General features: G+C 63.5%; 53 protein-coding genes (1 of these 53 running past the window's edge). 22 read left to right on the forward strand and 31 right to left on the reverse strand.

Annotated features, from left to right (window positions below; all coding sequences use genetic code 11):
- Positions 1-59 precede the first annotated feature (59 nt).
- The 7 genes from ACX3OZ_RS13670 to ACX3OZ_RS13700 all read right to left on the reverse strand — a co-directional run bounded on the left by ACX3OZ_RS13670 (position 60) and on the right by ACX3OZ_RS13700 (position 4,819).
- A complete protein-coding gene (locus ACX3OZ_RS13670; protein ID WP_459104688.1) occupies positions 60-713 on the reverse strand; it encodes a phage major capsid protein in 654 nt (217 codons plus the stop codon).
- An 11-nt stretch (positions 714-724) separates the two neighbouring features.
- Positions 725-1,198 carry a hypothetical protein gene (locus ACX3OZ_RS13675; RefSeq protein ID WP_459104689.1) on the reverse strand — a complete coding sequence of 158 codons (474 nt, stop codon included), beginning with the start codon at positions 1,196-1,198 and terminating at the stop codon, positions 725-727.
- Positions 1,199-1,412: 214 nt separating this feature from the next.
- On the reverse strand, positions 1,413-2,246 hold the full coding sequence (locus tag ACX3OZ_RS13680; RefSeq protein WP_459104690.1) for a hypothetical protein: 834 nt from the start codon (positions 2,244-2,246) through the stop codon (positions 1,413-1,415).
- 150 nt (positions 2,247-2,396) lie between these two features.
- Positions 2,397-3,533 (reverse strand): AAA family ATPase, encoded by a 1,137-nt coding sequence (locus ACX3OZ_RS13685; protein ID WP_459104691.1) that lies wholly within the window; start codon positions 3,531-3,533, stop codon positions 2,397-2,399.
- Complete coding sequence (locus ACX3OZ_RS13690; RefSeq protein ID WP_459104692.1) at positions 3,533-4,372, reverse strand: DUF7146 domain-containing protein; 840 nt, start codon at positions 4,370-4,372, stop codon at positions 3,533-3,535. Before ACX3OZ_RS13690 ends, ACX3OZ_RS13685 begins: the two co-directional genes overlap by 1 nt.
- Positions 4,356-4,598 carry a hypothetical protein gene (locus tag ACX3OZ_RS13695; RefSeq protein WP_459104693.1) on the reverse strand — a complete coding sequence of 81 codons (243 nt, stop codon included), beginning with the start codon at positions 4,596-4,598 and terminating at the stop codon, positions 4,356-4,358. Before ACX3OZ_RS13695 ends, ACX3OZ_RS13690 begins: the two co-directional genes overlap by 17 nt.
- Positions 4,599-4,612: 14 nt before the next feature.
- Positions 4,613-4,819, reverse strand: a complete 207-nt coding sequence (locus ACX3OZ_RS13700; RefSeq protein WP_459104694.1) for a helix-turn-helix transcriptional regulator — start codon at positions 4,817-4,819, stop codon at positions 4,613-4,615.
- A gap of 116 nt (positions 4,820-4,935) precedes the next feature.
- On the opposite strand from ACX3OZ_RS13700, the gene ACX3OZ_RS13705 reads away from it, so the two are divergent.
- Entirely contained in the window at positions 4,936-5,502 is a 567-nt protein-coding gene (locus ACX3OZ_RS13705; protein ID WP_459104695.1) for a hypothetical protein, read from the forward strand.
- On the opposite strand, the gene ACX3OZ_RS13710 is transcribed toward ACX3OZ_RS13705, so the two are convergent.
- From ACX3OZ_RS13710 to ACX3OZ_RS13735, 6 genes are all read right to left on the reverse strand, one after another.
- Positions 5,448-6,632, reverse strand: coding sequence for a tyrosine-type recombinase/integrase (locus ACX3OZ_RS13710; protein ID WP_459104696.1), 1,185 nt, complete (start codon positions 6,630-6,632; stop codon positions 5,448-5,450). The genes ACX3OZ_RS13705 and ACX3OZ_RS13710 overlap by 55 nt on opposite strands.
- A gap of 220 nt (positions 6,633-6,852) precedes the next feature.
- Positions 6,853-7,599, reverse strand: a complete 747-nt coding sequence (locus ACX3OZ_RS13715; RefSeq protein ID WP_459104697.1) for an ATP-binding cassette domain-containing protein — start codon at positions 7,597-7,599, stop codon at positions 6,853-6,855.
- Positions 7,596-8,396, reverse strand: a complete 801-nt coding sequence (locus tag ACX3OZ_RS13720; RefSeq protein ID WP_459096817.1) for an ATP-binding cassette domain-containing protein — start codon at positions 8,394-8,396, stop codon at positions 7,596-7,598. The genes ACX3OZ_RS13715 and ACX3OZ_RS13720 overlap by 4 nt, the downstream gene beginning before the upstream one ends.
- Positions 8,393-9,250, reverse strand: coding sequence for an ABC transporter permease (locus tag ACX3OZ_RS13725; RefSeq protein WP_459096816.1), 858 nt, complete (start codon positions 9,248-9,250; stop codon positions 8,393-8,395). Before ACX3OZ_RS13725 ends, ACX3OZ_RS13720 begins: the two co-directional genes overlap by 4 nt.
- Positions 9,247-10,191, reverse strand: a complete 945-nt coding sequence (locus ACX3OZ_RS13730) for an ABC transporter permease (RefSeq protein WP_459097022.1) — start codon at positions 10,189-10,191, stop codon at positions 9,247-9,249. The genes ACX3OZ_RS13725 and ACX3OZ_RS13730 overlap by 4 nt, the downstream gene beginning before the upstream one ends.
- Before the next feature lie 46 nt (positions 10,192-10,237).
- On the reverse strand, positions 10,238-11,773 hold the full coding sequence (locus ACX3OZ_RS13735; RefSeq protein WP_459104698.1) for an ABC transporter substrate-binding protein: 1,536 nt from the start codon (positions 11,771-11,773) through the stop codon (positions 10,238-10,240).
- A 292-nt stretch (positions 11,774-12,065) separates the two neighbouring features.
- On the opposite strand from ACX3OZ_RS13735, the gene ACX3OZ_RS13740 reads away from it, so the two are divergent.
- The 6 genes from ACX3OZ_RS13740 (at position 12,066) to ACX3OZ_RS13765 (ending at position 16,403) form a co-directional block, all read left to right on the forward strand.
- Complete coding sequence (locus tag ACX3OZ_RS13740; RefSeq protein WP_459096814.1) at positions 12,066-12,497, forward strand: OsmC family protein; 432 nt, start codon at positions 12,066-12,068, stop codon at positions 12,495-12,497.
- A gap of 1 nt (position 12,498) precedes the next feature.
- Entirely contained in the window at positions 12,499-13,023 is a 525-nt protein-coding gene (locus ACX3OZ_RS13745) for a carboxymuconolactone decarboxylase family protein (protein WP_459104699.1), read from the forward strand.
- A gap of 158 nt (positions 13,024-13,181) precedes the next feature.
- The gene (locus tag ACX3OZ_RS13750) at positions 13,182-14,084 is read left to right on the forward strand and encodes a sulfurtransferase (RefSeq protein ID WP_459096812.1); all 903 of its coding nucleotides are present in this window, start codon (positions 13,182-13,184) and stop codon (positions 14,082-14,084) included.
- A gap of 109 nt (positions 14,085-14,193) precedes the next feature.
- Positions 14,194-15,408 carry a YeeE/YedE family protein gene (locus ACX3OZ_RS13755; protein WP_459104700.1) on the forward strand — a complete coding sequence of 405 codons (1,215 nt, stop codon included), beginning with the start codon at positions 14,194-14,196 and terminating at the stop codon, positions 15,406-15,408.
- Positions 15,405-15,815, forward strand: coding sequence for a hypothetical protein (locus tag ACX3OZ_RS13760; RefSeq protein WP_459096810.1), 411 nt, complete (start codon positions 15,405-15,407; stop codon positions 15,813-15,815). The genes ACX3OZ_RS13755 and ACX3OZ_RS13760 overlap by 4 nt, the downstream gene beginning before the upstream one ends.
- Complete coding sequence (locus ACX3OZ_RS13765) at positions 15,816-16,403, forward strand: DUF6969 family protein (RefSeq protein WP_459096809.1); 588 nt, start codon at positions 15,816-15,818, stop codon at positions 16,401-16,403.
- Between the two features lie 9 nt (positions 16,404-16,412).
- On the opposite strand, the gene mnhG is transcribed toward ACX3OZ_RS13765, so the two are convergent.
- From mnhG to ACX3OZ_RS13805, 8 genes are all read right to left on the reverse strand, one after another.
- Positions 16,413-16,793 (reverse strand): monovalent cation/H(+) antiporter subunit G, encoded by a 381-nt coding sequence (mnhG, locus tag ACX3OZ_RS13770; RefSeq protein WP_459096808.1) that lies wholly within the window; start codon positions 16,791-16,793, stop codon positions 16,413-16,415.
- Complete coding sequence (locus ACX3OZ_RS13775) at positions 16,790-17,071, reverse strand: K+/H+ antiporter subunit F (RefSeq protein ID WP_459096807.1); 282 nt, start codon at positions 17,069-17,071, stop codon at positions 16,790-16,792. Before ACX3OZ_RS13775 ends, mnhG begins: the two co-directional genes overlap by 4 nt.
- Positions 17,068-17,556: a Na+/H+ antiporter subunit E gene (locus ACX3OZ_RS13780; RefSeq protein WP_459096806.1), complete on the reverse strand. Its 489-nt coding sequence runs from the start codon at positions 17,554-17,556 to the stop codon at positions 17,068-17,070. Before ACX3OZ_RS13780 ends, ACX3OZ_RS13775 begins: the two co-directional genes overlap by 4 nt.
- On the reverse strand, positions 17,553-19,157 hold the full coding sequence (locus tag ACX3OZ_RS13785) for a monovalent cation/H+ antiporter subunit D (RefSeq protein WP_459097021.1): 1,605 nt from the start codon (positions 19,155-19,157) through the stop codon (positions 17,553-17,555). The genes ACX3OZ_RS13780 and ACX3OZ_RS13785 overlap by 4 nt, the downstream gene beginning before the upstream one ends.
- A 4-nt stretch (positions 19,158-19,161) precedes the next feature.
- Positions 19,162-19,497 carry a Na+/H+ antiporter subunit C gene (locus ACX3OZ_RS13790; protein ID WP_459096805.1) on the reverse strand — a complete coding sequence of 112 codons (336 nt, stop codon included), beginning with the start codon at positions 19,495-19,497 and terminating at the stop codon, positions 19,162-19,164.
- The gene (locus tag ACX3OZ_RS13795; RefSeq protein ID WP_459096804.1) at positions 19,497-22,448 is read right to left on the reverse strand and encodes a monovalent cation/H+ antiporter subunit A; all 2,952 of its coding nucleotides are present in this window, start codon (positions 22,446-22,448) and stop codon (positions 19,497-19,499) included. Before ACX3OZ_RS13795 ends, ACX3OZ_RS13790 begins: the two co-directional genes overlap by 1 nt.
- A 252-nt stretch (positions 22,449-22,700) precedes the next feature.
- Positions 22,701-23,945, reverse strand: coding sequence for an HAD family hydrolase (locus tag ACX3OZ_RS13800; protein WP_459104701.1), 1,245 nt, complete (start codon positions 23,943-23,945; stop codon positions 22,701-22,703).
- A gap of 245 nt (positions 23,946-24,190) precedes the next feature.
- Complete coding sequence (locus ACX3OZ_RS13805; RefSeq protein ID WP_459104702.1) at positions 24,191-25,219, reverse strand: LacI family DNA-binding transcriptional regulator; 1,029 nt, start codon at positions 25,217-25,219, stop codon at positions 24,191-24,193.
- 320 nt (positions 25,220-25,539) lie between these two features.
- Here ACX3OZ_RS13805 and ACX3OZ_RS13810 point away from each other — a divergent pair, with 320 nt between their 5' ends.
- The 6 genes from ACX3OZ_RS13810 to ACX3OZ_RS13835 all read left to right on the forward strand — a co-directional run bounded on the left by ACX3OZ_RS13810 (position 25,540) and on the right by ACX3OZ_RS13835 (position 34,691).
- The gene (locus ACX3OZ_RS13810; RefSeq protein ID WP_459096801.1) at positions 25,540-27,534 is read left to right on the forward strand and encodes an ABC transporter substrate-binding protein; all 1,995 of its coding nucleotides are present in this window, start codon (positions 25,540-25,542) and stop codon (positions 27,532-27,534) included.
- Between the two features lie 130 nt (positions 27,535-27,664).
- Positions 27,665-28,657, forward strand: coding sequence for an ABC transporter permease (locus ACX3OZ_RS13815; protein ID WP_459096800.1), 993 nt, complete (start codon positions 27,665-27,667; stop codon positions 28,655-28,657).
- A gap of 228 nt (positions 28,658-28,885) precedes the next feature.
- Positions 28,886-30,034 (forward strand): ABC transporter permease, encoded by a 1,149-nt coding sequence (locus ACX3OZ_RS13820; RefSeq protein WP_459104703.1) that lies wholly within the window; start codon positions 28,886-28,888, stop codon positions 30,032-30,034.
- A 7-nt stretch (positions 30,035-30,041) separates the two neighbouring features.
- Positions 30,042-32,123 (forward strand): ABC transporter ATP-binding protein, encoded by a 2,082-nt coding sequence (locus tag ACX3OZ_RS13825; RefSeq protein ID WP_459096798.1) that lies wholly within the window; start codon positions 30,042-30,044, stop codon positions 32,121-32,123.
- 63 nt (positions 32,124-32,186) lie between these two features.
- The gene (locus ACX3OZ_RS13830; RefSeq protein WP_459096797.1) at positions 32,187-33,860 is read left to right on the forward strand and encodes a Na/Pi cotransporter family protein; all 1,674 of its coding nucleotides are present in this window, start codon (positions 32,187-32,189) and stop codon (positions 33,858-33,860) included.
- Positions 33,861-33,875: 15 nt separating this feature from the next.
- Entirely contained in the window at positions 33,876-34,691 is an 816-nt protein-coding gene (locus ACX3OZ_RS13835; protein WP_459096796.1) for an inositol monophosphatase family protein, read from the forward strand.
- Between the two features lie 146 nt (positions 34,692-34,837).
- Here the strand turns inward: ACX3OZ_RS13835 and ACX3OZ_RS13840 are convergent, their stop codons facing one another.
- From ACX3OZ_RS13840 to ACX3OZ_RS13865, 6 genes are all read right to left on the reverse strand, one after another.
- Positions 34,838-35,671 carry a glycerophosphodiester phosphodiesterase gene (locus tag ACX3OZ_RS13840; protein WP_459096795.1) on the reverse strand — a complete coding sequence of 278 codons (834 nt, stop codon included), beginning with the start codon at positions 35,669-35,671 and terminating at the stop codon, positions 34,838-34,840.
- A gap of 5 nt (positions 35,672-35,676) precedes the next feature.
- Positions 35,677-36,714, reverse strand: a complete 1,038-nt coding sequence (locus tag ACX3OZ_RS13845; protein ID WP_459096794.1) for an ABC transporter ATP-binding protein — start codon at positions 36,712-36,714, stop codon at positions 35,677-35,679.
- A 156-nt stretch (positions 36,715-36,870) separates the two neighbouring features.
- On the reverse strand, positions 36,871-37,692 hold the full coding sequence (locus ACX3OZ_RS13850) for an ABC transporter permease (RefSeq protein ID WP_459096793.1): 822 nt from the start codon (positions 37,690-37,692) through the stop codon (positions 36,871-36,873).
- Between the two features lie 3 nt (positions 37,693-37,695).
- Positions 37,696-38,478: an ABC transporter permease gene (locus tag ACX3OZ_RS13855; protein WP_459097020.1), complete on the reverse strand. Its 783-nt coding sequence runs from the start codon at positions 38,476-38,478 to the stop codon at positions 37,696-37,698.
- Between the two features lie 89 nt (positions 38,479-38,567).
- The gene (locus ACX3OZ_RS13860; protein ID WP_459096792.1) at positions 38,568-39,716 is read right to left on the reverse strand and encodes an extracellular solute-binding protein; all 1,149 of its coding nucleotides are present in this window, start codon (positions 39,714-39,716) and stop codon (positions 38,568-38,570) included.
- A 501-nt stretch (positions 39,717-40,217) separates the two neighbouring features.
- Positions 40,218-40,700 carry an SRPBCC family protein gene (locus tag ACX3OZ_RS13865; RefSeq protein WP_459096791.1) on the reverse strand — a complete coding sequence of 161 codons (483 nt, stop codon included), beginning with the start codon at positions 40,698-40,700 and terminating at the stop codon, positions 40,218-40,220.
- A 129-nt stretch (positions 40,701-40,829) separates the two neighbouring features.
- On the opposite strand from ACX3OZ_RS13865, the gene ACX3OZ_RS13870 reads away from it, so the two are divergent.
- Positions 40,830-41,150 carry an XRE family transcriptional regulator gene (locus tag ACX3OZ_RS13870; protein ID WP_459096790.1) on the forward strand — a complete coding sequence of 107 codons (321 nt, stop codon included), beginning with the start codon at positions 40,830-40,832 and terminating at the stop codon, positions 41,148-41,150.
- Positions 41,151-41,156: 6 nt separating this feature from the next.
- Here ACX3OZ_RS13870 and ACX3OZ_RS13875 read toward each other — a convergent pair whose 3' ends face one another.
- Positions 41,157-42,053 (reverse strand): N-acetylmuramic acid 6-phosphate etherase, encoded by an 897-nt coding sequence (locus ACX3OZ_RS13875; protein WP_459096789.1) that lies wholly within the window; start codon positions 42,051-42,053, stop codon positions 41,157-41,159.
- 351 nt (positions 42,054-42,404) lie between these two features.
- On the opposite strand from ACX3OZ_RS13875, the gene ACX3OZ_RS13880 reads away from it, so the two are divergent.
- The 3 genes from ACX3OZ_RS13880 to nagA are packed head-to-tail and all read left to right on the forward strand — an operon-like array spanning position 42,405 to position 45,381.
- Complete coding sequence (locus ACX3OZ_RS13880) at positions 42,405-43,193, forward strand: GntR family transcriptional regulator (RefSeq protein ID WP_459096788.1); 789 nt, start codon at positions 42,405-42,407, stop codon at positions 43,191-43,193.
- 20 nt (positions 43,194-43,213) lie between these two features.
- Positions 43,214-44,224: an SIS domain-containing protein gene (locus ACX3OZ_RS13885; RefSeq protein WP_459097019.1), complete on the forward strand. Its 1,011-nt coding sequence runs from the start codon at positions 43,214-43,216 to the stop codon at positions 44,222-44,224.
- Positions 44,221-45,381: an N-acetylglucosamine-6-phosphate deacetylase gene (nagA, locus tag ACX3OZ_RS13890; protein WP_459104704.1), complete on the forward strand. Its 1,161-nt coding sequence runs from the start codon at positions 44,221-44,223 to the stop codon at positions 45,379-45,381. Before ACX3OZ_RS13885 ends, nagA begins: the two co-directional genes overlap by 4 nt.
- A 13-nt stretch (positions 45,382-45,394) precedes the next feature.
- On the opposite strand, the gene ACX3OZ_RS13895 is transcribed toward nagA, so the two are convergent.
- Entirely contained in the window at positions 45,395-46,132 is a 738-nt protein-coding gene (locus ACX3OZ_RS13895) for an SDR family oxidoreductase (protein ID WP_459104705.1), read from the reverse strand.
- Positions 46,133-46,586: 454 nt separating this feature from the next.
- Here ACX3OZ_RS13895 and ACX3OZ_RS13900 point away from each other — a divergent pair, with 454 nt between their 5' ends.
- From ACX3OZ_RS13900 to ACX3OZ_RS13910, 3 genes are all read left to right on the forward strand, one after another.
- The gene (locus tag ACX3OZ_RS13900; protein ID WP_459104706.1) at positions 46,587-48,020 is read left to right on the forward strand and encodes a hypothetical protein; all 1,434 of its coding nucleotides are present in this window, start codon (positions 46,587-46,589) and stop codon (positions 48,018-48,020) included.
- Between the two features lie 311 nt (positions 48,021-48,331).
- A complete protein-coding gene (locus tag ACX3OZ_RS13905) occupies positions 48,332-50,920 on the forward strand; it encodes an OmpA family protein (protein ID WP_459104707.1) in 2,589 nt (862 codons plus the stop codon).
- Between the two features lie 129 nt (positions 50,921-51,049).
- On the forward strand, positions 51,050-51,208 hold the full coding sequence (locus ACX3OZ_RS13910) for a hypothetical protein (RefSeq protein WP_459104708.1): 159 nt from the start codon (positions 51,050-51,052) through the stop codon (positions 51,206-51,208).
- A 60-nt stretch (positions 51,209-51,268) separates the two neighbouring features.
- On the opposite strand, the gene ACX3OZ_RS13915 is transcribed toward ACX3OZ_RS13910, so the two are convergent.
- On the reverse strand, positions 51,269-52,207 hold the full coding sequence (locus tag ACX3OZ_RS13915; protein WP_459104709.1) for an alpha/beta fold hydrolase: 939 nt from the start codon (positions 52,205-52,207) through the stop codon (positions 51,269-51,271).
- 50 nt (positions 52,208-52,257) lie between these two features.
- The gene (locus tag ACX3OZ_RS13920) at positions 52,258-54,285 is read right to left on the reverse strand and encodes a lytic transglycosylase domain-containing protein (protein ID WP_459096781.1); all 2,028 of its coding nucleotides are present in this window, start codon (positions 54,283-54,285) and stop codon (positions 52,258-52,260) included.
- Between the two features lie 249 nt (positions 54,286-54,534).
- Here ACX3OZ_RS13920 and dapA point away from each other — a divergent pair, with 249 nt between their 5' ends.
- On the forward strand, positions 54,535-55,410 hold the full coding sequence (dapA, locus tag ACX3OZ_RS13925; protein ID WP_459096780.1) for a 4-hydroxy-tetrahydrodipicolinate synthase: 876 nt from the start codon (positions 54,535-54,537) through the stop codon (positions 55,408-55,410).
- A gap of 5 nt (positions 55,411-55,415) precedes the next feature.
- Positions 55,416-55,844: the 5' portion of an SsrA-binding protein SmpB gene (smpB, locus tag ACX3OZ_RS13930; RefSeq protein WP_459096779.1), read on the forward strand. The gene runs 69 nt beyond the window's last position; only the first 429 of its 498 coding nucleotides appear in the window; it begins with the start codon at positions 55,416-55,418; its stop codon lies beyond the right edge, outside the window.

Genomic DNA, 55,844 nt, shown 5'->3' on the forward strand with positions numbered 1-55,844 from the left:
ACGGTATAGATCCCCAACCCTCCTGCAAGCGTCGCAGAAGGAAGATAGGTGGCCGACTTTTACGCCGCCCGAAGCGGGACTATCCCGCCGCTACCGTGGACTAATTTTGCACCGCCGCTCTCAAATTCGACCGCGATCTCGTTGATGACGAAATCGGCAATGTTCACTAGCGAGTCATCGAGGATGCGCTGCGACACCGCCGGGTTGGCGTAGATCTCGCCTGCGGGGAATTCGAGCAGCGTGAGCTTGCTGGTATCGGTCTGAGGCCGCCCGGCAGTCTCGCCAACCCAACCCGACGTCGTGCCGCCCAGATTGAACGGGATCTGATAGGTGTTGGCCCGTGTGATTACGGTTCGCGCCAGGCGTCGGAAGGGCGACAGGTCGCGCTGGGCGTTCAGGATCTGGGCATCGAGCTGAGCCGGCGCCACGAACCCGCCATCCTCATCCACGCCAACCGTCATCGCAGCCTGAGGGCTGAGAGCCTGGAGTTTATCCATCGACCCCGACTTCACAAAGTCGCCGAGGGCGGTTTTGGCCGCAATGCCTGCCGCAGTGGACCCGGTATTATCGTTGGCGATCTGCGCCCCACCGACGAGCACGGCGGCCAGCTTGGTGTTGGTTTCGTCGAGCGCGGCATCGTAACGGGATTTGAAGCCCTCAAATGCGCGCCCCTGGTCTTCAACGGCTGCTGCGATAGTAGCGATATTGGTCATAGGTGGCCCTTTCAGAGCATGGCCGCATCAGTCAGCGGCACGCCAAGGCGGTGCGCGACGTTGCGGTAGATGGAGTTGATGTTGAGAACGAGCACGCTGGCCGAGGTGGCTCGGCGATGCGCGAAGATGTCGGCCAGCTCGGACTGACGGACAATTTGAGCCACTGGGGCGTCGGGGTACGCAACGAGCAAGGTGGCGCTGTCGGTGAATAGCTCGCCGGGCAACCGGCCTTCGTGGCCGATATCCGAGAACGAAAGCGCTAGCCTGCATGCGCGACCGGCAGCGATGCCAAGCCGGGCCAGCTCGGCGGCGATGCCGATCTGCATTGCTGTGTTGAATGAAATCTCGCGGGGGCTGGCTCGCCCGTCAGTGTCGCGATCTTCGGGGCGAACTGGGATAAGGCCGCGGTCAAACCAACTACGGACCAGGGAATCCGATGCGTCAGCCGCCCGCGCCACAGCCGTGAGGCCGAACGTTGGGGTCATTGTATTACTCCGTGCGCGTGGGCGCGCTGTTGTGGGGTTGGGGTAAAAATTCAGCGAGGCCCGCACACCGATTAAGGGCGCGGGCCTCGCGATCGACCGGCAGGGAACTGCCGGGATAACAAAAAGGCCCGCCGCAGGGGCGAGCCTTGATAGTTAGCCGCGTGGCGCTGGTGTGCGCTGCGGCCGGGGCAAGCCCCTCACTAAGTAAAGGTGGTCAGGCCGCTTCTGCGTGGCATCCGTCATAATCGGCGTAAACCTCGATCAGTGCCTCCAGCGCGATGCGCTGCAGTTCCGTGCCGACAGCACTGGCGTAGCGGCCGGAATGCCCGCGCCCCTCGCCAATGGATTCCGACGTCGAACCTGTGGCCGCCATTTCCAGCACAGCCCACAGTCCAGCCGGCAGGCCGCCTTTGATGAAGGCGAGGGTCTTTGCGGCGTAGATCGATTTGACGATGCTCTCTTCCGGCGAATGGAATGTGCGAGGCGCGGCCCTGGTCTTGATCTGGGCACCGTGGAAGACCTGCCGCGCAGATCTCGCTGCCCCGGGCGCCTTAGGCCAGGCGGCCCCATCATATCGCCCGTTCAACTCCGCTTCAACATCTTGGGGGTGCTCGGGCCTGGCTGAACCCTTTTCACCGCGATAGCGATCTTCTAGCTGGTATGCCTTCTCGCCATCCTTTTTGAAGGGGAGCACCTGCCCATCGGGGGCGCGGCGATATTCGAGGTCGCCGGACATATGGAGCGCAACGAGGTGGTCGCCGGTCACCTTCTCAACAATAAGGTCTGCGCCGAACCGGCGCGCCACATCCTCATCCACACCGGCATTGTCGGATCGGAATGTTGATTGCTCGCCTTGGCCTTCCGTCGCGACCAGATTGTGCCGAAGCCGGCACAGGGCCACCATGGCGGTTCGGTTCTGTTCCGGCGTTCGCATAAGTCGCTCGGCCTTGAGCCGGTCATAGGCTGGCCATTCATGCTGGCCAGGGCGGCGGTGGTTATCATTAGCCGGGACCATTGTGGTCATGTCGGCGAGCTTTAGTGACGTCATGAATTTCCCCAGAATGCAGATCAATTGCTATGCCGGACAGGACAGACAGAGCCCTATGTATCCGTCCTGTCCGTCCGGCTTGCTTTCTACCGGACAGACAGACAGTTGTTAGGTAGGGGCTGCTGTCTGTCCGGCTTTCGCTGATTTCGGCTAACTGTCCTTCTTGGCGAGCCAAACGGCGCCCTCCAAACCGAAGTCGCCCTTCACCAGCCACTCATGTCGCAGCCAGTATTCCAGAGCCCTGTTGAATGCCTTGGCCTTAGTGTCGGCCAGACCTGCCTTTCGGGCATAGAAGTCCCTGCGCAGGTCTGAAATGGCTACGGCCTTAACCGTTGGGCCGGTATGGCCAAACGGCGTCAGTGGGGTGCTAGACAGCGTCAGAGCGGTCATCGTCAGCTCTTGAAGCAGCTTGGCATTGTCGGATGGCCCTCGCGCCTTCGGTGCGTCCGAAGTCGGAGTGTCGTCGGCTTCCATCTCGTCGATAATGGCGGCAGTTACGTCACCGATTTCAACACTGGTGTAACGAACCCGCCCAATGTTCCGACGGCCCGGCCCAGATCGGTTCTTGCCGACATAGACCGTGTTCCAGCCGCCATCGCCATCGAGCAGCACAAGCTCAAGGGCGGTAACAGCCTCCAGCGTTTCGCCCTTGGTAGCCTTGTCGTTTTCGCGGTTGGTGTGATTGAGCACAGCAATCACAACGCCAAGCTCCTCGGCCACCTGGCGCAGCGCGTTCAGCGCCGGAGAGGTGAACCGATCATCGAGCACAGACTGCCCACCGAGCGCGGCGCGCAACGTGTCGACCACCACCATGACGTGACGTTCGGGATCTAGTTCCCGTGCCTGCCTCACAACCTCTCGGGTGATGGCAGCGGCTCGGTCTGGTTTGGTTAGCGGGAAGCCGTCAGGGGATTTGACGATCTTGATAGAGGTGTTGCCTATGGCTTCCAGCCGGTTGGCCACGTCGCCGCCGTCTTCTGCCGCAATGTAGGCGATGGTGGTGAGGGCCGTTTCTCTCCCAAGGAATGGCTCCCCCTTGTCCAGCGCGTCGGCTATGGCCACCATAAGGGCAGTCTTGCCAGCACCGGGGCGCCCGCCGATGGCGATCAATGTGCCAGAGCGAACCAGACCTTTGATGATCGCGTCAGCCGTGCCGTGTTCCTGTGCCTTAAACTCCGCATAGGAAAGCAACTGGATTCCGATGTTGTCATTGGCCGGCTTGGGAATTTCGAGCTTCTGAAACGGCTTGCCCGGCTGGCTCGTGACGGCCTTGGTCAAAGGAGCCATTATGCCACCTCTGCCAAATCGGCCATGTCGGCTCCAGGCATTAACGGCATTTCAGCCGTCACTTCCCTTCCAGCCCCATGCCAGCGCAGACCGCAGTCATTAGCGGCCTTGATGCCCGCCGCATCGTGGTCCCCAAAAATGGTCAGTGCGCCAATTCCGTCCAGCACTGGAAAGGCCGCCATGGTCCCTGCTGATAGGCAAGCCCAGATCGGCTGAAACGGGGCCGCCAAGGCGGTTTCAATGCCCTCGGCAATAGCCAATCCACCCGACACATCTTCGTCGGCTGACAGCCGCACCACGGCGTTTTTGGCGATGCCAAGCATTTGCTTGCCTGGCGCCGCTTTGCCGCTGCCATCAGGCAGGAGTGCAGTGCGGTGAACGCCTGTGGGCTCGCCCGTGATGATGTCAGTCATCAGCCCGACCATGGCAGGGTGACGCTCGCGGCCGAATAGACATGAAGGATGAAACCGGAGCGCATTGCCTGAATAGGAGAGGCCGCGGATGGTCAGGTAGGATTCGGCAGGGGTGCCCGATATTGGTGTGGCCGATGCCCAGATGCGCATGGCGCGCTCAATGTTGGTGTGGCTGCTGACCAGCTTGAATGGTTCGACGGGAAGCGGCTGTGGCTCGCGGTCGTCCAGGCCAAGCGTGGCCTTCACGTGGTCACGGCACTCGCGGAAGTCGTCGCCGCAAAATGAGTGGGTAGTGAAGCTGCCGTCTGGATTGAATGTCACCGACAGAGAGCGGTCGGTGCGGCTATGTCCAGGACCGGGACAGAGAATACGGTTGTGGTGAAGGTCGCCAGCGAGGAGCTTGGCGTAGCTATTTAGTGCGGTCATTAAGGCGAACGCCCTCCATTGCGAGGAGAGTAATTTCCTCGATTAGATTCGGTGCGAGAACGGCGGCCGGTGCGCCATGCCGAGGAGATGGCGGGAAAACCCTACCTCGTCCGTCACGTCCGGTTTTCAGTGTCCATTCGAGCAGCTTGATTTCCGGCGTCACTTCGATGTGGAAGCGCGCCAACACGCTGCCCGCGCCCATAGGGCGTAGGTTCAAAATCTGCATGGTGCTCTTTTTGGTTAGGCGGCGCGGGCGGCGATGCGCGCATCAATCCACGCATCCACCTCGGCACGTACGAAAGCGATGCGCCGCTCACCAAGGCGAACAGGCGATGGGAACTGACCTTCAGATGCCATCAGGGTCAGTAGAGGGCGTGACAAGGAAGTGGCGAGCGCTGCCTCTTTCGGCGCCATAAGTCGAGGTGCATTGTCGTTTGCAGCTTGCATGGGTACTCCTCCGCAGAATCGCTTAACACATAATTGCGCATTACACATTATATGTCAATAGGCGTATTGCGCGCATTTATGAACTATGGGATAGAAGGGAACAAAAGAGGTGATGAATGGCGACGCAGAAAGAACTGGTGGCGGTAGTCGCCAAGGAAATGGGCGTGTCCTTGGAAACAGTCATCGTAATTGACCGCCTGCTTGCCGCCGCTGGGCTCAGGACGCGGGCACTGCGAGGGCGGGGCAACACACCCATGACCTACCTAGACGCAGCGAACCTAATCATTGCCACGGCGCTCGACGTCAGCCCGCGGAACGCTGTGGATCTTGTGACGTCCTACGGCGCCCTGCCGGCTACCCGTGTAAAAGAGGACGCACGTATCGCGGACGACGCGCTGGGGGCGACGTTTGGTGAGGCTTTGGCTGCTGTGGTCGAGTCCATTCCGGAGGAGCGCGGGGCGTTCAGCGCCCCTGATGACGCGCCTGGCGCGATGTCGATGACTGTTTTTTTGCATGGCCCGGACCCGCGTGCTGAAATTCTGCTAATCAAATCTGGAATCAGAACCACGTTTCAATACGGGCCTAGTTTCGCCAAGCACGGTGATCTGAAACGCACGGTCCAATTTACTCAAATTACTTTGGGGGTAGTTGGCGAATCCGTCGCTGAAGGTTTCGCTAAATAGTCCGCCCATTCCTGCATTAGCTCCGCACGCTTCGCCAATGCGGTTCCACGGCGATACGCCGCCTCGGCCTTGTCCTTTATCGCGTGGGCAAGTGCGTGCTCGACGATGTCGCGAGCATGGCCTGTTGTGTCGCCAGCCCAATCGCGGAATGAACTGCGCAGACCGTGGAGTGTCGCGTCACCAGCCCCGGCGGCGCGCAACGTTTTCACCATTGCTGTGTCTGATATCGCGGTCCCGACCTTGCCGCCTTCAAACACAAGGTGACTGGTGGCGCGCTGCTTCTGCGCCTCAAGGATGGCTACGGCCCGATCCGACAAAGGCACTTCATGCTCACGGCCTGCCTTCATACGCTCGGCCGGCACGGTCCACAGGCGAGCGGCAAAGTCTATCTCGGACCAGCTCGCCTGGCGGACTTCATTGGACCGGCCAACCGTCAGGGCAGCGAACTCTACGGCCCGCGCAGAAACGGCCACCGACACGCGCAGGCGGGCAATGACGGCTGGCATATCCTTGTACGGCACCGCCGCATGATGGCCACGGGTGAGCTTCTGCCGGGCGGGCAATAGCTCCTTGAGCCCTCCGCGCCAGTCGGCAGGGTTATCGCCGACATAGAGCCCGCGAGCCTTGGCATGATCAATCACACTGGCGATCCGCTGGCGAGTCCGATCGGCAGTTTCGGGGATGGTCGACCAGATGGGCTTCAGCGTCTCAACCACGTCGTCGCGAGTGATGTCTGCCACCGGCTTGTTGTGAAGCGGCTTTGCGTATGTGCGGAGCGTCATGGCCCATTGGTCGCGGTGCTTCTCATTGCGGAAGCTGGCCATCTTCACTGCGAGAACATCATCCATAACATCGGAGAATGTCCTTTTGGAATGCAGCTCGTCGCCGCGCGCAAGGCGCTGCCGGATGGCTTCGGCCTTCTCGCGGGCCAGCGCCAGTGAGACCGGCGCCGTACCCTGGCCATGGCCGCCAAGACCGATTTCCGTTCGCTGCCCATTTCGCTTGTAGATGAATACGAATTGCTTCGACCCACCCGCGCGAATGCGCAGGTATAAGCCGTCGCCGTCGGAAAAGATTCCGGCCTTCTCTAGGGTTCGAATCCGTGTTTCCGACAGCTTGTTGCGCGCCATGTCTGTTCCCGATGCCATAACTTAGGTGTCGAAAATGGGACAAATACGGAAAATAGCAAGGGCAGGGGGTGTTAAATATCAACAGCTTACGCGGACAGGCGGGCATCCTCTCCGCCATTTTCTCCACAAGCCATTGATGCGCCCACAGGCCCGTTCAGCGTCCCGCGCTGGAGCGTTCCGATTCCATTGGCAACACCGCACCAGACGCCCGACAAAAATGTCAGGCGGGCATGCGTGGCGCGCTGGCGATCAGCTTGATGGTATAGGGGTGCTGCGGCGCGGCCAGGATCTGGCTGGTCTTGCCGCTTTCTACGATGCGTCCGCGCTCGAGGATGACGATGTCCTCGCACAGCGACGCCACCACGCCCAGATCATGCGACACGAACACCAGCGTCATCGACTGTTCCAGCGTCTTGAGCAGATCGACAATGCGGACGCGGGTGGAGAGGTCCAAAGCGCTCACCGCTTCGTCGGCCAGCACCAGTTCAGGCCGCGCCACGATGGCCCGGGCGATGGCGATGCGCTGCCGCTGGCCGCCGGAAAATTCGTGCGGATAGCGCGTCATGGCGTCAGGCGACAGGCCAACCGAGACCAGTGCCGCTTCGACCATCTCGGGATGGTTGCCGGGAATGCGCAGCGATTGCAGCGGTTCGGCGATGATGCTGGCGACGGTCTGGCGTGGATCGAGCGAGGAATAGGGGTCCTGAAACACCGCCTGCACCGAGCGGCGATAGCGGCGCATGAAGGCGCCATTACGCGGATCGACCACGTCGTCGCCAAATTTGATGGCGCCGCTGCTGGCACGATTGAGCCCCAGCAACAGGCGCAGCAGCGTCGTCTTGCCCGAGCCCGATTCCCCGACAATGCCCAGATTGCGGCCGCGCGCTACGGTCAGGCTGACCTGGTCCAGCACCTGCCGCTCGCGTGAATAGCCAAAACTGACCTGATCGACCGAAATCAGCGTCATGGTCGCGCCCCCAGGGCTTCATCGAATGCCCGCGCCGCGGCGACCAGCGTTTGCGTATAGGCGTGCTGCGGCGCGCCGAGCACCTCACGCACCGGCCCCTGTTCCACCGCCACGCCCTGGCGCAGCACGGTCAGCCGGTCGACCACCATCGCCACCACCGGCAAATCGTGGCTGATGAACAGCAGCGCCATGTCCAACTCGCGCACCAGGGTGTCGAGCAGCTTGAGAATTTCGATCTGCGTGGTCACGTCGAGCGCCGTGGTCGGCTCGTCGGCGATCAGCAGCTTGGGCCGGCAGGCCAGCGCCATGGCGATGGCGACGCGCTGGCGCTGTCCGCCCGACACTTCATGCGGATAGGCGGCCGCGATCCGCTCCGGCTGGGGCAGGGCGACGCGCTCCATCAGTTCGAGCACTTCGGTTTTGATTTTTGCGGGATCGTGGCCTTCGCGCCGATAGCGCCGGCGCAGTGGCTCCTCGATCTGGCGGCCCAGCCGCATCAGCGGATCGAGCGCCGTCAGCGGTTCCTGGAAAATCACCGCAGCGGCATTGCCGCGCAGCCGGCCCAATTCGGCCTCGGAGGCGCCGATCACTTGCTGCCCGTCGAACAGGATCGAGCCGCTCGGCACGATATTGCCGGGCAACAATCCGGTGATGGCCATCGCCGTCAGCGATTTCCCCGACCCCGATTCCCCGATCAACCCGACGCGCTCGCCGGGGGCGATGCTGAGCGACAGATCGGTCACCAGCGCTTTGTCGCCGGCGCGGATCGACAGGTTTTCGACGGTCAGAAGGCTCATGCTTTGCCTCGCTGCGTCGGGTCGGCAATGTCGCGCAGCCCATCGGCCAACAGGTTGATGCCGATGACCAGCGCCACCAGCGCCAAGCCCGGCACGATGGCGCCGAATGGGGCGGTATAGACCGTGCCCTGCGCTTCCTGCAGCAGTCGGCCCCATGAGGCATTGGGCGGCGGTGCGCCAAGACCGAGATAGGACAGCGAGGCTTCGGCGATCACCGCCAGCCCGAATTGCAGGGCGAAATTGACCAGCAGCGTCGGCCAGATATTGGGCAGCACATGTTTGACCACGATGCGCGGCCATGAGGTGCCCGAGGTGCGGGCGGCGGTGATGTAATCCATCGCCAGCACGCGCTTGGCCAGAATTCGCGCCAGCCGTGCCACGATGGCCGAAATGGCAATGCCCAGCGCCAGGATCGCCGAGCCGAGGCTTGCCGTATCGCTGGCCGCCACCACCAGCATGGCCAGCAGCAGCGTCGGGAAGGCGATCAGGATATCGAAGGCGGCGGCGAAGGCGTCATCGAGCAGGCGGGTGGCAAAGGCCGCCAGAACCCCCAGCGTCACGCCGATCGTGGCGCCGATGGCGATGGCGCCGGCCCCGACGGTGAGCGCGATGCGGGTGCCGATCATGATCTGGGTGAACAGGTCACGCCCGAGCCGGTCGGTGCCGGCCCAATGCAGCAGCGACGGCGCCTCCAGCCGTCCACCGGCGGTGCTGGAGGGATCATAAGGCAGCCAGACCAGCGTCAGCAGCGCCACCGCAACATTGAGCCCGACCAGCACCAGCCCGACGACAAACAGCCAGGAGCGCCGCGAGCGGGGGCGGGGCGCTATCGCCACTGTATCGACCGCACTCAATGTCCGGCTCCCCGGTCACGCAGGCGCGGATCGACCAGCCGCTGGATCAGATCGGCGCTAAAGCCGATCAGCAGCACCAGCAGCGTTGAGACGAACAGCACGCCCTGCACATTGGGATAATCGCGCTGCGAAATGCCCAGCAGCAGCATGGTGCCCAGCCCCGGCAGCGCGAAGACTTTTTCCACCACCACCGCGCCGAGAAAGGTCGAAGCCAGCTCGATCCCCAGAATGGAAATGATCGGCACCACGCCATTGCGCACGCCATGGCGCAGCAAGGCCTCGGTGAAGCCCGAGCCCAGCGCCCGCGCCGTACGCAGATAATCGCTGCCCAGCACGTCCTGCGTGGCGGAACGGACATAGCGCAGCAGCGACGACGACATGACAATAGCGATGGTCAGCACCGGCAGCGCCAGGCTGCGCAGCGCGCCCATCGGATCGGCCCAGCCATGGCGCGGAAACCCTCCCGAGGGGAACAGCCGGAAATTGATGGCAAACACCGCGACCAGCAGAATGCCGACCCAGAACACCGGAATGGCGATGCCCAGTTGCGACACCACCGAAATCGTCGCGCCATACCAGCGCTCGGATTTGACCGCCGCAATGATCCCCAGCGGCACCGCCAAAACGATGGCGAGCAGGAATGACAGCAGCGTCAGCGGCAGCGTCACCGTCAGCCGGGTGAGGATTTCCTGGCCCACCGAGGCCTGGCTGACAAAGGAATTGCCCAGATCGAAGCGGGCCAGATTGCCGATGAAATTGCCGAATTGCTGCCACAGCGGCAGGTCGGAGCCGACCTGGGCCCGCGCCGCAGCGATCTGCTCCGGCGTGGCGCCAACGCCCAATAGGGCATTGGCAGGATCGCCCGGCAGCAGCCGCAGCAGCGCGAACAGCACCACTGAGGCCAGCAGCAGCGAGAGGATCAGAATGACGAGCCGGCGCAGGATATAACTGAGAATATGCAGTCCCTTTCACCGGCTCGTCGCGGTATTAATCCGCGGCTTTTTCGATGTTGTAGGCGAAGAATTGCGAGTTCAGCCCATTGACCGGATAGCCGGTCACTGACGCTGCCGATACCACGATCTGCGGATAAAGATACAGCCAGTCGCTCGCCGCGTCTTCGGCAATCAGCGTGTTGGCTTCAGTCAGTTTGGCGGTCTGTTCGTCCACCGTGGCGCTGGCCTCGGCCTGCTTGATCAGCTCGATCACCGCCGGGTTGTTGTAGCCCCAATAGAAGTCCGGGTTGCCGTAGAACACGATATCGCGATGGTTGACGTGCTCCTGCAGCGTCGCGTCGAAATCATGCGCCTGATACACCTTGGTGTACCATTCATTGGCGGTGATGATGTTGATCTCGACGGTGATCCCCACCTTGGCCAATTCGCTCTTGATGAACTCGGCGACGATCGGATGCGGATCGTAATCGGGCGTGTCGAGCTTGAAGGTGAAGCCATCGGCATAGCCGGCTTCGGCCAGCAGCGCCTTGGCGCTCTCCGGATCATACGGGTCCACCCCGGTCAGATCGACATACCACGGGTCGGTCGGCGGCACGAACGAGCCGATCAGCGTGCCGTAGTCCCCCCAGATTGATTGCAGCAACTTCTGGTTGTCGATGGCCCGCGCCACCGCCTTGCGCACCTTGACGTTGTCGAACGGGGCGACCCGGTCGTTGAACGCCATGATTTCCTTGGTGGTGGACTGCCCGTCGGTGACGGTGAAATCCGGATTGCCGGTGAACTGGGTGAGGGCGTCCGGGCTCTGCACCGAGGTGATGATATCGACGGCCCCGGTCAGCAGCGCATTATTGAGCGCGGTGGCGTCGGTGAAATAGTTGAAGGTGACGCCGGCATTGGTGGGCGCCTCGCCCCAATAGGCGTCATTGCGGTCGAGCGACAGGGTCGAGCCGCGCCGCCAATCGGCCAGCACATAGGGCCCGGTGCCGTCTTCGCTGTCGGTCAGGCTGGTGGCGGTGTCGTTGACGATCCACACATAGCTCAGGTTGTACGGCAGCGAGATCGACTTTTCCGCCAGCGTGATCACCACGGTCTGCTCGTCCGGGGTCTCGATGCTGGCGATGGTCTTGAGGCTGTTCTTGCGCGAGCTTTTCGAGGCTTCGGCGGTCACCCGCTCGATGCTGGCCTTGACGTCGGCGGCGGTCAGTGGATCGCCCGAATGGAAGGTCACGCCCGGCTGCAAGGTGATCGTATAGGTCAGCCCGTCTTCGCTGATGCTGTAGTCGCTGGCCAGCGCGTTTTCGACAGTCCCCGCATCGGTCAGCGCGAACAGCGCCTCATAGACGTTGCCGTTGAAGGCCTCGTTGATGCCCTGGCCGGCGCCGGCGGTGTTGTCGAGGTTTTGCGGTTCATAGAGCGAGCCGATCTCGATGATCGCTTCCGGATCGAAGCTGGCCTGGGCCAGCGCCGCCGGGCTGACCGACAGCAGCGCCGCTGTGGCGAACGTGGCGGCAATGGCACGGGCGCCAAACTGGCGGCGCGAAATGCTGCCGCTGCTATTCGAATTTTTCATCTGCACTGCTCCTGGTCCTCGCCGCTCGAATTGAGCGACACGCGACCGTGGCGGCCGCGCTGTATTGCTGCCCTATCGATACCCCGCCAGCGCCGCGAAACCCATGCTGGCGGCTGGGGCAGGGTTCCATTTTGTCGGTCCGGGGCGGAATCAATCTCCCGATTCCGCGCGAATTTTGATAAAGCCATTCTTATCGCCATTCCTGCGCTGCTTTATCTTGCACGCAGCTGCGGCGGCGACAATCTATAAGCCCGCGCCCCAGACTGCGCGCTGCATTGGAAAGCTCCTCATCATGGTCAATATCGCTACTCGCCCCACCAGTGTCGGCGCCACTCTCGATCATGCCGGGCACGGCTCGGTGCAGGCCAAGTCAGGTGCGGCCGCCAGATTGGCGAACATGGCGTCCGACGAAGGCTTCACCCCACTCGAATTCATGGATGCGGCGCTGGCCGGCTGCCTGGTGCTGAGCCTGCGCATCGCGGCGCGCAAGCTCGGCTGGCTCGACCGGCTGGTCAAAGTCGATGTCGAAGTGACCCATGAAAAAGCCCCCGAAGCGCCGTCGCGGGTGGCGTCCTTCGCTTCGTCCTTTGTGATCGAAGGCGATTTTTCGCCGGCGGAACGCCAGCAATTGATCGAAGACGCGCATGCGCTCTGCACGGTGGGCAATACTTTCGAGCATGGCGCGGTGATCCGTGATGTCGAGCCGGCCGGGACCGCCAGCTGACATGGCCCATATTTCCCAGCTGGCCTATGCCGACGCGACGCCGGAGCAGCAGCAAGCCCATGACGAGGAACTGCGCCTGCGCGGCCGCATGACCAATATGAAGCGCACGCTCTATCACTCGCCGGCGGCGCTGCGCATTTATGGCGAATGGTTCACCCTGCGCGACGAGTTGCTACCGGTGCTGGGTGATCGTCCCATCTGGGTGTTCGCCCACGCCATCTGCGTGGCCTCCGGCAGCGCGGTCGGCACCGGCTTCATGCGCCGGGCCTTGATCCAGGGCGGCGATAATCCCGATTCGCTGGACCTGAGCGAAGCCGAGACCCTGCTGCAGCGTTTTGGCGCCGCCATCGGTGCTGATCCCAAGTCGGTGCCTGACGAGCTCTGGGCCGCGCTGGCTGCGCGCTATTCGGACAAGACCCTGGTCGATCTGGTGGGTTTTGCCGGGCTGATGGTGGCCACCAATCTGTTCACCGACGCCGTCGCCACCGACCTCGATGTGGAGCTGCTGCCGTTCCTCGCCGGCTAGGCGAAACAGCCGGCGCAGCCGTCATCGCAACATATTTCTGACGGCGGCCCGCAAGGGAGCCTGCTTTTTCTCGTTTGCGGCTGCAATTGGTTCGTCCATCGTCGCATCGCCGCGGCGCTATCGGTAACATCTGGGGCAGATCACACCGGAGTATTCGCATGCGTCTCGCATTGCTCGCCGCCGCCGCCCTTGTCGTTGCGGTTCCCGCTTTTGCCCAAGCGGCAGATGTCACCCCATTGGTCACGGCCGAGTGGCTCAAGACGCATGCCGCTGACGAAAACGTCGTGATTCTCGACGTGCGTGACAAGATCGGCGAAACCGATCTGGGCGAGCTGCCCTATATCGCCAATGCCGTGGTCGCGCCCTATGCGTCGGCCGGCTGGCGCACCGAGGTCGATGGCGTGCCGGGCCAGATCCCGCCCGTGGACGAAATCACCGCGCTGATCGGCAGCCTGGGCGTCGATGGCGACGACCATGTGGTCATCGTGCCCTGGGGCACCGATTCCTCCGAATTCGCCGGTGCCACACGCATCTACTGGACCTTCAAATATCTCGGCCATGATGATGTCTCCATCCTCGATGGCGGCTGGCGTCAGTATGACGCCCAGGGCGGCGAACGCGTGGCCGAGCCGGTGACGCCCGTGGCCGTGGAGTTCCCCTTTGAGGTCCGCGAAGAACTGCGCGGCACCACCGAGGACGTGCTGGCGGCGCTGGCCAAGGGCACCAAACTGATCGATGCCCGCCCGCATGACCAGCATATCGGCAATTCCAAGAGCCCGGTCGTGCGTGTCGTCGGCACCATTCCCGGTTCGGTCAATATCGAGCATTCCTCGCTGTTCAGCACCGAATATGCCAGCTTCGCCACCCCCGAAACCATTGCCGCTTTGGCTGAAGGTGTCGGCCTGGCTGCCGGTGAAGACAACATTGTCTTCTGCAATACCGGTCACTGGGCCTCCATCGCCTGGTTCGCTCTGAGCGAAGTTGCCGGCAATAAGGGCACCGCCATGTATGACGGGTCCATGGCCGAATGGGCCGCCGATCCGGCGCGTCCGATCCAGTAAGCTGGTCCAGCGAACTGGCACCGTCGACGATTTTGAACGGGTTCTGGGTGTTGTGCGCGATGGCGGCAGCATCCAGAACGCGTTTTAGCCTTTCATAGATCTGGTATTCATGAGCGACATTTCTATTTCCGCCCCAAAATTCCTGCCACCGGCCATTCCCGACCGGGCGCCACTGTTTGTTGCGGCGGCCGCGCTGGTCGTGGGCTTTCTGCTGATCTCCGGTCTGGTCGATTTTCGCCAGGGCGGCTTGTTCCTGATCGGCGGGGCGCTTGGCGCCACGCTCTATCATGGCTCCTTTGGTTTCACCGGCGGCTGGCGCCGCATGGTGGCCGAAAAGCGCGGCCGGCCGATGCGGGCCCAGATGCTGATGATCGGCGTCGCCGCCCTCGCCATGCTGCCGTTGGTGGCGGCAGGCAATATCGGCGGTCAGTCGATGGTCGGTGCGCTGGCGCCTGTTGGCATCTCCGTGCTGCTCGGCGCAGCCCTGTTCGGGTTGGGCATGCAATTGGGCGGCGGCTGTGGCTCGGGCACATTGTTCACCGTGGGCGGTGGCTCGGCCCGCATGCTGGTGACGCTGGTGTTCTTCATCGTCGGCGCGCTGCTCGGCACCGCGCATCTGCCCTATTGGCTGGAACAGCCCTTGTTGCCCCCGATCAGCCTCGGCGCTGAATTGGGTGTGGCCGGTGCCCTTGCCGTCACCATTGCCGGTCTGGCTCTGGTGGCGCTGATCACGGCAGTCATCGAAAAGCGGGCGCATGGCAATCTCGAAACCGAGCCCGCCCCGGCGCGCCCCGGCTGGAGCTGGATCTTGCGTGGCCCGTGGCCGCTGGTGGGGGCAGGGCTCCTGCTCGCCGTGCTCAATGTCGCCACCCTGCTGCTGGCCGGCCATCCCTGGTCGATCACCTATGGCTTCGGCCTCTGGGGCGCCAAGATTGCTCAGGCGGTCGGCGTTGATGTCGCCAGCTGGGAATTCTGGACCTGGCCGGCTCAGGCTCAGGCGCTCAATTCCAGCGTCCTGGCCGATACCGTGTCGGTGATGGATTTCGGTCTGGTGCTGGGCGCCGCGCTGGCGGCTGCCATTGCCGGCAAATTCGCCCCCAAGGCCAAGCTGCCGCTGGGCTCGCTGATCGCCGCCATCGTTGGTGGCCTGCTGATGGGCTATGGCGCCCGCCTGTCCTTTGGTTGCAATATCGGGGCGCTGTTCTCCGGCATCGCCACGGGCAGCGTTCACGGCTGGCTGTGGTTCGCTGCGGCCTTTGTTGGTTCTTTCGCTGGCGTTTGGTTGCGTCCGATTTTTGGTCTTGATGGGTTTGCCAAGAAATGAGCGCTCGTAACACTCTGCTTTTTGGTGCTGCCCTCGTCGCCAGCACCGCCGCCATCGCCTACGACCATGTAAGCAATCCGGTGCCGCCGCGCCCGGTCTATGGCGGCACCACTGCTGCCGCCGGCGCCTCTCCCTGCGCTGCCGCGCCCTGTGCAGCTGGCGCTGCCATGTCGCCTTGCGCCGCCGGCGCCCCTGCCGCGCAGGGCAAGGCCGCGCCACCGCCGCCGCCAGCCATGGCCCCTTGCGCCGCTGGCGCACCGGCCACCCCCGCCAAGGCTGCCCCGCCGCCACCACCGGCCCAGCCGCCTGTGGCCGAGCCGGCCAAGCAGCTGGCGCCGCCGCCTCCGGCCCCCAAGCCGCTGCCCGCTGGGCAGGAAGCCCCCGATCTTGTGGTCGGAGGCGCCTGAGTGTCCGGTTCGGCGCGCGACAGGGCCCTGGAAGAAATCGCCTTTTGCGAGTCCATTCTCGCCAAGGGCGGTCTCAATGTGTTGAGCGAAACCTTCCAGGGCGTCTCAGCCATCGCCGCTTGGGACCATTATCCCCCCGGCGATGTCTTCGACCCTGCCAGCAATGCGCAGTGGTACTATCACTGCCATCCCGCCGCCGAAGCCGCCGTCGAGCACGGACACTTCCACTGCTTCCTGCGGCCCGAGGGGCCGCAGGGTCCAATCCATCACCTCGCCGCCATTGGTGTCGATGCCGAGGGGCGGCTGTTGCGGCTGTTCACCGTCAATCAATGGGTTGTGGGCGACGACTGGGCCGACGCGGAAGCCACCATTCCGCTGCTGGGCCGCTTCGACATGCAGATGCCGCGGCCGTCCTATCTCGTCAATCGCTGGCTCACCGCCATTTTCGCGGCCTATGAGGCTGAGATCGCCGAGCTTGTCGCTGAACGTGATCGGGTTTTGGCGGCGCATCTCCCGCCCGAGGGCGTGACTTCGCACGAAGATCGGGCGCTCGAAGTCACCTCCGAACACCACATCATCCGCCGCTGAGGCAACTCGTCAGGGCTTGCGGATATCGGGGCTGAGGTCGGTCTGCCCCTCTGGGCCGGTCGACATCGGCACGATGCCGTTCTGCTCGGCCCGGTCGCGATAGAGGGCGGCTCGCGCCAGCAGCATCAGCGTGACTGGCGTGGTCAGCGTCACGAACACGAAGATGATCACTTCATGCACGGCCAGCCGCTGGCCGGACACGGAAAAATACACCATCGAAGCCAGCAGTATCGCGACCGAACCAAAGCTGGTGCCCAGCGTTGGCGCATGCACCCGTTCATAAAACGTCTTGAAGCGCGCCAGACCGATACAGCCCAGCAGCGTCAGGAAAGCGCCGGCAACCGCCAGCAGGCCGACCAGTGCGGCGACCCAGACCGGAAGCTCGCTCATTCGATCACCTCGCCGCGCATCAGGAATTTGGCCAGCGCGACGGTGCTGACAAAGCCCAGCACGCCGATGATCAGCGCCACCTCGAAATACACCGAGGTGCCGACGCGAATGCCGAACACCACCAGCATCAGCATGGCGGCGACGTAAAACGCGTCGAGCGCCAGGATGCGGTCCTGCGCGCGCGGGCCCCGGATCATGCGATAGGTCGCGGCCACCATGCCCAGCCCCAGCAGCACATGCGCCAGCAGCAATGACCAATGCAGAATGTCTGCGCTCATTGGAAAATCTCCAGCAGCAGGCGTTCATAGCGATGCTTGACGATATTGGTCCAGGCCGCTTCATCATAGAGATCCAGCACATGGATCAGCACCACGCCGCTGGTCGGGCTGTATTCCAGCCAGGCGCTGCCCGGCGTGGCGGTAATGATGCAGGCCAGGATGACCAGCCCGGAGCGGTCATGCAGTTCCAGCGGCACAGCCAAAAAACCCGATGTCGACTTGCGCCGGCGCCCCTGCAGGATGATGCCGATCACCGCGACATTGGAATTGAAGATATCGATGATGACCACGCCCAGCAGCCGGAGCATCGCGCCGATCTTGCGCACGCGCGGCTTCTCCGGCTCCAGTGCCGCCAGCGCCCGGCTGGCGAAAATCGCGATGACGCTGCCCAGCAGGATCTGCCCGAGCCCCAGCGATTGCTGCAGCAGCAACCATAGCGCCAGCAGGCCCAGCGTCAGCAGCGGGTAGGGGAGGATCTTTCTCATGGTGCCCCCACCAATGGCGTCGCCAGCACGGCGGCGATGGTGTCAGTCGGCGCATACAGCGCCTCGGCCATCGCCTGCATATAATCCATGGTCGGCCCGGCCATGATGGTCATGGCAATGGTCAGCGTCAGCAGCAGGATCACCGGCGCAATTTCCACCACCCGCACCGGCGCCGGCGTATCCGACATGGTGGCCCAGAAGGTATTGATGCCGGTTCGCATCAGCGACACCAGCGCGGCAAAGCCGGAAAACACCAGCAAGCCGGTCAACCACCACGCCGAAGCCGAAATCGGCGTTTCCATCGTCAGGCCATCAGGATTGAACAGCGCCGAAATCACCGCGAATTTGGCCAGAAATCCAGCCAGCGGCGGAAACCCGGCCAGCAGCAGCACGCAGAGCGCAAAGCTGATACCCAGCACCGCCAGCGCGCCCGGAATCACCAGCCCGACCTCATCGTCCTCGTTTTCTTCCTCGTCGTCGCCATAGGCTTCCATGGTCATGGCCAGCACATGCGCGCCTTCGATCCGCACCCGGTCGAGCAATTCGACCAGCATGAAAAACGCGCTGATCGCCAGCGTCGACACCACCAGATAAAACAGCGCCCCACTGGTCGCCGCCGCATTGCCGGTGCCGATAGTGGCCAGCAGGGTGCCCGACGACACCAGCACGCAATAGCCGGCCAGCCGCCCCGTGCTCTGCGAGGCCAGCACGCCGATAGCGCCAAAGGCGATGGTGGCGAGCCCGCCGACCAGCAACACATTCTGCCCGAACCCCGCCGACGCCCCCGCATCGACGCCAAACGCCAGCGTCGACAGCCGCAGCACGGCATAGAGCCCGACCTTGGTCATGATGGCAAAGATCGCCGCCACCGGCGCACTCGCCGCCGCATAAGAGGTCGGCAACCAGAAGCCGAGCGGCCACATGCCCGCCTTGAGCAGGAAGGCCAGCCCGAGAATCGCTGCGCCGGTTTCCAGCAAGGCGCGGTCGGTCGCGGCCACGCCGGCCACCTTGGACGCCAGATCCGCCATATTGAGCGTGCCGGTGATGCCATAGATCAGCGCCGCGCCGATCAGGAACAGGAAGGATGCCGCCAGATTGACCGCGATATAGTGCAGCGATGCCCTGACCCGCGCCGACCCCAGCCCATGCAGCGCCAGCCCATAGGAGGCGGCGAGCAGCACTTCGAAAAACACGAAGAGGTTGAAGAAGTCGCCGGTGAGAAAGGCGCCGCTCAGCCCCATCAGCAGGAATTGGAACAACCCATGAAAGCTGGGGCCGGCCGCATGCCAGCGGGCCAGCGAATAGATCAGCGCCGAAATGCCCAGCAGGGCGGTCAGCAGCACCATCATCGCCGAGAGCCGGTCGGCCACCAGCACGATGCCATAGGGCACCGGCCAGTCGCCCAGGGCATAGCTGGTGACGGTCGTCTGGTTGTCCGCCTGGATCACCAGCAACACCGCCACCACCACCAGCAGGAGGGTGGAGGTGAGGCTGATAAACGCCTTGATGGCGCGCCGGCGCTCGTCGAACATCAGCAGCAGCGCGCCCGTCGCCATCGGCAACAGGATCGGCAGGATGATGAGGTGGTCGAACAGGCCCATCATCTCAGCGCTCCCGTCCATCGACATGGTCGGTGCCGGTCAAGCCGCGCGCCGCCAGCAACACCACGAGGAACAGCGCCGTCATGGCAAAGCCGATGACGATGGCGGTCAGCACCAGCGCCTGCGGCACCGGATCGACATATTGGCTCGGATCGACAATGCCGCCGCTGATCACCGGCGCCTTGCCCACCGCCAGCCGGCCCATCGCGAAGATGAACAGATTGACCGCATAGGACAGCAGCGACAGCCCGATAATGACCTGGAAGGTCCGCGGCCGCAGCATCAGATAGACGCCGCAACTGCACAAAACGGCGATGCCAATGGCGAGGATGAGTTCCATCAGCGTGTCTCCCCCGTGGTCTGGGGCGGCAATTCCGGTTCCTTGATCGGCGCTGGCGGCGGCGCATGGCGCGCCACCTTGGGCGAACGGATCGATTGGTGCGCCAGCGCGATCAGGATCAGCACGGTCGCGCCGACCACCAGGACGAACACACCCAGGTCGAAAATCAGCGCACTCGCCATCGGCACCCGGCCGATGAAGGGAATTTCGACATATTGGAACGAGGTGGTCATGAAGGGATAGCCGAGCAGCAGCGAGGCCGCACCAACCAGCACCGCCACCAGCAGCCCGGCGCCGATCCAGCGCACCGGCAGGATACGCAGCCGTTCTTCGACCCAGCGGGTGCCGCCCGCCATATATTGCAGGATAAACCCGATCGACATGACGATGCCGGCCGCAAACCCGCCGCCCGGCTGGTCGTGGCCGCGCAGGAACAGATGCAGCGCCAGCACGATGATGACCGGGAACATCCACTGCATGATCACTGACGGAATCAGCAGATATTCGCTGATGGTGTCGCCCTGTTCGCGGTCCGGGGCCTGATCGTCGAAGGCGTTCTGGAACTTCTGCTGTTCCGGCTTGTCGATGGAGTCGGCGGCCGGACGGAACCGGCGCAGCACGGCAAACACCGTCAGCGCCACAATGCCCAGCACGGTGATTTCGCCCAGCGTATCGAAGGCGCGGAAATCCACCAGCATGACGTTGACCACATTGGTGCCGCCGCCAAGGCTATAGGCATTCTTGAGGAAATATTCCGAGATGCCGGACGGAATCTGGCGCGTCATCACCGCATAGGCCACCAGCCCCAGCCCGAGCCCGGCAATGGCTGCCAGTCCCATGTCGCGATAACGGCGGAACTTTGCTTGCTGCAAGGCGGCTTCGTCGGTCAAGTCCTCGACCCGCTTGGGCAGCCAGCGCAGCCCCAGCAGGATCAGCACCGTGGTGACGATCTCGACCAGCAACTGGGTGATGGCGAGGTCCGGCGCCGACAGCCAGACAAAGGTGATGCAGCTGACCAGCCCGGTGCCGCCCAGCAGCACCAGCGAGACCAGCCGGTGGAATTTGGCCTGATGCGCCGCCATGATGGCGCAGACGATGCCCACGGCCCAGAGCAGGGCGAAGGCGGGGTCAAACCCGGCCAGGGAGAATTCGATCGGGCCCAGCCCGCCGATCAGGATGACGGCCGCAGCGGCGGTTGCCGCCGCGAACAGCAGCAGCAATTGCGGCTGCAGGCGACGCGTGCCCAGCACGCTTTCCAGCCGGCGCGCCCATTTGGAGGTGACGGTCAGCATGATGCGCTCGAAGACGCGCTTGCCCTTGAGCTCACGGATCAATGGCGGACCATCGAGGCCCTTGTTCAAATAGCCATACAGCGCCCAATACAGCAGCCCGCCGCCGACCAGCGCCACACCGCTCATGGCGAGGGCCAGGTTGGGACCGTGCCATACCGACAGGCTATAATAGGGTGTATCAGGGCCGGTGACCGAGATCACAGCCGCCGCCAGATAGGGGGCGATGGTAATGCCGGGAATGATCCCGACGATGAGGCACAGCAGCACCAGGATTTCGATCGGCCGGCGCATCAGCCCGGGTGGCTCATGCGGCACCTTGGTCAGCTCGGTCGGGGCCGGGCCGAAGAACACGCCATGCACGAAGCGCAGCGAATAGACCACGGCGAACATGCTGGCGAGCGTCGCGCCGACGGGCAGGGCGATGTTGACGAACGGATTGGCGTCACGCAGCGCCGTTTCGGCGAAGAACATTTCCTTGGACAGGAACCCGTTCAGCAGCGGCACGCCGGCCATTGCCGCGCTCGCCACCATGGCCAGTGTCGCGGTGAAGGGCATGAAGCGGAACAACCCGCTCAGTTTTCGAATATCGCGGGTTCCGGTCTCGTGATCGATGATGCCGGCGGCCATGAACAGCGACGCCTTGAAGGTCGCATGGTTGGCGATATGGAAGATCGCCGCCACCGTCGCCAGCGGGGTCGACATGCCCAGCAGCGTGGTGATCAGTCCGAGATGGCTGATGGTCGAATAGGCCAGCAACCCCTTGAGGTCGGTCTGGAAAATCGCCGAATAGGCGCCAAAGATCAGCGTCGCCATGCCGGCACAGGTGACAATCCAGAACCAGGCATCGGTGCCCGCCAGCACTGGCCAGAAGCGGACCAGCAGGAACACGCCCGCCTTCACCATGGTTGCCGAGTGCAGATAGGCGGAAACCGGGGTCGGCGCCGCCATGGCATGGGGCAGCCAGAAATGGAACGGGAACTGCGCGCTCTTGGTCAGGGCGCCGAGCAATACCAGCAGCAAAGCCGGCAGATACAGCGCGTGCTCGCGGATGAGATCGCCCGAGTTCAGCACCACATCGAGGTCATAGCTGCCCACGATATGGCCGATGATCAGCATGCCGACCAGCAGGCCAAGCCCGCCCAGGCCCGTCACCGTCAGCGCCATACGCGCGCCGTCACGGGCCAGATTGAGGTGGAACCAGTAGCCGATCAGCAGGAAGGAAGTGATCGAGGTCAGCTCCCAGAACACCACCAGCTGGATAATATTGCCGGACAGCACCAGGCCGAGCATCGACCCCATGAAGGCCAGGAAAAACGCGAAGAAGCGCGGCACCGGGTCCTTGGGCGACATGTAATAGCGTGCATACAGCACCACCAGCAGGCCGACACCGGTGATCAGCACGCCGAACAGCCAGGCAAACCCATCCAGCCGCAGGATGATGTTCAAGCCGAGGGAGGGGATCCACTCGATTTCGTGCCGGAGGACCTGGCCATTGGTGATCTGGGGATACAGCCAGACCATGACCGCCAGGCCAAACACCGCGACCGTTCCGGCCAGCCAGGCTTCAGTATTGCGCGCGTTCGAGGGGAGGACCGCCGCCAGCACACTGGCCAGAAACGGTAGAAGCAGGACGGCGGTGAGCAATAGAGCTGGAGTCATTGGCGCGGCGGAAATCTTCCAATGGCTGAAAAGGGTTTGCGCGGTTTGCGAAAGCGAACCGGCATACCCGCTTTTCAACTGAGCGGAAGTTTTACGCAACCCCGAATAAAGTCGTGCGACGCTTCGGCGCGTGAAATTTTTGTAACCAACGGGTCAGGCGGCGGCGCCAGCCACCTTCGATACCTCATTCGTCAGTAAAAACGGCGTCCGACCTGCGGGAAGGTGACGCAACCGATGCTCACCAGATTCGCGTCACGCTGGCGACGGGTTGGCCTTTGCGCGCGCCATCTGCCGTTCGATATCGGCCAATAGCGCCGGCAATTCGCCGGGTGAGCGAATGGTATAACGCGGCACTTCGCCGGCTTCCGCCGGGATGTGGCTGCGCTTCTTGGACCAGCTCTGCCAGATGCTGATAATGCCCAGCCGATTGGCGCCGCCAATGTCGCGCTCCAGATGGTTGCCCACCATGACGATGGATTGGGCGTCGGCGCTGGCCAGCCCCAGCGAGGACATGGCTTTCTCGAACATCCGCTGATCCGGCTTTTCGCAGCCCTCGGCCTCGGAAATCACCTGCGCATGGAAATGCGGGCTGATGCCGTGTCCGCCCAGAATCGTCGCAAAGCTGCGCACCCTGCCATCCGCTACCAGCGCCAGCCGATAGCCATCGTCAGCCAGCGCGCGGACCATTTCCAGCGCGCCGGGGATCAGCCCCGCCTCGATGACATAGCCCTCGGCGTCGAATTTTTCGCTCGCCTCGTTGACCAGCGTATCGCCGCTATCGAGGAACACCGCCTTGAGCAGTGGCTGTTCCTGCCGCACCTGAGCCAGCACACTCTTTACCTGGCCCGGAATCCAGGCCGCCAATGCGGTCCAGTCGCTGAACTGGGCCTCGGCGAGATCGAAGGTCTGGCCGAAATTGAACGTGGGCAGGAAGGCCCGGGCCTGCAGATAGCGTTTGACCGCGCGATGGTCCTCCGGCGTCACCGCAACCAGTGCGTCGCGGAACATGGCGTTGATCAAAATCCCGCCGCGTCCCGCCAGTTCCTGGCAGCTCATCGTGGTGAGGTCCGCACCTAGGCGCTGCGCGTCGACCGTTGCGGTGAAGGCATGTTTGCCCGGCGTCGATACCAGCGTTACCTGGCCGGCTTCGACGGGCAGGGCGCCGTCATTGCCCCGCATGGTGAACTTGCCGCCATGGGCACTGGCTTCCACCGCGATCACCGCGTCATCGGCGTCGAGCTTGAGCCAGATATGCTCCAGCTCATAGAGATGCTGAATATCCCAGTCCCACCAGATCGCATATTCGAGCACCTTGGCCACGCCGGGCTCAAAACTGATGTCGAACAGCGCCGAGGGGGACTGGCCCGCAGCCGTCAACACCGAGACGCCGACCCGCGAGGGAAGGAACGGCTCATTGTCGCAAAACCGGAGGACCGGTGCCAACCGGCGCGCCAGGGCGATGTCGGCGTCAGTGGCGGTGCGGGATGGTGACGACATGGCAGGCTTTCCTCGAACCCAGAAAACGGCAATGCTCTATCTTGTAATCGTTTTCAACATCGCCCCGCAAGCCGGCGCCAAAGGTAAATTTTTGCCATCAGCGCCGTCTTGCTGCCAGTGCTTGTAAATCTGCTTGTAAATCGGCTTGGAAATCGAGGTGGAAATCGAGGTGGAGACCATCAAGAAAACCGCAAGAAAACTGTCAGCATGCTGGCAGCGCGGGCTTGTCGGCGAAATCGGGGTGGTCAGGGCAGGGGGATGGTGGAAGCCCTTTGAATCAAAGTGTTTTCCAGCACCACCTGGCGTGGGGATTTGCTGATGCCGCGCATGTGGTCGATCAGCGTTGTGGCAGCAATCTGGCCCATTTCATGGATCGGCTGGGCGATGGTCGACAGGGTCGGGAAGGTGACCGATGATTCCAGCACGCCGTCATAACCCAGGATCGAGAGGTCGCGGGGCAGGTCGAGATTGAGCGCGTGGGCCGCGTGCATCACCCCGATGGCCAGCATGTCGGTGGTGGCAAAAATCGCCGTCAGTTCCGGATGCCCGGTGATCATTGCCTCGCCGGCCTCCTTGCCGATTTCAAAGCTGGCAATGTCGAAGGGCTGCGAAAAAGTGATCTGCACATCGGTCGCAAGGTCTTCTGCCGCCTGACGAATTCCGCGCACCCGCTCGCTGCCGACATCCGCCGCGCCGCCCTTTTGCGCCACGTTCCCGGCCACGACGCCGATCTTGCGGTGACCCAATTCGATCAGATGCCGCATGCCCTGGTAGCCGCCGGAATAGTTGTCGCAAACCACCGAGCTGACCGCGGCAATCTTGGGTTTCATATCGACAAAGGACACCGCAATGCCCCGGTCACGCAGGGTATTGACCTGCTTGATGGTGCGGGCGTTGGCAGCCGAGGGCCGGATGATGACCCCCTGGGCTCGCATGTCGAGCATGGTCTCGAGATAGGCCTCTTCGCGATCCGCATCGCCATTGGTCGAGCACAGCAGCACGCGATAGCCCTGATCAAACATAGTAGTTTCAATGGCATAGGCCAAAGCACTGCTGAACGGCGTGCGCTGCTGGCGCAGCAAAACGCCGACAATATTGGACTGCTGGGTGCGAAACGAACTCGCCAGCCCGTTAGGCCGATACCCCAGCTCGGCAATCGCCTTGCTAACGGCTTCCCGCACCGCCGGCCGCACATGGGCATAGCCATTGACCACGCGCGACACCGTCGCAATCGAAACATTCGCCAGCCGCGCCACATCCTTGATCGTTACCATTCCGCGGCTCTTTTCTGTGTTTTTCTTTCGCCAGCATGCTTGCAGGTTTTCTGGTGGTTTTCTGCCAGCATGCTGGTGGTTTTCTTGTAGTTTTCTTGCGGTTTTCTGGTGGATCTGCCGGCGGATTTGCTGCCCGCGTTTGGTGGTCGGGATTCATATCTTGTTTTGAAAACGTTTACAAGATATCGTCACTCAATCGACAAGCGTGGGTATTAGTGACGAGGGGCAAAAGCACCCTTGGAAGTGGAGGCTTCCGGCTCAAACCCACCAGCTGGACCTCGGAGGATGCGAAGTTTTCATTTCGTGGGAGGGAAATGCAAATGCAGAAGGATCGTTTCGCGGTGACGCGGCTGCTGGCGGTAACGTCGGTGCTGCTCAGTGCAACGGCTTTGGCTGGTGCCATCGTGGTGCCGGCACAAGCCCAGGACGCCGCCAAGAGCTGCGCCGGCAGCTATGCCGAGGCGCCACAACTCAAGGCCATGGTCGATGCGGGTACGTTGCCCCCGGTGGCCGAGCGCCTGCCGCTCGATCCGCTGGTAATCCAGCCGGCCGAAGAAATCGGCGTTTATGGCGGCCAGTTCATCGATAGCTGGGGTGGCGGCAACATCGCCGATATCCGCCAGTTCGGTTACGAGCCGCTGGTGCGCTGGAGCGTCGATGGTTCCGAGGTGGTGCCTGGCATCGCCAAGAGCTGGGACATCAGCGAGGACGCCAAGACCTACACCTTCCATCTACGCGAAGGCATGAGATGGTCCGATGGCCAGCCCTTCACCGCCGACGACATCCTGTTCTGGTGGGATCGGGTGGAGAACAATATCAAGGTCACCACCGGCGGCCCGCGCGCTGAACTCAAGAATAATGGCGAAAGCCCGATCGTCACCAAGCTGGACGATTATACGGTCAGCTTTGCCTATAGCGAGCCCAACGGGCTGTTCCTGCAGAATATGGCCGGGCCCTATGGCCAGCGCGCCGTGCAGTTTCCCAAGCATTATATGGAGCAGTTCGATATCGACCTGAATCCCGATGGCGTGGCCGAGCTGATGGCCGCCGCCAACGCCACCGACTACGCCGCGTGGTGGAAGGGTAATGTCGGCTCCTATAATGACCCGGCCCAGTTCAACAATCCGGCGCGCCCATCGGTGCATGCCTGGATCGGCACCGACACGCTGCTGGGCAAGGAACGCGTGACCTTTACCCGCAACCCGTATTACTTCGCCGTCGATCCCTCATGCCAGCAGCTGCCCTATATCGATGAGCGCATCTGGAGCGTGGCGGCCGACCCCGAAGTGACGCTGCTGCAGGCCATTCAGGGCCAGATCACCATGTCGCCGCGCAACGTATCGACGCCGCAGAACCGCGCGGTGTTCTTCGACAGCCAGGAAGCAGGTGACTATCACCTCGTGCCGGCCACCAGCTGCGACTACAATACCGCCGTGCTCGGCTTCTCGGTGAACCACCCCGATCCGATCAAGGCGCAGGTGTTCGGCTCCAAGGATTTCCGCGCCGGCGTCTCGCTGGCGATCAACCGCCAGGAAATCATCGACACCATCTATCTGGGGCAGGGCGAGCCCTTCCAGCCGGCGCCGTTGCCGAATTCGCCCTTCTACAATGAGACGCTGGCCAAGGAATTCACCCAGTTCGATCTGGCCGCCGCCGCCGAGCATCTCGACAAGATCATCCCGATGGGCGCCGATGGCGTCCGGGTCGGGCCGGACGGCAAGCCGTTCAAATTCTCCGTGGAAATCAACGCCGACTTCAAGCCGGATACGGTTGACGCCTTCCAGCTTATCGAACGCACCTGGAAACAGGCTGGCCTCGATGTGACGGTCAATTACCACTCCGACGAATTGTTCGGCAACGCCCGCGCCAAGCCGGATTCCGACGCGGCTGTGTGGGTGGGCGAGAATGGTTGCGGACAGTTGCCGCTGCTCAATCTCGGCCGGTTCATGAACGACTATGGCTATTGGTCGCTGGGCAATTGGAGCGGCTGGGCCGCCTGGGACGCGCTGCGCCTCAACCCGGACGCCAAGCTGGCCGAAGGCGTGACCGCCATCGAGCCGCCGGCCAATGTGCAGCGTCTTTATGTGCTGCGCTCGACCATTCCCACCACGGTGGGCGAGGAACAGGCCGCGTTGATGAATGAATTCACCGACCTGCTGGCCGAGGAATTCCTCACCATCGGCATCGCCAATCCGGCGGGCTACTACCGTTCGGTCAAGAACAATCTGCACAACGTGCCGGCCGAGCTGATCGAAGGCTGGCTCTATCCCGGCCCGGGCCCGGCCAACTTCTCGACCTTCTTCTTCAAGGAATAATGTCTCCACGAGCGGGATGGTCCCAGGTGACTGGGGCCATTCACTGGGCCGGCTCTGTTCCAATCGCTTTGGCGGAGCCGGCCATTTTTCCGATGCAGCTGCGTGCCACTGCAGAAAAGGGAGGCCGCCAATGGGGGCATTCATGCTGCGCCGGATCATCTATGTGATCCCCGCGCTGATCGCGGTTTCGCTGATCTCGTTTTTGATCATCGCCATTCCGCCGGGTGACTATGTGACCCGCCTCGCCGAAATTTCCGCCTCCAAGGGCGACGTCATGCCGATGGCCGAGCAGGAGGCGATGCGCCGGGCCTATGGCCTGGATCTGCCGATCATGGTGCAATACTGGAACTGGATCACCGGCGTCGTGCTGCGCGGCGATTTTGGCTATTCCTTCTCGTTCAACCTGCCGGTCAAGGACGTGATCTGGCCGCGCATGGGGCTGACCGTGGTACTGTCGGTCGCCAGCCTGCTATTCATCTGGGTCGTCGCCATCCCCATCGGCATTTTTTCGGCGGTGCGCCGCTATTCGGCCGGCGACTATATCGCCACCTTTATCGGCTTTCTCGGGCTGGCCGTTCCCAGCTTCCTGCTGGCGCTGGCCAGCATGTACGTCGCCTTCGCCTGGTTTGGCATGAATGTCGGCGGGTTGTTTTCGCCGGACTATATCGAGGCGCCCTGGAGCTGGGACCGGGTGCTCGACCTGCTCAACCATTTGTGGCTGCCGATGATGGTGCTGGGCACGGCAGGCACTGCCAGCGTCATCCGCATCATTCGCGCCAATCTGCTGGACGAGTTGCACAAGCCCTATGTCACGGCGGCCCGCGCCAAGGGCAAGGGCGAGTTCGCGCTGTTGATGAAATATCCGGTGCGCCACGCGCTCAACCCGTTCGTTTCGGGGCAGAACGATATTTTCGTCGAGATTGTCTCGGGCGGCACCATCGTCGCCATCGTGATGGGGCTGCAGACCACCGGGCCACTGCTGCTCGATTCCCTGCGCACCCAGGACATGTATATGGCCTCGAGCTTCATTCTGATGCTGAGCGTGCTGGTGGTGATCGGCACGCTGCTGTCGGATTTGCTGCTCGCCTGGCTCGATCCACGCATTCGCTATCAGCAGGGGTAGGGCGATGATGATGAATTTTCACCGTGCCATCGGCTCATCGTCTCCCTCCCCCTTGTGGGGAGGGATCAAGGGTGGGGGTGAGCCACAAGCACCGAGCCTGCGGCACCATACCCCCACCCGGCTCGATCACGGACTTAGCAAGCTAAGTCCTATCTCGCTGTCCCTCCCCACAAGGGGGAGGGAGGCGATAGAGCAGAGACCGCAGCGCCGCACGATGGGGGCTTACCCATGACTACCTTCGACGAAACCACCGGGCTGGTAGCGCCGGTCGCTGCCAGCCAGCAGCGTGGGCGGGGTTATGATGGGCATTGGGCGTTGGTCTGGCAGAAATTCCTGCGCCACCGGCTCGGTGTGGCCGGCGGCATCGTCGTCATCCTCGCCTATGTGGTTGCGCTGATCCCCGAATTTCTCGCGCCGGTGACGCTGGAAGCCTATAATCCGGCCTATAGCTATGCGCCGCCGCAGACGCTGCATTGGGGGCGCGACGATGGCGAGGGCTGGCGCTTTGCCCCCCATGTCAACGCCTACAAATCGGTGATCGACTACAATTCGGGCCGTCGCCTGTTCGAGGAAAATCCCGAGCAACCCATCGATGTCGGCCTGTTCGTGCAGGGCGAATCCTATCGCCTGCTCGGGCTGATCCCGACCGAGCTGCATCTGTTCGGGGCGGTCGAAGCCGGCCAGCCGTTTTTCATCGCCGGCGCCGACCGGCTGGGCCGCGACATTCTCAGCCGCACCATCTATGGCACCCGGATTTCCATGACCATCGGGCTGATCGGGGTGGCGCTGAGTCTGGTATTTGGCATTCTGATGGGCGGCATTTCCGGCCTGTTCGGCGGCGTGGTCGACAATCTCATCCAGCGCTTCATCGAGTTTATTCAGTCGGTGCCGGCGATTCCGCTATGGATCGGGCTGGCCGCCGCCATTCCGGCCTCGGTGCCGCCGCTGCAGGTGTATTTCCTCATCACCATCATCCTGTCGGTGCTGGGCTGGACCAGCCTGGCACGCGTGGTGCGCGGACGGTTCCTCGCCATGCGCAACGAGGACTTCGTCAAGGCGGCGCGGCTGGATGGCTGCGGGCCGGTGCGGATCATTTTCCGCCACATGCTGCCCAGTTTCCTGAGCCACATCATCGCCACCGTCTCGCTGGCTATTCCCAGCATGATCCTGGCCGAAACCGCGCTGAGCTATCTTGGTATCGGGCTGCGCACGCCAATCGTTAGCTGGGGCGTGCTGCTGCAGGAGGCGCAGAATGTGCGCACCATCGCCTCGGCGCCCTGGCTGCTGCTGCCGGGCGGGGCGGTGGTGATTGCGGTGCTGGCGCTCAACTTCCTCGGCGATGGCCTGCGCGACGCCGCCGACCCCTATTCGGACTGAGGACGCTATGGAAAACCTGGTAGAAATCCGCGACCTCAGGATCACTTTCGCCGGTGCGGTGGATGTGGTCACCGGGCTCGATCTCGATATTCCGGCCGGCAAGACGCTGTGCCTGGTCGGCGAGAGCGGCTGCGGCAAGTCGGTGACGGCCAAGGCGATTTTGCAGGTCATCGACCATCCCGGCCGGGTATCGGGCGGCGCGATCACCTTGCGCCAGCCCGATGGCGGCCTGCTCGATATTGCCAGCACCAAGCCCTCCAGCCCGATCATGCGCGCGGTGCGCGGCGCCGATATCGCCATGATCCATCAGGAACCGATGACGTTCCTGTCGCCGCTCTACACCATCGGCAACCAGATCAGCGAAGCGCTGACGTTGCACCGCAAGCTGAGCAAGGCCGAGGCGCGGGCCGAGGGCATCAGGATGCTCGAACAGGTCGGCATGCCCGATCCGGCGCGGCGCTATGACAGCTACACCTTCCAGCTGTCGGGCGGGCAGCGGCAGCGGGCGATGATCGCCATGGCGCTGATCAACCAACCGCGCCTGCTGATTGCCGACGAGCCGACCACGGCGCTCGACGTGACCACGCAGGCCAATATTCTCGACCTGCTGGCGCAATTGCAGCGCGATACCGGCATGGCGGTGTTGTTCATCACCCATGATCTGGGCGTGGTGGCCGAAATCGCCGATGAAGTTGCGGTGATGTATCTCGGCAAGATCGTCGAGCGTGGGCCGGTCAAGGAAGTGCTGGAGCATCCCAAGCATCCTTATACGCGCGGGCTGCTGGCCTCGATGCCGCGACTGGATGGGGATTTCAAGACGCCGCTCAAGGCCATCCCCGGCATGGTGCCGCCGCCGGCGCTGCGGCCGCCCGGCTGCTCGTTCCATCCGCGCTGCGACTGGGCGCTGGCCGGGTTTTGCGACCGCATCGCCGTGCTGGAAACGCAATTGGGCGATGATCATATGGTCGCCTGCCACGCCTATGGGCCGCAGGGCGCCAAGATCAGCAGAACGCCGCTGCGCCCGCCGGCGGTGGCTGCTGCCGCGGTGCCGAAGCCGGCCGTGGTTGAGCCGCTGCTGAGCGTGCGCGCGCTGCACAAGCAGTTCCCCATCCGCGCCGGCTTTTTCCAGCGCCAGCTGGGGGCGGTGCGGGCGGTCAACGATATTTCGCTCGATATCTATCCCGGCGAAACGCTGGGGCTGGTCGGCGAAAGCGGTTGCGGCAAGTCCACGCTGGGCCAGACCATTGTCGGGCTGCATCGCGCCGATAGCGGCGCCATCAGCTTTGCCGATGGCAGCCATCCGCCGGTCGATCTGCGCACGGCCCGCGGGGCTGAGGCCAAGCGGTTGCGCACCGATATCCGCATGATCTTTCAGGATCCCACCGGCTCGCTCAATCCGCGCATGCGGGTGCGGGATATCATTGGCGAAGTGCTGCAGGTCAATGGCAGGCATAGCGCCGCTGAGATCGAGGCCAGGGTGCAATTGCTGCTCAAGCAGGTGGGGCTGAGCCCGGACTATGCCGAGCGCTATCCGCATGCCTTTTCCGGGGGGCAGCGCCAGCGCATCGCCATCGCCCGGGCGCTGGCGTCGGAGCCGCGGCTGGTGATTGCTGATGAGGCGGTGTCGGCGCTCGACGTGTCGGTGCAGACCCAGATCATCAATATGATGAAGGCGCTGCAGGCCGAGATGGGGCTGACCTATCTGTTCGTCAGCCATGATCTGGGGGTGATCGCCAATATCAGTGACCGGGTGGCCGTGATGTATGCCGGGCGCATTGTCGAAATCGGCACCACCGAGGCGATTTTCCGCAAGCCGCGCCATCCCTATACCGAGGCATTGCTGGCGGCCATTCCCGGTCAGGGCGCGGAAAAATCGGCGGGCCGGGTGCGGCTGGGCGGGCATGTGCCGGACCCGAGCCAGCAACTCACCGGCTGCGCCTTCGCCGATCGCTGCCAATATGCCCAGCCGGCGTGCCGGCAGATCGAACCACCACTGGCCGGGGCAGCGGATCATCGTTATGCCTGTATTCGGGCCGATGAACTTCAGCTGCGCACGGTCACCGGCAAGCCCGAGTTGACCGAGGCGTGAAATCGGTCGACAGACCCCGGTACAGGCGTACAATGCCTGTTCCAAGTGCTTCGGTTAGGGAACATGCATTCCACAATTCAGTTGATCGACCTGCTCGGGGCCGGCGCTTTGCTGCTTTGGGGGCTGCGGATGATCAAGACGGGCGTGATGCGCGCGTTTGGCGCCTCGCTCCGGCTGTGGATCGCCAAAGGCACCGGCAATCGCTTCGCCGCCGTCTTCTCCGGCATCATGGCAACGCTGGCGCTGCAATCGAGCACCGCTACCGCCGTCATCACCGCCTCCTTCGCCAGCAAGGGCGCCATCAATCCGCGCATGGCGCAGGCCGTCATGCTGGGCGCCAATGTGGGCACCTCCATCGCGGCGGTGATCCTGTCGCTCGATGTGCACTGGTTCGCCTCGGCGATGATTCTGGTCGGCGTCACGGTGTTTTCGTTGAGCAAATTCGCGCGCGGCAAGGGCATTGGCCGGGCCGTGCTCGGCCTTGGCCTGATGCTGCTGGCCTTGCAACTGGTTGGCAATGTCACCGGGCCGCTGCGCGAATCCGAGGTGATGGTCGCCATATTGTCAGGGCTGGCCGATGCGCCGGCTTTCGCGCTGATTCTGGCCGGCGTGTTGGCCTTTGTCTCGTCCTCGAGTCTGGCGGTGGTGCTGTTCGTGGCGCTGCTGGCTTCGGCCGGCATTGTCTCGCCGCCGCTGGCGGTGACTTTGGTGGCCGGGGCTAATCTGGGCGGCGCCATTCCCCCCATGCTGGCGGTGTTGAGCGAAGGCACCGAGGCGCGGCGGCTGACCATGGCCAATTTCGTGGTCCGGGCCATCGGCGCCATCATTCTCACCATTTTCGCCACACCGGCCGCTGGCCTGCTCGAAACCATCCTGCCGGAGGCCGATGACCTGACCATTGCCGCCCATATCGGCTTCAACCTGGCGCTGCTGGTGCTGTTCCTGCCGCTGATCGGCCCGATCGGCAAGCTCGCCGCCATGGTGGTGCCGGAGCCGGCCACCGGGCAGCGCGGCGTGCGCTATCTCGACGATACCGTGCTCGACACCCCGGCCATCGCGCTGGCGGCGGCGGCCCGCGAAACCCTGCGCGTCAGCGATATCGTGCTGCATATGCTCGAAGGCAGTCTCGAAGCGCTACGCAATCCCGGCCCGGGCGGGCGCAGCGCTGCGGCGCTGCTCGATGACGATGTCGACGCGCTTAATCAGGCCATCAAGCTCTATCTGACCCGGCTCGACCAGACCGATCTCGATCTGGAAGACGCCCGCCGCTCCGGCGAAATCATGAGCTTTGCCATCAATCTCGAACATGTCGGCGACATCATCGAATCCGGGCTCTATGACGTCGCCGCCAAGATGGCCAAGCGGCATTGGAAATTCTCCGCCGATGGCCTCGCCGAAATCACCGCGCTGTATGAGAAGACCATTCTCAACATGCAGCTGAGCCAGACGGTGTTCCTCACCGACGACCCGCAACTGGCGCGTCAGCTGGTGGCCGCCAAGGTTGAGGTGCGCCGGCTCGAGGCCGAGTCGGCCCAGAGCCATATCCAGCGCGTGCGCGAACGGGTGCCGGCCTCGGTCGAAACCAGCTCGCTGCATCTCGATCTGCTGCGTGACCTCAAGCGGATCACCGCGCATCTGGCCTCGGTGGCCTATCCCATCCTCGAAACCAAGGGCGAGCTTGATGAAAGCCGCCTGCGCCCGCACGCCGCCCTCGATCCCAGCGCGGCGTCAGAATAAATCCTGGAGTTTGCGATGAACTACGATGCCGTCCTCGCGGATATGGTTGCGGTGGCCCGCGCGGCCGGAGCCCTGACCCAGACCTATTTCAAGCGCTTCCGCGATTTGGAAATCGGCATCAAGGGACCGGCCGACTTCGTTTCCGAAGCCGACAAGGAAAGCGAGCTGCTGATCCGCAAATTCCTGTTCGAGCGCTACCCGGACTGGAGTTTCACCGGCGAGGAATTCGCCCCGGTGGACAAGGACAGCGAACACCGCTGGCTGGTGGACCCGATCGATGGCACCACCAATTTCATCAACGGCATGCATTACACCATCTCCATCGCCCTGCGCCGGGGCAATGAGACGGTGGCGGGAGCGCTCTACAATCCAGTCTCCGACGAGATGTTCACCACCATCAAGGGCAAGGGCGCCTTCATGAATGGCGAACGGCTCTGGGTGAGCGAGCAGGCCGATATCGGCCTGTTCAATGTCGGCACCGGCCTCGCCACGCCGGGCCTGTTCACCCATGATGGTTTCTACCAGCGCCTCGACGCGCTGCGCGCGCCCATCGGCGCGGTCCGCGTCGTCGGCAGTTCGGCCAATAGCTGCGCCTATGTCGCGCTCGGCCGGCTCACCGGCTATTTCGAGGAATCGGGGCTGGTCGATTGGGCGGTCGGCGTACTGCTGGTGCAGGAAGCCGGCGGCATCGTCACCGATTGGTGGGGAAGGGGGCCGGAATTCTACGAGCGCACCGGCTGCGTGATCGTGGCGAACACGGCTACGCATGCGTATTTGCTGGACAAGCTCAAGGATGCGCCGAGGAAGGATCCGAAGGACGGGTCACACTGAGGGAAATCTTCACCTCTCCCTTCGGGGGAGAGGTCGGCGCGTAGCGCCGGGTGAGGGGGCCTTTGCTGGGCGCTGTACGTGGGGAAGGCCCCCTCACCCGACCCAAGAGGGTCGACCTCTCCCCCAGAGGGAGAGGTGAAGGAAGATCAGCCCATCAACGCCAGCACGCCTTCGGGATCATCGGTGGTGATCTGCTCCACCTTGAGTTCCAGTAGTCGCGCCAGCTTGGGACGGCTTTCGTCATCCGCCCGCTTGATGGTGTAGGCGTCGATGCGCCGACCGGCGGTGTGGAAGGCGGCGATGATGTCGAAGCCCAGGCGGTCGGCTTCCAGCACCAGCGGATAGGCGAGATAGATCATTTCGGCCTTGGGTGAGGCGGCTACGGCATCGTGGACGAAGCCGGCAAAATCCTGTGAGGCTTGTAGCCGTTCCAGCGCACCATCATGGCAAGGGTCATAGCCGATGCGCAGGCCGGGCACGCCATCGGTCAGCAGGCGCACCGCCTCGGCGTCGCCGGATGACAGGATCATGTGTTGGGACACCGGGCCGACGCTGGCCTTGAATGAGGCGATGGCGGCGGCGTCGAGCGCTGTTGCATCCTCCTTATAGTCCAGTTGCAGCAGGGCCTCGGGATGCAGCCCGCCTTGCGCCAGCAGCGCGCAAAGGTCTTCCAGCAGCATCACCTTGTCGGCGAGCGGGGTGCCGTCCTGATGGCGCAGGTGAAATGAGCGCAAGGTTTCGGCGCTCAGATCGGCAACCTTGCCGTTACCGGTGGTTTCGCGCTCGACGCTGAGATCATGCAGCACCGCATAGCCCCGGTCGGCATGGATCACCAGATCCACCTCGACGCTGGCGCCGAGCCGCATGCCCTCCAGAATACGCGCGCCGGTAAACACCGGATCGCTGGCGCGGCGGCGGGCGCGATGCCATTTGAGCCAAATGCGATGGCCGTCGCGGGTGAGAAACAGGGGCGCGGTCATGCTTCTCAGGTCCGAAAAATCACCGCGCCGTCACGATAGGCCGCAATGGCTTTGGGCACCAAAGTGACGCCCTGACCGGCTTTGAATTGATTGGGGTCGGACACCATCGCCTTGATCCTGGTATCGTCGAGCAGTTCGAGATCCACCAGCCCATGCGAGCCATAATCGGTGACGCGGTGGACCTTGCCCTGGCTGTTGTCGGTGGCCGCGACGAGATCCAGCGACTCGGGGCGGATGGCCAGCGTCACGGGGCCATCGCTGACCGGCAGGGCGGTGGAATAACCCGCCTTGCTGAAAATGCCATTGCTGACACTGCCCTCGATCAGATTCATCGTGCCGATGAAGCCGGCGACAAACGGCGTCTGCGGTTCACGATAGACCACGTCGGGCCGGTCGATCTGTTCGGTCTTGCCGTCGCGCATCACCACGATGCGGTCGGCCATCGCCAGGGCTTCGTCCTGCCCATGGGTGACGAACAGCGTGGTGATCTTGAGCCGCTGCTGGATGTCCCGAACCTCTTCGCGAAGCCTTTCGCGCAAGTGCTGGTCCAGACTCGCAAAAGGTTCGTCGAGCAGCAGGATTTTGGGCTCCAGCACCAGCGAGCGGGCGAGCGCCACGCGCTGCTGTTGACCGCCCGATAGCTGGGTCACGCCGCGCGTGCCATAGCCGGAGAGGCCGACCAGATCGAGCACCTCTTCGACGCGGCGCTTGATTTCGTCGGGCGCCACCTTGCGCAGCTTGAGGCCGAAGGCGAGGTTCTTGAACACATTCATATGCGTCCACAGCGCATGGCTCTGGAACACCATGCCGGTGGGGCGACGCTCCGGCGGCACATGGGTGATGTCGTCGCCATCGATGGTCATCACGCCGCTGGTGGGGCGCTCGAAACCGCCCACCATGCGCAGCAGCGTCGACTTGCCCGAGCCGGAGGGGCCGAGCAGGCACACCAGTTCGCCATCGGCCACATCGAGCGAAAAGCTATCCACAGCGCGCACGCCGCCGGCGAAAATCTTGGAGACGTCGTTGATTTTAAGAACGGACATATGTGTTTCCTTCACCTCTCCCTTGGGGGAGAGGTCGGCGCGCAGCGCCGGGTGAGGGGGCCTTTACGGGGTGCGATGCGGGGGAAGGCCCCCTCACCCGACCCAAGAGGGTCGACCTCTCCCCCAAAGGGAGAGGTGAAGAAGGCGTCATCACCATCATCCCCCAAACCCCCGGGCAAACGAGCCGGAATTGACCACACGCCGCGCAAACAGCAGGGCGATGAAGCTGGGCACCCAGAGCAGCACCGACAGCACGGCGCCATATTGGATGACCGGCTGGTTGTTGATGAAGGAGATCATCAGCACCGGCAGGGTGCGGACCTGCGGCGCGCCGATCAGCCAGGCGCCTTCGGTCTCGTAAAAGGTGCCGACGAAGCTGAGCAGCACGGCGGCGGCAATGGTCGGGCCGGCCTGGGGCAGGGTGATCGACCAGAACACCCGGAACGGCCCGGCGCCCACATCGCGCGCCGCCTCTTCCATGCGCCGGTCGACGGCCTGAAAGGCGGCTACCGGAATCCAGATCATGAACAGCAGTGTGCCCACCAACTGGATCAGCACCACGCCCCAGAAGGTGCCGATGAGATTGAGCTGCAGGAAAATGCCGGCGATGGCGACCAGCAGGCCAAATTTGGGAAATGCATGGCCGGCGAGGAACGAGAAGAACAGCAGGTTCCGCCCCGGGAAATCCAGCCGGGCAAAGGCATAGGCGGCCGGCAGGCAGATGGCGGCGGAAATCGCCGTCACCATGGTCGCCAGCGACAGGCTCATGGTGATCGAACTCCACACATCGGCGCGGGCCAGGGTCTGGTTCCAGAAGCGCAGGCCGAATTCCTGCGGAATGACAGACGGGTAGCGCCACACATTGGTGAAGGCCCAGGTGCCCACCACCACCATCGGCAGCACGATGACCAGCGTCAGCACTACCGCCAGGGCAATGCCGGTCCAGTCGATTTTGGGTCGAACGATAACCGTCGCCATGGCCTAGGGCGTCCTGTTTTTGGCGACGGAGCGCACATAAAAGAGCCCAAAGATGATGCAGAACCCGAAGGTGATGACCGCCTGGGTGATGGCATTGGTCGGATCGTAGAGATCGCGGAAGGTGCGCTGCATGAACGGTCCCATCATTTCCGGCGCCGCCGGGCCCAGAATATAGGGCAGGGTGAAGGCCGAGAAGATGCCGAGAACGGCGAAGGAAATCGCCACCAGCATGGAATTGGTGATGCGGGGCAGGATGATGTACCAGAGCACCGCCAGCCGGCCGGCGCCGACGTCGCGGGCCGCCTCGATCGCCTGGTTGGAGACGCTGCCAAGGCCCGACAGCAGGATCAGCACGGTCAGCGGAATATTGTCCCATACCAGCCCGATCACCGGCCCCCAGGGCGTCAGATAGGGCGAGCGGATCTTGGGCAGGCTGGCGGCATTCAGCAGCAGGTCGACGGTGCCATTTGGCCCCAGCACGCGGATAAAGGCGAAGCTGAGAATGATCGAGGGCACGAACATCGGGAAGATGGCAAGGCCCTGCACATAGGCGGCCACCTTGCTGTCGGAAAACCGCAGATACAGCGCGATGGGCAGGCAGATCACCAGCAACAGGATGGCGCAGACCCCGGTGGTCCACAGCGTCATCGCCAGATTGGACAGGCTGTAGCCGTCCGAGAAAAAGAATTTATAGGTCGCGACCGAGAATTCGGTGCCCTCGGGGGTCTTGATCCAGAGCGTGGTGATGACCGCCGAAACGATCGGCCAGATCACCAGCCAGACCATCAGCAGCACCGGAACGGCCACGAGCAGGAGGCCGATGGGCCTCCTGCGTTCTGCGGCGACGGGCGTCAGTGGGCCCGCTTCGAGACTTGTCACGCGTTCGGGTCCACATTGGGCGCCACGGTGCGATACCAGCCGTCATTGATGGCCCGCTCCCAGTCCCCGCTCGGGAACACGGGGATCGAGGTCGGGATGATGTCGGCGAAGCGCTCGCGCAGTGCCGGATCGACATAATCCCAGCTGACGCCGGGGAAGCCGCCCAGTTCGGTCAGCACCGCCGACTGGATTTCTTCGCTCAGCACGAAGTCGGCCAGCTTCAGCGCCAGGGCATGATTGACGCCATTGGTGTTGATGGTCAGGCGCGAGAAGCCGCCCGGCAGGCCGAGGTCCTGCAATTGCACGAGGCCGGTGGTTTCCGGCAGCACGCCTTGCTCGATGGCCGACAGGGTCTGGTCCGACCAGGCCGGGATCATGGTGACGGCCGCCTGGCCGAGCAGCTGCAGCGACTGGGTATTGCCCGAGGTATAGGCGCCATTGTCGAACAAGGACGGGCCGATATCGTTCAGAATGTCCCAGGCGCCTGGCAGCATTGCCGCGGCATTTTCCGGCGTCGCATTGTCGACGGTGAATTTGCTGAGGTCCTGGCCATTGGCCTCCAGCACGGCGCGGCGCACGAAATTGAGCCCCGAACCGCCCTTGTTGGGCCGGTTATAGATGAACTGGCCCGGATTGGCCTTGATCCAGGTGATCAGGTCAGCCCAGGTCTTGGGGGCGTTGGCGGGGTCGAGCTTGGTGGTGTCATAGGCCAGCAGCACCTGCGAGCCGCGATAGGGCATGTTCTGCGGGATATCGAGGGCCAGCGGGTTGATCTTGGAATAATTGCTGAGTCCGGCGGTGGAGAAATCGGTCCACAGCCCCTTCTCGATGGCGCCGACCGGCTGGCGGGCGTCAAAGCCTTCAAAGAAGTCAGCCTGCGGATCGGTATTGGTGTCCATGGCGGCAATGGCGCGCTCGGCGATGGCCTGCAGGCCGGCATTGTCGCCGCCATCCACCAGATTGACGATCACGCCGGGATTGGCCGCCTCGAATTTCGGCTTGACCACATTGGTCCAGAAATCGAGGACGTTCTGGTCCGAGCTGGTGTACCAGTCGATCGTGCCTTCCGCGCCGAAGGCTATGCGGGGCAGCATCAGAGCGCCGGCGGCCGTGCCGGCGGCAAGCATGAAATCACGCCGTTTCATTGTTCTCTCCCAAAGTCCGCTCGTTAGAACGGATGTTCCACAAGGCGGTCAGTTCCGCCCGCAGGTTTCATCGATCTTGCGTCGACCTCTCCCGCAGCAAAGCTAACTACTGGTCAGAAGATTATGCAAGCGGAAACCCGTTGCTGGTCGACACGACGATCGGCGCGAACAAATCACAGGCGTGCGACAGCGGTGTAACAGCGCGAAGTGGACGGGTTTCAGGTGCAACGAAACGCGATTCAAAATGTCAGGTGTGACACGCTAGTGGACTGTAATTGAACATGAATATGTCTAGCAGTTCGCTGCGAGTGCCCAGTAGGGCGGCGGGCGTTGGGCGCGCGGCGTGGTGCAGGTGCAGGAGGGTGCGGGACGATCACAATCTGCGCCAGACAGGGCCCGACGGACGGGGCGGCAGGGTGTCGCTTGCCGTCCGTGCGGTTTCGAATGAAGTTCATCAGGCGTTCTATATTTGAAACAAATATTCTATTGTGACTGTGCGGATCAGATTCGGGCCGCCAGTTCTTCGAGCTGGGCGGCGCACATGCCCCAGCCTTCGTGGAACCCCATCTGCTTGTGGGCGGTGGCGTCTCCGGCGGTCCAGTGGCGCGCCACGGCGGTGTAGCGGGTCTTGCCGGGGCCGGCGTCCTCAAAGGTCAGGATGGCGGTGAAGAACGGCTTGGCCGATGGCGTCCAGTCGCCGGTGAAGGCGTCGGTGAACACCAGCTTCTCGTTGGGCACGATTTCCAGATATTGGCCGGCATTGGGATATTCGGTGCCGTTTTCGTCGGCCATGGTGATGAGATTGCCGCCGCCCGGCCGCAGGTCGACCTCGGCCTTGGGAGTGCTCCATGGTTTGGGCGCGAACCATTGCTTGATCAGCTCGGGCTGGGTCCAGCACTGAAAAACCTTGTCGCGCGGGGCATTCAGCACACGGCTCAGCACCAGATCGCGGTCGGTATCCTCGGTAGGCAGGGCGTTGGGCATATTGTCTCCTTGTATTGGTGTGGTCTTACCCCAGCTACGAGTGGTGCCGGGCGCTTTCGACAGCTGCAATCGGCTTCTTTGATTTTTTCCTGCTGCCATGCTCTCTGGCAGCAGCCATAGGAGATTGCCATGACCGACCCGATGCCCCCCATCACCCCGCCGCAAAGCCGCGCCGGTCGGGCGCTTGTCGGCTGGTCGGTCGCCGCGCTGGCTGAAGCCGCCGGCATGGCGGAGCTCGATATCGAGCAGTTCGAGGCTGAAATTTCCGAACCCGATACCGCCTGCCAGCGCGCCATCCGCGCCGCGCTCGAGACTGGGGGCGTGCTGTTTCTGCCAGAGCAGGGCGGGGAGGGGTTCGGCGTTCGCCTGAGATTTCCGCGCCAGACCGTCAAGCGTCTCCAGACCTGGGAAGGCGAGGGCGGCACCACCGGCGAGGACGATATCGGCTGAGCGAGCCTAGCGTCCCAAGGTCCGCAGCGCCGGCCTGAGCCGGTCGGCATGCTGTTCAAGCAGACGCTGGGCGGCGACCACGCTATCGGCGCCGGCCGCCAGCAGGATCGCGGTTTTGACCGAGCCGCCGGCCTGTTGCAGCGCTGCTGCCGCCTGCTCTTCGGACACTTTACTCACCGCCATGACAATGCCCCGCGCCCGGCTGCGCAGTTTCATATTGTCGGCGACGAGGTTGACCATGAAGCCGTCATGCACATGGCCAAGATGAATGGCCATCATGGTGGAGAGCATGTTGAGCGCGATCTTCTGTGCCGTTCCGGCCCCCATGCGGGTCGAGCCGGCAATGACCTCGGGCGGGGTGGGCAGGCAGATGGCGACGTCGACGCGGTCAAATAGCGGCGCGCCATGATTGTTGCTGATGCCGATGGTTTTGGCACCCGCCGCCCGTGCCGCCGCTACGGCTTCCATCGGGTAGGGCGTGTAGCCGCTGGCGGAAAGGGCGATGATGCAATCATTGGGCCCGACGCCCGCAGCAGCGACCTCGGCTCGACCCGCGTCAGCGTCATCCTCGGGAGCGCCTGCCATTTCGGTGAGCCCGGCGACGCCGCCGGCCAGCAGCACCTTGATCCGGTCCGGCGCAATGCCATAGGTTCCGGGCAGTTCCAGCGCGTCGGCCAGTGCCATCAGCCCCGAGCTGCCTGCGGCCACGTAAACCAGCCGGCCACCGGCGCCGAGGCATGTCGCCGCCAGTTGCGCCGCGTCGGCAATGGCGGGTACGGCCTGCTGCACCGCCCGGGCGGCCTCCGCCTGTGCGGTGGCGAGAATGTCCAGCGCTTCCAGCGGGGGCTTGGTATCAAAGCCCTTGGCGCTTGCGTGGAGCCTCTCGGTTTGCGTTGCCTTCATGCCAGTCTCCCATCGCGGCAATAATGCCAAAAAAATACCACTTGTCCAGACGATGGCAGAAACCGCAGCGCTAAAGCCTTGTTAGAACCGAAAAAAGCTCAATTGCGCCAGCAGAATGCCCCGCTTGTGCAGAATCGCTTTTTGGGACTTGGTGAATGGTATTTTATTGGTATTATAACGCCAGGGGGCGAGACTGGATCAAGCGGCGGACATTCAGGTGAGTGAACAGGTGGCTCGGGGCGAGCCGAAAATGCTGGCCTTCAAGGCCCGAGGCGCGGCATACGCTTCCGGTGGAAGCGCTGCAACTGCGCCCGCCTGCACCAGTGATCGCAGCATGGCGAGGGGGACATAGTGGACGGCCCGTCGAACGACTTCTTTGCTGCCGGTCCGGTGGTGCTGCCATCGGGTGGCCCACTCTATCTCCAGCTCAAGCGCTGGATTGAGGACGCCATCCATCGCGGCTCCATCCATCCCGGCGACGCGCTGCCCTCCGAACGCGATCTGGCCACCAAGGTCGATGTGTCGCGCGTCACGGTGCGCAAGGCGATGCTGCAACTGGTCAAGGAAGGCGTGCTGGTGCAGCGCCACGGCTCGGGTACTTTCGTGGCCCCGCAGCCCCAGCGCGTCGAACAGTCGCTATCCCAGCTCACCTCCTTCACCGAAGACATGGCGCGACGCGGCATGGCGGTGCGCGCCGAATGGCTCGACCGTGGGCTCTATCTGCCATCGCCCGAGGAAACCGTGATTCTGGGGCTGTCGTCGGGCGATCTGGTGGCGCGGATTTCCCGCCTGCGCCTCACCGGCGATATCCCGCTGGCCATCGAGCGCGCCAGCCTGTCGCCGCGTGTGCTTCCGGACCCGGCCAATATCGGCGACTCGCTGTATAAGCACCTCGACAAGACCGGCCACCGACCCATTCGCGCCATCCAGCGCATTCGCGCCGCAAATCTGGATGAGGATGACGCCCATCTGCTACAGGTGCCGACCGGTTCGGCCGGGCTCAATATCGAGCGCACCTCGTATCTCGCCTCCGGGCGAGTCATTGAATTCACCCGCTCCATCTACCGGGGCGATACCTATGATTTCGTCGCCGAACTGCGGATCGGCGACGCGCCCACGATTGGAGGCAAAACGCCGTGACTGTGACGAACCAGACCTTTATGCGCCAGGAAGTCGACGCCATTCCCGACACCGTCGCCAATTTCCTCGACCAGAGCGGGCCGGTGCTCGACGCGGCGGCTGCGGCCCTGCGCGAGCGTAACCCGAATATGGTGGTCACCGTCGCGCGCGGCTCGTCCGATCACGCCTGCTCCTATCTCAAATATGCCATCGAGCTGACGCTGGGCCTGCCGGTTGCCTCGGTCGGCCCGTCCATCGCCTCGATCTATGGCAAGGACCTCAAGCTGGCCGGCGCCGCCGCCATTGCCATTTCGCAGTCCGGCAAGTCGCCCGACATTGTCGGCATGACCCAGTCGGCCCGCCGTTCTGGCGCGACGACGATTGCCATTACCAACACCGCCGGCTCGCCTCTGGCCGAGTCGTCCGATTTCACCATCGACCTGCATGCCGGGCTCGAAAAGTCGGTTGCCGCCACCAAGACCTTTGTTACCTCGGTGGTCAGTGGGCTGGCGCTGGTCGCGCGCTGGAGCGGCGATGACGCGCTCAACGCCGCCGTCAATGATTTGCCCAACAGCCTCGCCAAGGCGGTCGCCTGCGACTGGTCGGAGATGATCGGCGCGCTGGAAGGCCATTCGGCGCTTTACGTGCTGGCGCGTGGTCCGGGCCTTGCCATCGCCAATGAAGCGGCACTGAAATTCAAGGAAACCTGCAATATCCAGGCCGCCGCCTATAGCGCCGCCGAAGTGATGCATGGTCCCGTCGCCATCGTCACGCCCGGCTATCCGGTGCTGGGCCTGGCTGCACGCGACGCCACCGAGGCGTCCGTGGCCGACATGACCCACAAGCTGGTCACGCAAGGCGCATTGGGTTTCCTCACCAGTGATCGTGCGGGCCCGGCCAAGGCGCTGCCCTTCGCCGCTACCGGCCACCCGATCACCGACCCGCTGGCGCTGATCGTCTCCTTCTATGGCTTTGTCGAAGCGCTGTCGCGCCATCGCGGTTTCAACCCCGACGTGCCGGTGGCCCTCAAGAAGGTGACCGAAACCCTATGAGCGACCTTTCCGCCATTCTGGGTGCCCGTATTTTCGACGGGCACCGCTGGCATGACGATGCGGCGCTGCTGGTCGAATTCGGCCATGTGTCGGGCATTGTGCGGTCTGACGCCGTCCCGGCCAATGCCGTGGTCACCCGGCTCGATGGCGGATCGGTGGTGCCGGGCTTTGTCGATTTGCAGGTCAATGGCGGCGGCGGGGTGCTGTTCAACAATGCGCCCAGCGTCGAGTCGATCCGCACCATCTGCGCCGCCCATGCCCAGTTCGGCACCACGGCGCTGCTGCCGACGCTGATCACCGACACGGTGGCGGTCAATGTCGCCGCCATGGCGGCCGGCAAGGCGGCGGCCGAGCAGGGCGTGCCCGGCTTTATCGGGCTGCATCTGGAAGGCCCGCATCTGTCGCTGGCCCGCAAGGGCACGCATGATCCGGCGCTGATCCGCCCGATGGATGAGGCCGATCTGGCCCGTCTCATCGCGGCGCGGGCCGATCTGCCCAATCTGATTGTCACCGTGGCGGCCGAAACCGTCACCCCCGAGCAGATTCGGGCTCTGGCTGATGCCGGCATTATCGTTAGCATCGGGCACTCGGATGCCGACGCCGCAACAGCCGGGGCCGCTGTCGCTGCGGGCGCCAGCATGGCGACGCATCTGTTCAATGCCATGAGCCAGCTCGGCAACCGCGAACCCGGCGTGGTCGGCGCCGTGCTGACCGGCGACACCGTCTGGGCCGGACTGATTGCCGATGGCATTCATGTCCACCCGGCAGCGATCGAGATTGCCTTGCGCGCCAAATCCGGCACGGGCCGCATCTTCCTCGTCACCGACGCCATGTCGCAGACCGGCACCGACCTCAAGAGCCTCACGCTCAATGGCCGCACCATCACGCGCGCCGACGGCGCACTGCGCCTGGCCGACGGTACGCTGGCCGGCGCCGATCTCGACATGATCGACGCTGTGGAATTCATGCATAGTCGCATCGGCCTGCCTTTCGAGGAGGCCCTGCGCATGGCCTCGCTCTATCCGGCGCAGGCGATGGGGATCGAAGACCAGTTCGGCCATCTGCAACCCGGCGCCATCGCCAGCTTCGCCCATCTGTCCGACGACCGGCAGATGCGCGCCACCTGGATCGCCGGTTCAGAGGTGTGGCGGGCCTGAGCGGGCGAGGGGGCTACCCCCGCCCGATATAGGGCATGGTCGTCGCCATCACCGTCATGAACTGCACATTGGCCGCCAGCGGCAGCCCGGCCATATAGAGCAGGGCGTCCACCACATGGCGCACGTCAAAGACCGGCTCGGGCAGGATGGTGCCATTGGCCTGCAACACGCCGCTGCCGATTTCCGTTGTCATCTCGGTGGCGGCATTGCCGATATCGATCTGCCCGCAGGCGATGGAAAAGGCCCGCCCATCAAGCGAGATCGCCTTGGTCAGTCCGGTGATGGCATGCTTGGTGGCGGTATAGGACGCGGCGCCGGGGCGCGGCGCATGGGCCGAAATCGACCCGTTATTGATGATCCGCCCGCCTTGCGGGGCCTGGTCTCGCATGGCCCGGAACGCTTCACGCGCAACATAGAAGGCACCATTGAGATTGGTATCGACCATCTCGCGCCAGGTGAGCACGTCAAGATCGCCGAATGAAATCGCCGGGGCAAAGCGGCCGGCATTGTTGAACACCACATCGACCCGGCCGTAGCGCTCCTTCACCCCGGCGAAGAACTGCGCCACGGCGGTCGGGTCGGTGACATCGCACATGGCCCAATATCCCCCAGTCTCGCTGGCCACGCTCTGAAGCGCCTCGGCGCGCCGGCCGCAGATCGCCACCTGATAGCCCGCCTGGGCGAAACCCAGCGCCGCCGCCCGCCCGATGCCGGCACTGCCGCCTGTCACCACCGCAACCTTGTTCTGCATTGTCCTGCTCGCTCCAATTGTGGCGGCGCTTTGTGGTCTGCCGCGTTGAGTCCCGATTTTGCGCACATTGGGGCCGCATCAGCGCTGCGTCCATGGCAGAGCATTTTGTCCGCACGGCCCGCAAAATAGCGCCCAAAATCCCCGTTTCCTGGCGCTAACTCCTTCAAAATGCGTGGATTTTAACGCATTGTTTAGCCGGGTTAACAGGTGGTTTCTATCTGTGTGCTGAATCTGCAACATACCGTTGGCAACCACATTGCTGGACCGCCAAAACGGCTTTTGCGCGATTGCGTCCTTTCCCGCCGTGCGTATGGTGGGTCTTGCGAATCCATGCATGGGATCGTTTGTCGGTCGCAGCGCGACGGCAACACACTGCACCACGAATAGTGTGGTCGCGTTACGACAAACCGCTGGGCAACCGGCACCAAGAATGACTGACTTTGGAGGTCAACTAATGAAACTCAAGAGCCTTATCCTCGGTTCTATCGCTGCTGCCGGTCTCTCGACCGCTGGCTTTGCTGCCGATCTGGGCGTCCTCACCTCGCTGGACGTTTGCGACGAGCTGGGCCTGTCGGGCCTGACCATTTCGTCCGACACCAACTGCCTGCAGATCTCGGGCTCGGTCTCGTACACCTTTGATTATGGCAACTGGAACGGCTCCGAGAACATCGCCCGTACCCCGGCTACCGCTTCGTTCGGTGGCGTGAACGCTGACGGCATCCGCAACGTTGACGTTTCCAGCGCCGTTAACCCGCTTTCTGGCTCCGCCCAGGATTGGGACTCGAAGGTTGAGACCTTCCTGAAGTTCGTTGGTACCGCTTCGAGCGATTTCGGTCCGGCCCGCGTCGTGATCAACCTGCGCCAGCGCGACTACATCCGCGCCCGTGACGGTATCACTGTTACGAACACTGACAATCACGCCCTGCGCGCCCAGGACGCTTATGTCCAGGTCGGTGATACCACCATCCTCAGCGCTGGTAAGAAGGGTTCGATCTTCAACGAAGGCGACGACGAGCCGTTCAACTTCACCGGCCTGTTCATGTCTGACGACGCCGACGTTGGCGTCTGGGAAGGCCCCGTCCGCAAGGGCGGTCACGTCATCCAGCTTGAGACCCAGTTTGGCGAAGGCTTCGTCGGTAAGATCGGTCTCGAAGCACTTGATCGCGAAGCGGCAGCCGTTGGTGGCGTGAGCCAGCCCGTCACGGACGCTGGCAGCCTGATCGGCGTGCTGCAGTACGCTGGTAGCGGCATCACCGCTCACATCAGCGGCTCCATGGGTGGCCTGCTTGACGGCGTCCAGACCACTGGCGACACCTATGCTGTCCACGCTGGCATCACTGCCACGTTCGACGCATTCAAGGTCCGTGCAGCTGGTGCTGCTGGCGGCGGCTGGACTGCTGGCGGCAACTGGAACTACTGGAACGGCCTGATCACCGGCGAAGCCAACTTCGACATGTTCAAGGTTGCTCTGTCCGGCGAATTCGCTGGCGGCACCGATCGTGTTACCCTGGCTGCTCTCGACACCGACGCCGGCTTCGGCGGCTCGATCGGCGCCAAGGTTGCTGAAGGCATCGAAATCAACATCGGCGGTCGTTACTTCAACGACGGTACCGCTGACGTTGCTGATGGCTACCAGGTTGCAGCTCAGCTCGTTGCTGCTGTCACCGAAACCATCAAGATCACCGGTGAAATCGGCGTCTATGGCCATGGTGCTGACGGCGCCCTGGCACCGATCGTCCGTAACGGCGGTCTTGCCTACTCCGACTTCTACGGTTCGGCCAAGCTCGGCTGGAACCCCGGCGGCGGCTTCGAGTCGTCGATCGGTGCCAAGGCACAGCAGAACGGTGCCTACAAGGTTACCTTCACTGCCAAGAAGGCTTTCGAGTAGTCCTTGGATTACTAGCCAATACGGAAAGGCCCGGCTCACGCCGGGCCTTTCTGCTTTTAGGCGATGCTGATGCTGACGAGCCGTTTTCTCCTATGCACTCCGCTCTCCGCATTGTCGGTTTTGCGACAGCGAAAACCGCCGCGCACCCGCCGCCCGGCTTGATTCCGGTGTTTCCGGGTGGTGGATCAGCGTGGCGCTGGACAGCGTGAAATAATCTCACGCAAACAATCACTTACCGCAGGCATTTTCGTTTCCTCGACTCCCGAAATGCACTAGCCTTGCGGCAATTGCGGACATTCACTGGAACGAGAATGATCAGGGACCTCATCAAGTGGGTCGCACCGGGACTCGCCACTGTCCTGGGCGGCACAAGCCTGTGCTTGGCGATGACTTCGGGCGAGATCGCCACCGATTTGGCAGCAAAAAGCGCGGCCGCCATGGCTGTCAGCGGCCATGACTGGGCCGAACTGGCGCTCGATGGCCGTGACCTGACCCTGAGCGGCACCGCGACCGACCCGATTGCGGTGAAGGCCGCGACGACACGCCTCGCCAGCATTGCTGGCATGGGGCCGGTCACAACTGAGGTGGCCCTCGCGCCTCTGGCCAAGCCCTATCACTTTACCGCCAGCATCAAGCAGGGCGCCGTCAGTCTTGCCGGTGGCGTTCCGGATGAAACCACGCGACAGCGCCTATTGGCGCGCGCCGGGCTGACGCAGGGCGAGCTGGACTTGCGCTCGGGCACGCCGGAGCGGCGCAGCTGGGTTGCTGGCGCCGAATTCGCCATCGACCAGCTGCAATATTTCGACCAGGGGCAGGCTGTCATTTCCGATCTGACGGTCAACCTCACTGGTCGCGCCAAATCCGAACGCGCCTTTCGGGATCTGCTGATCGTCATGCGGGCCGGTGCACCGGCCGGGGTGACGCTCGGCGCGGTCGACATCACGCCTGCGCTCGTTGCGCCCTATCAGTGGAGCGCCAGTTTTGATGGCAAGCGCATCGATGTCACCGGCTTTGTGCCCAATGATGCCATGGATGAGCGCTATCGCACCGCCGATGTCTCCGGCCTGCCAGTAGCCACCGGCTTGGCATTGGGCTCCGGCGAACCCGCTGGTTTTGCAGAGCTTTCCCAGCAATTGATTGAACAATTGGCCCGCCTCGATTACGGCACGGCCAGCATCACCGATAGTGACAGCACGCTGAGCGGCGCGCCGCCCTCGCTGGAAGTTGCCCAGGCCATTGTCGACACGCTGGCGCCCAGCGGCAGTATCGTGGTGCTCGAACCGCCCCGCATCGCCGAGTATTGGATGAGCGCCACCCGCCAGCCCGGCGGCGTCGTGGTTTTCGACGGCTATGCGCCCGACGAAGCCACCCGCGAAGCCTTCAGTCTGCTCGAAGGCGCCGATACCAGCTATCTCCAGCTGGGCCGTGGTGCTCCCGAACGCTATCGCTCGGGCGCCGATTTCGGTCTGGCGGCGCTCGCGCTAATGAGCGAGGGGCGCATCGCGCTCCGCGACAATGTGCTGACCATTGCCGGCATTGCCCGCTCCGGCGCCGATTATGCAACGCTGCTGGCGATTTTGGCGGATCAGGCGCCGCAGGGCCTGGTGCTGGCCCGTGCCGAAATCGAAGCCCCACGCATTGCCAATTATGACTGGTCGGCCACCAAGGATATCGCCGGCACCATCGCCCTGGCCGGTGCGGTGCCAAGCCCGAATGATGCAGCACTTCTGCTCAGTGCGGCCGGGCAGGGCGCAACGGAAACAATGACTTACGCCTCCGGCGCCCCGCGAGATTTTGTGGCCGTCGCCCAGACCGGCCTCGGCCTGCTGCAGGGGCTGAGCGAGGGCAGGGTCGTTTATGACGGCCATGGCTGGACGTTGACCGGCACGGCCAGTTCGCCCTCCGCCAAAGCTGCGCTCGAAGCCGATTTTGTCAGCCGCCAGCTCGCGGCCAGTGGCTGGTCGATGGCCGTCGCCGAACCGCAGGGCGGCAACCCGACCGTTGCCATTGCCGCGACCGAGGCCGAGATCGCTGAACCGGTTGTCGCAGAACCAGCAGTCGCCGAACCCGTCATCGCGGCGGAAGCGGCCCCGGTTGCTGCCCCATCTGCGCCAGCCATCGATCCCGATTATGCCTTCTCCGCCAGCCGCGCCGCCGATGGCACCGTCATTCTGAGCGGCCAACTGCCCACCGACGCCGCCATGCGCTATTTCGGCACCATCAGCGGCGGCGATTTTGCCGCGGTCAGTCTCGCCCAAGGCGCGCCGGCAGATTTCCTCGCCAGCGCCGAAACCGGCCTGCGCGCCCTGTTGCAGCTCAGCGAAGGTCAGCTCAATTTTGCCAATGGCAACTGGTCCCTCAGTGGCGTTGCCGCTGATGCGACGACCCAGACCACGGTCCTGGCAGCGTTGAACGCCGATCCCGGCGCCGCGACATGGGGCACTAACATCGATCTGCCGGCCCCGACTCCAGAACCCGAGCCGGCTGCGGCTCCGAGCCAGCCGGTGGCGACGCTGCCGGTCGATATCACTGCCTGCGCCGCGCAAGTGGCTGATTTTTCGGCACGAAACGCCATTCTCTTCCAGTCTGGTGCGGCCATCATCGCGGCGGAATCCGCTGCTGCGCTGGACGAATTGTCGATGTATCTGGCGGCCTGCCCGGATGCCGTGGTGCATGTCGAAGGCCATACGGATTCAGACGGCGACGAAGCGCTGAACCTGGCATTGTCGGTGGCCCGCGCCGAGGCCGTGGTCGGCGCCTTGGTGGCGCGTGGCATCGGGGCAGGGCGGCTCTATGCCATCGGCTATGGCGAGTCAGTGCCGGTGGCGGATAATGCCACGGCGCAGGGCAAGCGGCTCAACCGCCGCATCGTCGTTATCGTGCAGCCGCAGCACTTCTGAGACGGGCAAGCATGACGATGAATTGGAATTCGCTGGGCTATCTGCTGGGCTTTTACTGGCCCTATCTGGCGGCAGCGGGGCTGATCGGCCTCGTTGTCGGCTGGCGCAGCTTTGCGCCGAGGGCGTGAGATGAGCAATCTGGCCCCTATCGGCGAAACCGCGCTGCTGCTGGCGGCGGCCTATCTCATCGGCTGCATCGTCGGCTATGGCCTGCGCCGCATGCTCCATGCCGCCCGCGGCACCAGGCAGGTTGGTCGGCCCGTTGAGGGCCATACCGGCACCCAATAAAGCTGCCAAATCAAAGCAATCGCGCGGTCGCTTGAATCAACGTGCCAGGTGCCGAGCACCCTAAGCCGCCCGGCCCAACAGTTGCGTGCTGGTGCGAATGACGAATTCGGCCACCGCTTCGATTTCCTCGCGCTGATCGAACAGCGCCGGCGAGCCCTGCCCGGCAATGGTCAGCGCCACCGCGTCAGGCCGGCGGCGGGTCATTTCATCGAAGGTTTCGCGGCGCAGCTGGTCGGTCAGCTGGGTGCGCAGCAGCATCAGAGGGGCGCAGCGCAGGGCGTCGAACAGCGGCCATTGCGCCATCAGCACGTCATCGAAATTGATGCTGGCCAGCGCTTCGATCAGCCGACGATCATAAAGCGGCTTGGCGCGGCCGCGCTTGTCGATGACGTGGCTGCGCGCCAATAGCGCATCCAGCCGCGTATCGGGCAGGCCGGGATAGTCGCCGCTCAGAATGCGCCGGAAGCCGGCCGTGACCGCCTTGGCCCCGCGCAGGCTTTCCACATGCGCCAGATTGTTGCGCAGCCGCACAATGCCGCGCGAGTCGGTCACCGGACCGGAATCGAGCAGGACGGTGCCGGCGATCAGCAGCGGATGATTGGCCGCCAGCATCATCGCCACCTGGCCGCCATGGCCCTGGCCCAGCACCACCGCCTTGCCAATGCCGAGCGCGGCCAGCACCGAGGCGACGTCGTGCGCATCGGCCGGCGAGCCATAATCTTCCGCCCGTCGACGGTCATCGGCGCGGCCACGCCCCGGCAGGTCGAGCAGCACCACCGGCCAGGCGCCGCCGCCAACGCGGCGGAAATAGCCGGCAAATTCGGTAAAATCGCTCATATTGCGCTGATAGCCGGGAATGCAGATCACCGGCAGCCGCTGGCTCGATAGCTGTCCGGCCACATGCACGGCCGCGCGCAACCCGCCCGCCAGCGTCACCTGGGTGACCGGCAGTTCGGCAAAGGCGGGGTGATCGGCGGGAAATTTTCTGGGGCGGGGCATGGCAAATCTCGATGCGCCATTTTGCGGTAGTCGCCCCGCCGCCTCAAGCCTTATTGCGGGCGAATACTGCGCAATGCCTGTTGCAGTGTCACCGGGGCGTCGCCCAGCCGCTCGCGATACACCAGATAATTGCCCAGCACCCGCTTCACATAGGTCCGGGTTTCCTGAAACGGAATCAGTTCGACCCAGATCACCGGATCGACATTGGGCAGGCGCGGATCGCCATAGGCCTTGATCCATTTATTGGCATTGCCCGGCCCGGCATTATAGGCGGCCGCCGCGAGCACCAGCGAGCCGTCATAGCGATCCAGCTGCGTGCCGAGATAGGTCGAGCCCAACAGCGCATTATATTCGGCGTCGCTGACCAGCCGGCTGGGCGAATAGTCGACGCCAACCTTGCGGGCCACCTCCTGCGCCGTGCCCGGCATCAATTGCATCAGCCCGCGCGCGCCAACCGGCGACACGGCGTCGAGCTGAAACATCGATTCCTGCCGCGCCACGGCATAAACCGCCGCCCGGTCCGCTGCCAGCACGGCCGTATCGGGCAGGCTGGACTTGGGAAAGCTGAAACTGTCGAGCGGGGTGCCGCGCTGATCGGCCGTCGCGGCGATCGAAATCGCCAGCTGCGGCGCGCCGATTTCGGTCGCCAGCCGCGCCGCCAGCAGCAATTCGCCGCCGCCGGCCTGCGCCGTGCCGAAATTGCGCAGCAGTGGCAGGGCCAAATTGGCCTGGCCGTTATCGGCCAATAGGCGCACCGCCTGCACCACCGGATGAATATTGAACAGCGCCTCGCTGGGCTCGCTATCGGGCAGGGGCCGCAGCCCCACGCCAGCTTCGCCCAGCTCGGTGCGGGCCAGCTGGCCGTAATACACCACGCCATAACCGGCGGCGATTTGCAGCGCGGCGCGGGCGGCCTCGGTGTCGCCCAGCTTCAGTTCGGCCCGCGCCAGCCAGTAATTGGCCTGGGTGACAGTGTCGGGCAGGGTGGATAGGGCCGCCATGGCGGTGAAATGGGTTTTGGCGCTCGCCGCATCGTTGAGAAACGACAGGGCGATCCAACCAGCGTGGAAATGGGCCTCTACCAAGCGGCCTTCGGGGCCGGTGCTGTAGCCGGCGGCGGCCTGATAGGCCAGCTTTGGTTCTCCGATATCGAGCAGCTTGCGCACCAGCAATCGCCGCTCGGTCCACCATTCGGCGGCATCGGGCAGGTCCGCCGGGGCTTTGGCTAGCCAATCGACGGCGCTCTGCCACAGCTCGAACTGCCGCGCCCGCTGCACCCGCGAGAAGATGAAGACCGGGTTGGACCGCATCGACGGATCGACGCTGTCGAGCAGCTTTTTGGCGTCCGCATCCTTGCGCGCCACCGCAGCCCGCGCCACCACCAGCGATTGCTGGGCCGCGCTCAGATGCGGCAGCAACCGTTCGCTGGCCCGCGCCCGGTCATGCATCATCAAATGCACGGCACGGGCCCAATGCGCCTCGCGGTCGAGCAGGGGACCAAGCGTCTCGAGCACGGCGGCTTCCTGCGTCTCGGTCAGGAAATTGTCGACCCACAGGCTCTTGGCGATTCCGCCGGCGAGGCTGGTTTCACCCTGCGCCAGATAGGCACCGGCCAGCAGGATCTGCCCATCTATGGTATTGGGCGGGGCGTCGCCCAGGGCGGCTATGATCGCTGCCGGAGCGGGTTCGGCCTTGCTCAGCGATTGCTCGATGCGGGTGCGATAGAGGCTCGCAGCGGCGAAATCGGGGGCGTCAGCGGCGAATGTTTCGATGGTGGCAGCGTCGATGGCGCGGGGATTAAAATAGATCGCAGCCCACTGGATGGTGCGGCGCTCGGTATCGGGCAGCGTCGTCGCCTGCGCAAAAGCCACTGTCGCATCGCCGCTCACCAGCTCGGTCAGGGCGTCGCGGAAGCTCTGTGAGCCCTTGGCCTCGGCCGCGGGCGTGCCGCTGCTCGGCGGCAAGGCGCCGGTGGTTACCGGGTCGATCAGTTCATTGGTCGTCGCATGGGGAAGGGGGGCAAAGCTCGCCAGACCCAAAACCGCTGCGATGAGACCGGCTGCCAGTCGCCGTTGCATCTGCCGTCCTGCTGGTACGCATTTCTCGATCCAACAGGGTGCCCCCATCCTGCGGTTAAGCCATCGTTACCCAGTTTGGGTAAACACTCGGTTGCGGCGGCGATGTTTCCTGCGGGATGAAGCCAACGAAACATTGTCGCGGCGGCGAAGTGAAAGTATGGTGCGGCCCACAAATCAGCTGCCATCCAGGCAGTTCATACCATCCGGCCACGGCTGAACTGTGGCATTTAAATCAAGGACGTCCCGACAATGCTGCGAGGATCGATTACGGCGCTCATCACTCCCATGCTCAATGGGAACGTCGATGAGAAAGCCTTCGCCAGCTTTGTCGACTGGCAGATTGCTGAGGGCACCCATGGCCTGGTGCCGGTCGGCACCACCGGCGAAAGCCCCACGGTGAGCCATGAAGAGCATCGCCGCATCGTCGAAATCTGCGTCGAAGTCGCCAATAAGCGCGTTCCGGTGATTGCCGGCGCTGGCTCGAACTCGACCACTGAAGCCGTCGCCCTGGCCAAGTTCGCCGAAGAAATCGGCGCCGATGCCGTGCTGTCGGTCGTGCCCTATTACAATAAGCCCAATCAGGAAGGGCTGTTCCAGCACTTCTCCGCCGTGGCCAAGGCCGTGGGCATTCCGGTCATTCTCTATAGCGTTCCCAGCCGCACCACGGTCGATCTCACCGTCGACACCATTGCGCGCCTGCACGAAGCCCATGCCAATATCATCGGCGTCAAGGATGCGACGGCCGATCTGGGCCGGGCCAGCCTGCAGCGCGTCAAGCTTGGCGACGACTTCATCCTGCTCTCGGGCGAGGATATCACCGCGCTGGGCTTCAACGCCCATGGCGGCAATGGCTGTATCTCGGTGAGTTCCAACGTTGCGCCGCGCCTCTGCTCGCAGCTGCAGGAGCTGTCGCTGGCCGGCGATTTCGCCGCTGCCCGCGCCGTCCAGAACAAGCTGGTTTACCTGCACAAGAACATGTTCATCGAGCCCAGCCCGGCGCCGGTGAAATATGCCGCCAGCCGCCTCAACCTCTGCGCCAACGAGATGCGGCTGCCCGTCGTGCCGATGACGAAGGAAGGCGAAGCGGCGGTGGACTTTGCAATGCGGCACGCAGGCCTTATCTAGAGCCCATGGCACCCAAGAACGACAAAGCGAAAAACGGAGTGATCAGCCACGGTCTCGTGGCTGAAAACCGTCGCTCGCGCTACGACTATGAAATCGGCGAGACGCTTGAGGCCGGGCTGGTATTGACCGGCACCGAGGTCAAATCCCTGCGCCTGGGCAAAGCCCAGATCACCGAGGCCTATGCCTCGCCCGAAAAGGGCGAGCTGTGGCTGATCAACGCCCATATTCCTGAGTATCTGCAGGCTAACCGCTTCAACCACGAGGAGCGCCGTCCGCGTAAGCTCCTGGTCTCGCGCAAGCAACTGGCCCATCTCGACCAGGAAGTGTCCCGCGCCGGCAATACCATCGTGCCGCTCAAGCTGTTCTTCAACGACCAGGGCCGCGCCAAGGTGCTGATCGGCATCGGCAAGGGCAAGAAGAACTACGACAAGCGC

This window comes from Devosia sp. A369 (genome assembly GCF_054489345.1).

Excerpts from the sequence above, each read along its gene's own strand:
- ACX3OZ_RS13785 (WP_459097021.1), bottom strand. The coding sequence starts at position 19,157 with ATGGGCCTGTTCGACCACCTCATCATCCTGCCGATCCTGTTGCCGATG.
- ACX3OZ_RS13825 (WP_459096798.1), top strand. The coding sequence starts at position 30,042 with ATGGAAAACCTGGTAGAAATCCGCGACCTCAGGATCACTTTCGCCGGT.
- ACX3OZ_RS13710 (WP_459104696.1), bottom strand. The coding sequence starts at position 6,632 with ATGGCGCGCAACAAGCTGTCGGAAACACGGATTCGAACCCTAGAGAAG.
- ACX3OZ_RS13905 (WP_459104707.1), top strand. The coding sequence starts at position 48,332 with ATGATCAGGGACCTCATCAAGTGGGTCGCACCGGGACTCGCCACTGTC.
- ACX3OZ_RS13685 (WP_459104691.1), bottom strand. The coding sequence starts at position 3,533 with ATGGCTCCTTTGACCAAGGCCGTCACGAGCCAGCCGGGCAAGCCGTTT.
- ACX3OZ_RS13780 (WP_459096806.1), bottom strand. The coding sequence starts at position 17,556 with ATGAGAAAGATCCTCCCCTACCCGCTGCTGACGCTGGGCCTGCTGGCG.
- ACX3OZ_RS13840 (WP_459096795.1), bottom strand. The coding sequence starts at position 35,671 with ATGACCGCGCCCCTGTTTCTCACCCGCGACGGCCATCGCATTTGGCTC.
- ACX3OZ_RS13750 (WP_459096812.1), top strand. The coding sequence starts at position 13,182 with ATGCGTCTCGCATTGCTCGCCGCCGCCGCCCTTGTCGTTGCGGTTCCC.
- ACX3OZ_RS13790 (WP_459096805.1), bottom strand. The coding sequence starts at position 19,497 with ATGGAACTCATCCTCGCCATTGGCATCGCCGTTTTGTGCAGTTGCGGC.
- ACX3OZ_RS13845 (WP_459096794.1), bottom strand. The coding sequence starts at position 36,714 with ATGTCCGTTCTTAAAATCAACGACGTCTCCAAGATTTTCGCCGGCGGC.
- ACX3OZ_RS13810 (WP_459096801.1), top strand. The coding sequence starts at position 25,540 with ATGCAGAAGGATCGTTTCGCGGTGACGCGGCTGCTGGCGGTAACGTCG.
- ACX3OZ_RS13855 (WP_459097020.1), bottom strand. The coding sequence starts at position 38,478 with ATGGTCTGGCTGGTGATCTGGCCGATCGTTTCGGCGGTCATCACCACG.
- ACX3OZ_RS13865 (WP_459096791.1), bottom strand. The coding sequence starts at position 40,700 with ATGCCCAACGCCCTGCCTACCGAGGATACCGACCGCGATCTGGTGCTG.
- ACX3OZ_RS13875 (WP_459096789.1), bottom strand. The coding sequence starts at position 42,053 with ATGAAGGCAACGCAAACCGAGAGGCTCCACGCAAGCGCCAAGGGCTTT.
- ACX3OZ_RS13900 (WP_459104706.1), top strand. The coding sequence starts at position 46,587 with ATGAAACTCAAGAGCCTTATCCTCGGTTCTATCGCTGCTGCCGGTCTC.
- ACX3OZ_RS13870 (WP_459096790.1), top strand. The coding sequence starts at position 40,830 with ATGACCGACCCGATGCCCCCCATCACCCCGCCGCAAAGCCGCGCCGGT.
- ACX3OZ_RS13885 (WP_459097019.1), top strand. The coding sequence starts at position 43,214 with ATGCGCCAGGAAGTCGACGCCATTCCCGACACCGTCGCCAATTTCCTC.
- ACX3OZ_RS13720 (WP_459096817.1), bottom strand. The coding sequence starts at position 8,396 with ATGAGCCTTCTGACCGTCGAAAACCTGTCGATCCGCGCCGGCGACAAA.
- ACX3OZ_RS13920 (WP_459096781.1), bottom strand. The coding sequence starts at position 54,285 with ATGCAACGGCGACTGGCAGCCGGTCTCATCGCAGCGGTTTTGGGTCTG.
- ACX3OZ_RS13895 (WP_459104705.1), bottom strand. The coding sequence starts at position 46,132 with ATGCAGAACAAGGTTGCGGTGGTGACAGGCGGCAGTGCCGGCATCGGG.
- ACX3OZ_RS13860 (WP_459096792.1), bottom strand. The coding sequence starts at position 39,716 with ATGAAACGGCGTGATTTCATGCTTGCCGCCGGCACGGCCGCCGGCGCT.
- ACX3OZ_RS13755 (WP_459104700.1), top strand. The coding sequence starts at position 14,194 with ATGAGCGACATTTCTATTTCCGCCCCAAAATTCCTGCCACCGGCCATT.
- nagA (WP_459104704.1), top strand. The coding sequence starts at position 44,221 with ATGAGCGACCTTTCCGCCATTCTGGGTGCCCGTATTTTCGACGGGCAC.
- ACX3OZ_RS13695 (WP_459104693.1), bottom strand. The coding sequence starts at position 4,598 with ATGCAGATTTTGAACCTACGCCCTATGGGCGCGGGCAGCGTGTTGGCG.
- ACX3OZ_RS13715 (WP_459104697.1), bottom strand. The coding sequence starts at position 7,599 with ATGACGCTGATTTCGGTCGATCAGGTCAGTTTTGGCTATTCACGCGAG.
- ACX3OZ_RS13830 (WP_459096797.1), top strand. The coding sequence starts at position 32,187 with ATGCATTCCACAATTCAGTTGATCGACCTGCTCGGGGCCGGCGCTTTG.
- ACX3OZ_RS13815 (WP_459096800.1), top strand. The coding sequence starts at position 27,665 with ATGGGGGCATTCATGCTGCGCCGGATCATCTATGTGATCCCCGCGCTG.
- ACX3OZ_RS13675 (WP_459104689.1), bottom strand. The coding sequence starts at position 1,198 with ATGACCCCAACGTTCGGCCTCACGGCTGTGGCGCGGGCGGCTGACGCA.
- ACX3OZ_RS13700 (WP_459104694.1), bottom strand. The coding sequence starts at position 4,819 with ATGCAAGCTGCAAACGACAATGCACCTCGACTTATGGCGCCGAAAGAG.
- ACX3OZ_RS13670 (WP_459104688.1), bottom strand. The coding sequence starts at position 713 with ATGACCAATATCGCTACTATCGCAGCAGCCGTTGAAGACCAGGGGCGC.
- ACX3OZ_RS13915 (WP_459104709.1), bottom strand. The coding sequence starts at position 52,207 with ATGCCCCGCCCCAGAAAATTTCCCGCCGATCACCCCGCCTTTGCCGAA.
- mnhG (WP_459096808.1), bottom strand. The coding sequence starts at position 16,793 with ATGAGCGAGCTTCCGGTCTGGGTCGCCGCACTGGTCGGCCTGCTGGCG.
- ACX3OZ_RS13745 (WP_459104699.1), top strand. The coding sequence starts at position 12,499 with ATGGCCCATATTTCCCAGCTGGCCTATGCCGACGCGACGCCGGAGCAG.
- ACX3OZ_RS13835 (WP_459096796.1), top strand. The coding sequence starts at position 33,876 with ATGAACTACGATGCCGTCCTCGCGGATATGGTTGCGGTGGCCCGCGCG.
- ACX3OZ_RS13760 (WP_459096810.1), top strand. The coding sequence starts at position 15,405 with ATGAGCGCTCGTAACACTCTGCTTTTTGGTGCTGCCCTCGTCGCCAGC.
- ACX3OZ_RS13910 (WP_459104708.1), top strand. The coding sequence starts at position 51,050 with ATGAGCAATCTGGCCCCTATCGGCGAAACCGCGCTGCTGCTGGCGGCG.
- ACX3OZ_RS13775 (WP_459096807.1), bottom strand. The coding sequence starts at position 17,071 with ATGAGCGCAGACATTCTGCATTGGTCATTGCTGCTGGCGCATGTGCTG.
- ACX3OZ_RS13735 (WP_459104698.1), bottom strand. The coding sequence starts at position 11,773 with ATGAAAAATTCGAATAGCAGCGGCAGCATTTCGCGCCGCCAGTTTGGC.
- dapA (WP_459096780.1), top strand. The coding sequence starts at position 54,535 with ATGCTGCGAGGATCGATTACGGCGCTCATCACTCCCATGCTCAATGGG.
- ACX3OZ_RS13850 (WP_459096793.1), bottom strand. The coding sequence starts at position 37,692 with ATGGCGACGGTTATCGTTCGACCCAAAATCGACTGGACCGGCATTGCC.
- ACX3OZ_RS13820 (WP_459104703.1), top strand. The coding sequence starts at position 28,886 with ATGACTACCTTCGACGAAACCACCGGGCTGGTAGCGCCGGTCGCTGCC.
- ACX3OZ_RS13805 (WP_459104702.1), bottom strand. The coding sequence starts at position 25,219 with ATGGTAACGATCAAGGATGTGGCGCGGCTGGCGAATGTTTCGATTGCG.
- ACX3OZ_RS13795 (WP_459096804.1), bottom strand. The coding sequence starts at position 22,448 with ATGACTCCAGCTCTATTGCTCACCGCCGTCCTGCTTCTACCGTTTCTG.
- ACX3OZ_RS13680 (WP_459104690.1), bottom strand. The coding sequence starts at position 2,246 with ATGACGTCACTAAAGCTCGCCGACATGACCACAATGGTCCCGGCTAAT.
- ACX3OZ_RS13705 (WP_459104695.1), top strand. The coding sequence starts at position 4,936 with ATGGCGACGCAGAAAGAACTGGTGGCGGTAGTCGCCAAGGAAATGGGC.
- ACX3OZ_RS13800 (WP_459104701.1), bottom strand. The coding sequence starts at position 23,945 with ATGTCGTCACCATCCCGCACCGCCACTGACGCCGACATCGCCCTGGCG.
- ACX3OZ_RS13740 (WP_459096814.1), top strand. The coding sequence starts at position 12,066 with ATGGTCAATATCGCTACTCGCCCCACCAGTGTCGGCGCCACTCTCGAT.
- ACX3OZ_RS13690 (WP_459104692.1), bottom strand. The coding sequence starts at position 4,372 with ATGACCGCACTAAATAGCTACGCCAAGCTCCTCGCTGGCGACCTTCAC.